This is a genomic window from Caballeronia sp. LZ029 (genome assembly GCF_031451275.1).
In the GTDB taxonomy this organism is placed as follows: Bacteria; Pseudomonadota; Gammaproteobacteria; order Burkholderiales; family Burkholderiaceae; genus Caballeronia; species Caballeronia jiangsuensis.
On the sequence record NZ_JARUXO010000097.1, the window covers coordinates 1 to 44,740 of the forward strand.

The window sequence follows — 44,740 nt, forward strand, 5'->3', positions numbered from 1 at the left end:
GTGCCTGGAGAACGGATGCCGCAAAATCATAACAGGCTGGAAGGGTGCGTTATTGTGGCGCGTGCCTCGTTGGCGCACGGACAGCCCGACCATTTGTGCGTCGGCGAACTTGGGGGTATCTGAATAATGCGCCGCTCTTCTTTTGGCAGTCGATAATCAGCGCAGCATTTCGTCGAACGATCCATGGCAGCTTCTTCGACGCGGCGAAATCGATTAGTCTGTATCGTCATCACGGACCTTCTTGAGCGCAATGACGATGCAGCAACTCGACATATTTGCCGACAGCCGGGACGTAGCGCTGCGCAATGATGTGGTGGAGCAGTTGCAGCTTCGCGACGCCGCCGCGGCACGAACGGCACTCACAGTGCTCGCCGGCGAATACCCGAGCGACAGTGCCCTGCCTTCCATGACGGTGCTTGTCCAGCAACTTGAGAACGCATCAACGCTCGCCGTGACCGACCACGCTGAGTTGGCCGTGATCTGCCGTCACTTTGAGAATGAGGTGGCGCACGCTGCCCGACAAGTTTTGCCCGAGCGGTACGCCCAGTTTTGGACGACACAATGTTGGCGTGAACTCGCTCAGCGCGTCGCAGCGATGAGGTACCGTGCCGGTGACCCGGACAGTCACGCCGCACCTCTGTGGCTTCGGGCAAGTGACTGGGCCGCTGCAAGCGATGCTATCGAATCGATTGAGTCCTGGTGGCGCATTCCATCGCCGCTCGCCTGGATGACCGAGGCGCGCTATCGTTTCGCTGGAGTCGATGCCGCGTGGCCGCTAATTGCGGAGTTGGCGTGGTTGGCGCCGGCCCGGTTCACCGCGCTCATCGTCACCCTGCAGGACGCTTCGCTCAACGTGCTGCGTCGACGCTTTGATGCAGATTTCCAAGGCACAGGCGAAATCGAAGATTACGCGTGGTTTCCAGCGTGGCTGCTGATCACCAAACCGGGAGTCGCAGGCAGGCTCGGCGAGGCGCGCGTACAGCGCGATCTGCCGGCATCGCGTGCGACTGCCATACTCGGAGAGATTCTGCGTCGGGAACGTGAAGGCGAACAGCACGAACTGATTGCCCTGCGTCAAGAGATCCGCCGCCTGCATTCGGGCCTTTTTGACATATACATGGCAACGCGGAACGTGCAGCACCGATGAGGCCACGCCGCGTACGTTGCCGTGCCTCGGACCGCCGCGTCCCGAACGAAAACCGAATCACTGACTCGGAAATCTTCGCTGCAGACTTTCGGCTGCGCGTGGACGGCGATGCGGACTCTGGCGTTTGCCCTTTATGCATAGGCATTGGTTCGCCGACCGTGCAGGGCGTCGCGCGCCGCGCGAAGGTCCCCGTGGGTTTTGTATCGCGCGTGCTCAATGGACGCGACAACGTCGCACTGAAGATCCGCAAGGCCGTGACCCATCGAGTACCTCGACCTAGGGTTATCCCGAATGCAGCAAGAATTTGTTGTTCAACCACTCATTAATCTTAAGCGGGTGCTTACCTATACTGAAGTCACTCAAGCGCAAACAGGGCTGTTTGCGAAAAACAAGACTCGGAGGTAAGTATCATGAAACTCGCAACTATCGTCGTCGCCGCCGCACTCGCTATCCCGGCAGTTTCTTCTTTCGCTCAAAGCCAACCGCTGACCCGCGCGCAAGTAAAGGCAGAGTTGGTTCAACTTGAACGCGCTGGATATAACCCGAGCATGGATCGCGTGACGTATCCGGCCGAGATTCAAGCAGCCGAAGCGAAGGTCGCAGCGCAGAACGGGCAAACGAGCTACGGCGGCGTGGCTGACACTGCGTCGGCTTCGGGCGGCCCAGCTCACACCGGCAATAGCATCGCTCCTGTCTATTTCGGTCACTAATCGACCGGCAGAGCCAAGAGGCTCTTGCTCAATACAAGAGGACTGGCCGCTGTGGTGGTACCGCAGACGCCAGTTTGCCTAATAGCACCTCCGCCACCGGCGTAGCCGATGGCTTGCCCAGCACTTAACTCGTCCTGGGCCTTTTTGCGTGGGTGTGTTTAGGGGAAAAGGACAGCGGCGATGTCTCTGGCGCTAGCAGGAGCGTGAATTACATCGATGCGCGGGTTACCCAGTGACGCGGTAGAAGATCTGGCAGCTGCCGTGAACACGATGCCGCATGCCGCGTCTTTGTATCGAGGCACGAGCGGGTAGGCGAGGGCCATATCTGCAAGGCTCATGCACTTGTCGCGCGGCGCATCTCGAGAATGAAGCTTAGCCGGACGGCAGGGTTCACGTACCGCAGGGATCTGAACGGCCGCTTGCTTTACGAAGCGAGGCTCGATATCGAAGCTTGAACATCAGGCGTGAGACACCCGAGGCCGATGAGCGTCTTTTCCACGGCCACGTCCAGCGGCGTGTGCGGCTCGTGCCCGAGCGTCTGGACGAGCCGCGCGTTATTCAGATGCACGGGCGTCGTCCATAGATAGCGCATTTCCTGAAGCTCCCTGAATGTTACATTGAACGGCGCGGCAAGCGCGAGCAGCCACCACGGAAAGCCGACGACAGCGGGCGCGCGCCCTGTGCGGCGCGCGACTACACGACGGATCGCGTCGGCAAAGCCGGTGCCGTCCTCGTCCCAATGACCGCTCATGTGAAAGCGCGCGAACGCATCAAGCGAATGGCGGTGCGCAAGCAGTTTAACCATCGTGCGAGCCACATCGGGCAGATATGCCCATTGATGCCCAATGCCGCGCGCACCCGGATTGCTGATCTTCGCCACCGGCTTTCCGGGCTTCACGAGTCCTTGCGCGAGCCAGTTATTGCCCGCTCTTAACCCGAAGAAATCGCCCGCGCGCACGACCAGCACTCGCGCGCCTTCCTTGCTACCGCGTTGCAGACGCGCTTCCATTTCCACGCGAATCGCGCCTTTGCGCGTGACGGTATGCTGTGGCGCGTCTTCGTCGATGAATGGAAACGCGTCCGGCCCGAAGTTGTAGACCGTGCCCGGCAACACGATGGTAGCGCCCTGCGCCTTTGCAGCCGCGATGGTGTTGTCGATCATCGGCAGCACCAGTTCGGCCCAGCGCTTGTATCCCGGCGGATTTACCGCGTGCACGATCACGGATACGCCCTGCGCCGCGCGCATTACGTCGGCCGCGGTCATCGCATCGCCGTGAATCCATTCGATGCCGTCGCCCTTCGATGTCCCCGCGCCACGCCGCAGCCCGCGCACGCGCCAGCCCGCTTCGCGCAATTGCCGCGCGACTTCCCCGCCAATGCCGCCCGTCGCCCCAAGTACCAGAACCGTTTCGCCGTGCGCCATGTCACGCTCCCTAAGTTGTCGGTAAAGCCATTCTCCGCGCTTCGCACGCACATTAAAATTGGCGAACTTCGTTGATCCGATATACAAAAACGTATGGCAGACGACATCGGCTGGGAGCTTTACCGAACGTTCCTCGCAGTGCTGCGCGAAGGCTCGCTGTCGGGTGCGGCGCGCGCGCTCGGCATCACGCAGCCGACGGCGGGGCGCCACGTTGAAGCGCTCGAACGGGCGTTGAAGGTAAGTCTATTTACGCGCTCGCAGAACGGGCTTCAGCCGACCGACGTTGCGCTTGCATTACAGTCGCACGCCGAAGCGATGCAGAGCACGGCGGCATCGCTCAAGCGCGCAGCGAGCGGGCACGCGGGCACCGATGGCGCGGGCGTGCAGGGCGTCGTGCGCGTATCGGCAAGCGAAGTGGTCGGCGTCGAAGTGCTGCCGCCGGTTATCGCCGCGCTGCGCGAGCGGCATCCGCGATTGATCGTCGAACTGGTGCTGTCGAACCGCGTGCAGGACTTGCTGAGGCGCGAAGTGGATATTGCCGTGCGCATGGTGCGTCCGCGTCAGACGCAACTCGTCGCGCGGCGCGTCGGTGTGATCGAGGTTGGGCTTCATGCGCGGCGCGACTATCTCTACCGTCACGGCACGCCGCGCAGCATGTCGGCGCTCGCAGAGCACGCCGTCATCGGCTACGACCAGCCAAACGCGTTCATTCGCGATGTGAGTCGCACGTTGCCGGGTTTTCGTCACGCGTTGTTTTCGATGCGCGCCGATAGCGATCTCGCGCAACTCGCACTGATCCGCGCGGGTGCGGGAATCGGCGGATGTCATGTCGCGATTGCGCGCCGTGATGGTCTCGTACGCGTGCTGTCGAAAGCGTTCGCGCTCCCACTCGAAACTTGGGTGACGATGCACGAAGATCTGCGCGCGAGCCCGCGCTGCCGCGTTACCTTCGATGCCCTCGCTGACGCGCTCGAACAATACGCTCGATAACGCCCGACTGGTCTACACGCGGAGCCGCAAGCCTCACTGTGAGCGTCGGCGCGAGGCATCGACACCTGCGCAATGCGCGCGCGTCTTGCGAAACTTTTTCAGCCGATTTCGACGAGCGGCGCAACAAGTTCGCATGCTACGGCACGACGGGTTTGTTCCATGCCGTGTCGATGATCCTCCGTGAGACGCCGCAGCGCATGTTCATGGCACATGCTTAGCAGCAGAGAAGAGGCATTCGACCACTCTCGTCGAGCGCGATTCAGAAGCGTGTTGCTTTTGCTTATGAATGAGCCCACCGTCGAAAGCGGTGCCCATCCACCGTCGCGAGACGTTTCATTGATTGCGTGAATCAAAAGCCGTTTTAAATCAGGCACGCCGGCCGCGCTTATCGCCTCCGCTTTGTCGCCAGTCTTCCTCAACACCTCAAAGAAAACGAACTTATCGCAAGCGGCAATGAACGGCTCGGGTGTCTTCCGCTCGCCGAGGCCGTAGACAAGCTTCCCGGCTTCCCGAAGGCGTGTCGCGAGCCTCGTGAAGTCGCTGTCACTGAAAACAATGCAGAATCCATCAACGTTACCTGCATATAGAAGATCCATCGCGTTAAATGATAAAAGCGGAGTCCGTTGAATTCTTGCCTTTTGTGTATGCAAATTGTTGAACGGGTTGGATCGCATATCGATGCAACTGGTCATTCCATCCTGCCAAATTCTGTGTCGTCCAGGCTCCGAAGGCGCGCTTAACCGTTGCGGTTCCATACTTTGCTTCTTCTTCCAGCAACTCCCATACAACCGCCGCCGAGGCATTGTCGGCATCGAATATCACGGCAAGTTTGAGCGCGTCGGCCTGATGAGCAGATGCCGCGAGAACCGAGAAGCCCAACGAATGCCGTACCGCCGGGCAGCTTGATGTTGTGCTGGGCGGCCAGGCCGATGTCGTGCTTGTTGACGCGCGGGTGGTTCGGCGCGGTGAGATGTCGCCGCTTGCGAGCCGTGCGCACGATGTGTTAATCGCCTCTCAAGTGGCGACGCCGGCTATTGCCCAGCAGTTCGCCTCGAAGCTGCCGACGAGTGTTGCTGTGGACGATTTGACCCAGGCCGGCATGCTGGGGCTGCTGGACGCGGCCGGCCGCTATCGGGACGACCAGGGTGCGATGTTCGAGACCTACGCGAGCCAGCGCATCAAAGGGCGATGTTCGACGAGCTGCGCAACAACGACTGGCTGCCGCGAAGCGTGCGGCGAACCGCGCGCACGGTGGAAGCGGCCATGAGCAAGGCCGAGCAGGAGCTGGGGCGCTCGGCCAACGAGTCCGAGGTCGCCGCGCAGATGAAGATCTCGCTGGAGGGCTATCAAGGCATTCTGCGGGATCTCCATGGCAGCCAGCTGATCTACTACCACGATTTCGACCGAGCGGCCGACGACGAGCCGTTTCTCGACCGCTTTTGCGCCGACCCCGCGGATCCACTCGTGACGCTCATCGACGAGAACCTGCGCACGGCGCTGATCGCGGCGATCGAGGCATTACCCGAGCGGGAGAAGATGCTGATGTCGCTCTGTTACGAGCACGGCATGGTGCTGCGCGAGATCAGTGCGGTAATGGAAGGGGTGAATCGCGAGTGTCGCAACTGCATAGCCAAGCGGTCGCGCGCCTGCGAGCGAAGGCGGGATATGGTCTGAGAAAAGAAATCTTCGGGCCTTCGTTCAACTTGCGAACGCTCGTAAGGTGAAACTATAAACCTTGATACGTTTACTAGCAGTAGAAACCTTACGCTTTCCTAACTTACAAGAATTTCCTTTTCTTGCCCGTTTTAGCCGTCTATTGTGTTCCGTAAGATTTGAGATGTGAAGCTTACGTTCCAAAAGGGAATGCAATGGCCGACGAGATCGACAACGATAGGCGAAAAATCTGCGTCTTGATTGGCTCGATTCTAGGAGGGAGCACCCCGCTTTTGCTATCAGGCTGTGGAGGCGGAAGCGGAGGTGCGGACTCCTCAACCTCAGCACCGTCGTCGGCGTCGGCTCCTTCATCAGCGTCATCTCCTACGACAACGCCTCCTGCCGCAAAGGCACCCGACGGAGGGGTCGCGTATCTTTTCGATCAGACCGATAGTCGCCTTCTTGCTCTGACCTCACCGGCCGGGGCATGGGGGACGTACATCGGAACCAAGGACGCGTCCGGAAATTCCGCCACTGTTACCAGCTTTGTTTATGAGGACCCTGACAGCGCACAGAACTTCGTCGCCAATCTGACTGACGCGGAGTGCGATGTATTACTGGCGAGTGGGGACCGTTTTGCCGTGATACGGACCGGCCCGTCGTATGCGTTTACGCTTTTCGATGCCGCGTCAGGCACTGTGTATTCGGGAACTTACGACCCAGGCACAAAAACTATTACGCCATCTTCGCTGCCGGTTACGCTTGCGAAGTCGGCCCGACACAATACTTGCGCATATGCGGTGAGCAAAGCGGAACAGGCTGCGTCAGCTGTGCAGCCGATTCTTGTCAAAGTCACCGACCAATGCGGTATGGTGGTGTCTGCGGGTATCGCATCTGCGACGATTACGCCGGAGCCAAGTTCGCAAACGCAGCAAGTCGGTCAGGAGCTTATCAAGCTGCCGCCGCTGCCAGTGTCACTCAGCTTCGATGAGCCTCGGGGAGGATTCTATGGCGAGGGCGCGCTCAAAAACTTCAACGGGAGTTTAACTGCAAACAGCGAGGCCGCCTTCAAAAAGGCGGTCAAGTTTATAAGCGATCAGGTTCAGGATCATGGGGTCGAACTTCTGTTGGAAGGGTTAGCAGACCTGATCCCGGTCGCAGGAGAAGCTGCGATTTTCTTCCGCTTTTCCAAGATATTGATCACTGTTGGCCGAAATCTTGGGAGTGCAAACGACCTCATTGAGGACGCGAAGGATGCCTGGGAGGTTGGCAAAAATTACTACTCACAGGCGACGAATCCCAGCCCGAACGGGCCTGTCGACGTTACGGTTCACTATTCGAATGGTGCGATTCAGAAGAGTGAAACTCGGGTCATCAACACTCCTGGATCAACGCCAGCAAACTTCAACTTTGTGATTGATACCGGTCTACCGTGTTCGAACGGGCCCGTCATCGCAGGAGACTGGACGGGCTCATTAACGCAGCCCAACGGGCCAATTGCCGATGTCTTACAGTTCTCGATGTCTTTCCAAGTTAATGGAAACAGCGTCACCGGTAGCAGCCATATTGTCAGCGGGTCGGCGTTCGCCACCATGTCCTTGACCGGAACACTCACAAGCGATCGCCTTCAATTTGCCGAAACGGGAATAACAAGCCAAATCGCCCCACCTAACGGTGTGGTGTGGTGTCTCAAGACCGGCATTCTCGTGCTGTCACAGGCTGGAGCTAGTCCGACTCTGTCGGGAAGCTGGATCGCAATTTCGCCGCCAGGGTGCCTGCCCGGTTCGATCAACCTCACTAGAGTGGTCGTAACGAGTTAGGGGTTACTGCGCAATACCGCGCCGTTAAAACTTCGACATCCGACCGTCCGGGCCGTACACGGCAGGTTTCTTGTTCGCCCCGCGCAGGATGCTCAGCGCTGTCGCTTTAGTTCATTCGAAGGCTAGCTGTGAGAGCGTCGCAAGCCGCTGCGCTACGTTACCGCCGGGCAGCGCGTCTGCAAGACCCGTATTGGCGTCAGGGTTGGTCAAATTATTCGCTTGTGAATCCATGCGTAGGGGGTCCCCGAACTATTGGGGTACCGGGTAGATGCGCCAAGCGCACGAACCGATACATTCGCAACGGGCATTATCCGAAGGGATGAGCCTTCCGAACGGCAGAGTTGGGCGAAAGGTCGTCTCGCCGTGATGAGGTGCGAATATCGAGCCGTGGCCCGAGCACGGGCCGTGTGTTGATATCGCCGTGTACCACCGATATCAATTCGAACACGGCGACGCTTGCCAGGGGCGCGCAGCACGCCTATCGCGAATTTCGGCAACCGGCCAACTACGGTCGTGGGCGTACGACTTCACACGGGCATTCGAAGGTCCGTTCCGGCCCACGTAACGGACCTATGTGCTCAAGTCATGTCAATCGCGTCGTTTGCCTCACTGCCTCAGATCATGCCTTCAACACTAACGCATTAGTGGTATGCGGGCCACTAGGCCACCACCACCTCGTGTCCCGCGAGACTTGAGATATTGGTCCGGCGGATCATAATTGGTGTTTCACGATCGTCATTAATGGCTTCGAGTGCGGCGATATTTTGCCCAGCTTTTGTCGAGGGACACAGTCTCAGGCATGCTCGACTGGGCGATCGATTTCTCAAAGTGGCGCCGGGCTGCAGTCTTGTCCCAATGGGCGCGAAGCAGAAAGTCAATGGCGTTGCCGTCCTTTTCGACGGCCCGGGAAGGATACCGCCATTCACCCTTGACGCGAATGGCACGCTTCGTCGATCCGCCAGCTCTTACCAACCTGCCGCCTCAGTGGCGAAACGCTTTCTCGAATACCGGCAGCAGCTTGATGGCCCAGCGGTGCCCAGTCGAATGATCGGCCGAAACGCCGCACTCGGCCATCATTTCTTCGAGGTGCCGCAGGCTTAGCGGATAGGCCACGCACCAGAGCACGCAGGTCAGGATCACGTCGAGCTAATGACGCAGGCGTTTGCGCACTCGAGCCACCGCCGGATTCGACGTATTCATCGAACGTTTAGTCGTTCATGTCGTTCCGCGCATGATAGCGGGCCGCCCTGCTGCAGCAGAACGGTCAGGTAAGCAAGTCATCATCGAGCCGCGATTCCTCTCGATCTTTTAAGTGCATCGCAGCCCATCGATCCACGCGGCGAACTCGCCGTCCAAGGTTCTGACGAACGAATCGGCAACCCTTTTCAGCGCCGCGCGCCGGGTTCACTCCTCCGCAGTGACAGTACATGACCCGGGTCATCCGCGCCCCAGTCGATCCGTCCCTCCCGCCGAAGTCCTTGTACTGGATCAAGGAACACGTTGGATTTCACTGGCAGAGAACTTGCATTTCCGGATGTGAATACCATGGGGGCATATTGAAAAAATCGACTGCTCGCATCGTTGCTGACATCCAGCGTTATTGCCTGGCGCATCCGTGCGCTAGGGACACCATCGAAGGCATCGTCTGGTGGTTGCGGATGCAGGACGACGAAGACTTCCAATGCAGCGTCTCCGAGGCGGTCGAGTGGCTTGTCGCGAACGGCGAGTTGGAGCGCAATCAGCTTCAGGATGGCTCCGTGGTGTTCGGCACAAAGCCGCAGGATGCGAACAATCATTGAACGGTCGGTACAAATGGGACAAAGCGAAAAGCTGCTGATAGGGATTCATGTCCATACCCGTCCGGCGGACCTCGCTGCGACACTGAACGCTTTGCGCTGGAATACCGGCAACGCGTTTGATGCGGTGCTGCTCGTGGATGGCCCGGACGATTCGCTTTCGCAAGCATTGCCGGGGCAGTCACACCTCGCCCAGAGTCTGACGACCGAGGCGCGCGGTGCGGCCGCCTGCTTTAACAGACTTGTCGCGCATGCTGACGCCGACTGGTATGTGTTCCTGGAGAGTGGCGGTATCGCAGGTCCTGGGTGGTGGCGTCACATTGTCAACGCGTTGCGTGCGAGGCAAACGCATGGCCTTGCGGGACCGTCTACAAATAGTGCATGGAACGAGCAGTGCGTCTTCCCGACGTCGAGCACGGCTTATACAACGGTGCTGTTGAATGCATTTGTCGCGAGTCGCACCTATGGATCGACGTGGAAAACGCTCGAGCCACTCTACAGCCTGGCCGACTTCTGCTATGTGGTGGGTCGTGATGTAGTTCGCGCGGTTGGCGCGGCGGACGAAGGTTACGGACTCGGGCCGTGTTGGGAGATGGATTACAGCATTCGCGCGGCGCGTGCGGGGTTTGACGGCGTGTGGGCGCGTGGCGCTTATGTTCACCGGCTGCCGTGGACGGAACGTCGACGCATGCTCGAACCCAGGCTGATCGACGCGTCTCGCATGCGCTATCAGGACAAGTTCTGCGCGCTCAGGCTCAACGGGCAATCGAACACTTACGAGTCACACTGCAAGGGTGACGCATGCGAGCATTTCGCGCCGCCCACACGGATTCGGGTCAACGAAGCGCTCATCTCCACGGCCGGCGTTGCGGCCCCCTCTCATGCCGAAGCAAGACCCGTCGCTTCCTGCGTCATGGTCACGGGTGGCAGGCCCGACTTCGTGGGGCAAGCCGTGCAGTATTTCCACCAGCAGGATTTCGAGTCAAAAGAATTGCTCATCATCGACGATGGCCCACAGGACCTCTCCGAAAGATTCGACCACCAGGTTGTTCGTTACAGGCACCTGCGAACGCGCGCTTCGATCGGTGCGAAGAGAAACCTCGGTTGCGAACTCGCGCGGGGCGACTTCATCGTGCACTGGGACGACGACGACTGGTATAGCTCACGCCGCCTGAGCTACCAGCTCACGCCGCTGCTGGAAGGCAACGCAGATATTTCCGCTCTCCGTGTCGAGACCTTCTGGGATCTTGCCAATTGGCGCTTCTGGCGATGCTCGGCAGATGTGCACCGGCGAATGTTCGTCGAAGACGTTCAAGGCGGCACGCTGGCGTTTCGGAGGAATTTATGGCAACGCGGTCTTCGCTTTCCAGATGTTTCTCTCGCCGAAGATGCGGATTTTCTCAAGCTTGCCATCCGCTATGGCGCGCGTCTGGCGCGTCTCGAGAGCAACGGCAACTATATCTACGTGCGGCATGGTGCAAACGCGTGGTCGTTTGTGTGTGGAGAGGTCGTGGACCCGAAGGGCTGGACTCAGATCCAGGAGCCGCTGCTCATGGAGGCCGACCGCCAGTTTTACCGCTCGATGGCTCAGCAACGGCACCACATCTCGCGAATCAAGCGGGACGCGCGTTCCCACGGCAGTTAGATTGAGGGCTTCTTAAGATGATTCAGACCATCGTCGACAAACTGGCCCTGTCCATTGCGAGCATGGCGACACCCGCCGTAAGCGCGGACCGCATCGGTCAGGTTGAGCCCATGTCTGCGTCTCAACTGCCTTGCCTCGTGGTGTCGGTCGCCGTGGACGATTTCCGTGGAACCGGTCTGTCGCGCTTCGCGCGCACGGGTGACGTCGTCACGGAGCAGTCTTTGGTCCTCCAGGTGACGCCCGGAGCGAATGGCTTCTCCGACGACCTGCGCTCGCTTCGGCTCTCTCACTTGCCGCTGAAGAAGAATCCCGCCTCGGTGCCCGGCCCGTTCGGTGCGGCGGACCTCACTGTCCAAAATGTCACGGCGGCCGCACCTGCACCCTACAGTTTCGTTCCGCAACCAGCGGCCGTGGATCAGTTTTCGCTCGATGAGCGGACTGCCACGCTCCACTTCGGCGCTTCGCAGCCCACGGGCGCCAAGCTTCAGATCGTACATTGGACCATGCAATGGCACGACGACATTGCGACCACCCGCGTTCGAGGGCGCCTCTTCGTCGACGTGTGGGATATCGACCCCGTTCAACTCGACAGCGTCTCTCGCAAACTCACAACGGGGCTTTTCCAGGGCGAAGCCGGACTGCGCACCAATGGTTTCGCGCGGATCGCGTTGACCGGTCTCGAGCCAATTTCGAACCTGACGCAACAGCCTGCGCACGGCTCGTCCTTCGCGGCCTGGCGACAGCGCATCGGCTGCGCGTTCATCTTCGACCACGAGACCGGCGGCGCCGTGAGCGAAGGCGTACCGATTGAACGTATCGACGTCGAACCGAGGGGCTTTGAGGGCGAGAGCATGTTAGTGCGGTGAGCCCGCTCGAGCCCGTAATCACGAATCGTCCAAGGAGCAAACGAAATGGCCACAGATCCTGCACTCACGATCCCCGCTGACCAGTCTGGTGCGGGCGCATCGGGCGCCTCAGGGCCGATTGATTTTCCCGGGGGATTCAGCGGGCCGAACGATCCGGCGCAAGGTTCGGCATCGGGTCCTACCTCGGACGTGGTGCCGGAGGTCGCCCATTTTTTCTCGGTTCTCGATGACGACAACTTCGGCATCGAATCCGCCATCAGCATCCCGGAAGCGAACGAGGCCATCACCTTGTTCTCGGTCGTGAACATGTTCCTCGCGGGCAAGGCGAAGAATGACAACGCCGCGGTCAGCACAAACGGCACCAAGGTCGCCGATGTACTGGGCATGCTCACCATCTTCAATGGCCTGCAAACCACCGGTGCCACTGGCACGAACGGCATGGAAGATCTCGCGCGCAGGCTTGGCATCAGCTCGGCAAACTTCTGGACCAGTCAGGAGCGGGTGCTGCTTTCAATCTACGAGCAGCTTCAACGTCTCGGCGATCAATTTCAAACTTTAGAGAAGGAGGGCAGGAGGCAATTCAACATCGGACTCGCGAACGGCGTGACGGCGAACGTCGAATTTCCCAGCTTGTTCCAGCGATTCGTCGATCTTGCGAACGACCCGGCACTCACGATCGACATCCGCCGGGAAGAGAACAACTCGTTCATGGATAAAGAGAAGCTCAACAAGGCTGTCGACCTGATGGTTGATTTGAAGGGGCTAATCCTGCAGATCGTCCGCTCGTTGAGCAAGTACGGCACCATCGCCATGCGCACGCGCAATCGTCTATGTGCCGGGCTTCTGGCGGACGCGCTCGAGGTACTTCAGGCGATTGCTACAGCCAAGGTGACCGAAGACATCGACGAGAAGAATCCGTACGCTGTGCTTGCCCTTCTCGTTGGTAAGGACCGTGACACGGAAGTGGCGCCTCACGTTGTACTGGCGCGCGATGGAAGCCGCCTTCTGAGACTCGCCATCGAAGTCTACAAGGAAGAGGAGGGGGCCTTGGAAGACTACGAGCGCGAACATCTCCTCGATCTGTTTCAACAGGGCAGCGATTCACGACAGTTCCTGACGACGCGCTTGCGCGGCGCAGCGGCGGTGATCAAGCGCTACCCGCTGAAGAACTGGCGCTAAGGGCGAGCGGCCCATGCACCCCTCCGTCAGCCTTGCCATGATCTTACGGGACGCGGCGCCGACGCTCGCCCGCTGCCTGGAAAGTGTGGCGCCCTTTATCGACGAGATCGTGATCGTCGACACCGGCTCCGTTGACGAAACATGCGCAATTGCAAGGCGCTTTACGGGCAATCTTTACGCGTTTCCGTGGAGCGACGACTTCTCGGCGGCGCGCCAGTTCGCGTTCGACCGTGCCACGTCTGAGTGGGTCATGTGGCTCGATGGGGACGACCGGGTGTCGGGCGCTGAGCGGATCCCCGAAACGGTTGGCGCGTGCCAGGCCAACGTCGGCGCGATCCACTGGAAGTACATCGCACGCCGCGACGGAAGTGGCAATACGCGCTGCGAGTTCTGGCGAGAACGATGCGTGCGCAACGACGGCAGCTATCGCTGGACGGGCAAGGTGCACGAGACGCTGGTTCCCAGTACGCCCTGGCGGTCGGTATTCAGCCCAGCGACGGTAGTCATTCACGAGCGATCCGCAGAAGGGTCGAAAGACCGATTCAGGAATCTTCGCATTCTTCGCAAAGAATACGCACGCACGCGCGGCGGATCGGAGCCTCGATTGTTTCTGCACATGGCGATGGAGTTGGCCGAGGTCGGAGACGAGAGCGGCGCAGTATGGTTTCTCGATCGATTTCTTGCCGCCTCTCGATGGGAGGAGCAGAACTATTTTGCAGCGCTGACACTGGCCGGGCTCTTGCGAAAACGCACTGAATATCCGGGTGCGCTATCTGTTGCGCGCTCCGCGCACCGTCGGTTTCCGGAATGGTCCAGCGCCTGCTTCGCAATGGCCCACATCTATCACTGCATGCAGGACTGGGATCGTGTGATTGCCTGGTCAGAGAGCGGATGGAAATCATCTGCGCCGAACACAGTCTGCATTGTCGATCCGATGGAATGGCAATTCCACTGGATCGGACGCTATACCGATGCGCTGGTTCACCGCCGCCGGCTGGCGGAGGCCCGCCAATGGACGCGTCGGGCGCTCGAGATCTGTCCCGACGATCCGGCGCATCGGCGCACGCTCGCATTCCTGGAGCAGTCTGCGCAAACGGGAGCATCAAATGGCTGAAGTCATCACGGAAACGATCCTTCCGGGCACCTATATCACCGTCAACACGGAAGGGCTACTGGGCGTCGGTCCGCTGGCCACTGGCAATATCGGCATAGTCGGTACGGCCGAGCGTGGCTCGACGGAGATTCAGACGTTGAGCAGCGCGGAGGACGCACGTGCCCGCTTCGGGCAGCCGGGGCTGTGGGACAGAAGCGCTCCGGACGAGAACCTGTCGCTCGCGCGTTCTGTGCAACTGCTTTTCGACAACGGCGCAAGTACGGTATACGCCGCGCGCGTGATGGCTACCGAGGATAACAGCGCGAATGGCGTTCAGGCGAGCAAAGGTGCGGCTTTCACCATCGGGGCGGCGAGTGGAGCTGGAACACTGACATTGCAGGCGAGAACGCCAGGCACGTGGGGCAACCGCGTTCAGATTCGCAGTGAACCTGCGGATGCGGAGGATCAGGTCCAGAACGAGCTGCTCGTTCGATCCAGCTCGGGCTTCGCGCTCAGTGCCCAGCAAGTGGGGGCGGCAGGTGCGACCGATCCAGCGACAAGTCTCGGATCCGTTAGCGTGCGTGAGCACGGACTGTCACAACGTTACACGCTGACGACGGGGCCGGCTTCCGCCGATTCGGTGCAGTTGAATGCCGCCGACCGCACGCTGACATTTAATACAGCGCCGGGGGCGGATGCCGAGGTGCGCGCAAGTTACCGCGTGCCGAAGGAAGCGCTCTGCAAGGTCACTATCCAGTATGGGAATCAGAAAGAGCAGTACATCACCCCGAGCTTGTCGAATCTCAATCAACAGCTTCAGGACGCGCCTTCAGGACTTGTCATTGCTGCGGGACCGAATGGGGATGGTCTGCCGAAGATCTCCAATCGTTTCGACTCTTTCACAGGCGGAACCAATGGCACCGTTGCGCTGAGTCACTACATTGACGCGCTCGAGGGGTTTGTGACGATCCCGGTGCAGATTGTCATGGTGGCAGGGCAGCCATTCTCGCGTGTGAAGAGCGCCCTGCTGGCGCATGTGGAAAAGACCGAGAACCTCGGTCACGAACGCATCGCCATCGTGGGCGCAGACAGCAGTGACGTCTCGAAGATTCTGGCGAATGCAAACGATGTCGCAGACAAGCGCGTCGTGCTGGTGGCGCCGGGGCTATTGCAGACCGACCCGGATTCAGGCGAGACGATCGAACTGCCGCCCACGTTCGCGGCGGCGGCCATCGCCGGCAAGCTTGCGTCGCTCGCTCCGCCCATCAGCATTACCAACAAGACGCTGAGCGGGATCGATGCGCTGGCGGCCGACTACAACTACGGTGACCTGAAAGCGCTGGTGCAGAACCGCGTGCTGGCGCTCGAAATGCGGCGTGGCGTCCGCGTTGTGAAGGGCATTACGACCGACGACCAGGCATTTGCGCAGATTACATTGCGGCGAATCGTCGACTACGTCAAGGAAGGAACGCGTATCGGCGCCAACCAGTACATCGGACGGCTCAACAACACTCGCGTTCGGGAGAATCTGCGCACGACACTGGACGGATTCCTCGCGAGCTTGCAACGCGACGACTTTCTCACCGGATACAAGATCACCGTATTCGCGGACCGGGCGATGGAGATCAACGGCGAGGTGCGCGTCATCATGGATCTCAATCCGACTTTCAGCATCGACGTCATTCGCGTTGTCATGAACCTGAGCTAGAGGCTTGCCATGTTGAACTCTCGCACATACTTCGGCACGGACGGCGCGCTCGTCATCAGCGATCCGACTGACCTCGATCAGGCCGTCTTCACCAAGTACTTCGGTGAATCGGGGCTCGTCGGGCATGTCATGGGTGTTTCCCTGTGTGTCCAGACGGAAATCAAGGCTGCCTACGAAATAGGCAGGCGCTCGCCATCGGAACTGCGCGCCGGAAACATATCGATCAGCGGCTCCGTCGAGAGGGCTTATATCAACGGGGCGATGCTGAAGTTGATGATCGGGCAGTATTCGGACGCCGAAGAAGCTGCTGGCTATCTGATTCCCTCATTCAGCATGAAATTGATTCTCGACAACATGGCGCCGGCGGGCGATGCGGGCAACAGCATCATCAACGTGTTCGGCGTGATGTTTGACACATGGCAGGCGAACCTGCCGGAGGACGACTTCATGCTCGAAAGGATGTCATTCCGTGCGCGGCGCATTTCCGTGGCTGACAACGAGGTTTCGTGATGAGCAGCGCCGCCTATATCACGCCTGAAGAGCTCATGGCCGGCGGGCGCGCGGCTTATGACGTCGATGTGCCCGCGCAGTTATGGCAGCCGGGCGACAGCGCCGATTTCGCGCCCGTGCAGGCGACCGCCAGAGTGCGGTTGCGTCCACTGACGGTGAAAGACATTCAGATCATCGCCAAGGCGGCGAAGGACGATGACGTGCTCACGTCGATGCTGATGATCCAACGTTCGATGGTGGAGCCGGCTGTGAAACAGTCCCAGGTGGCGGAACTGCCAGGAGGACTCGTTGCGTTCCTCGTCGACAAGATCAATCGCATCAGCGGGCTTACCACGACAGACGATCAGTTGCTCGCGCTCAGGGATTCCCCCTTGGTGCAGGCGTTCTTTGTGCTCGCGCGCGAATTCAACTGGACACCCGACCAGGTGCGAACGCTGACGGTGGGGCAGATCCTGGGCTACCTCGAGATGCTCAATGTTCGCAAAGGAGGCGTCCCGAAATGAGCCGCATCGCCTCGCATCATCTGTGTCATTGCGCAACGAGTGTGTCTACGCTCAGGAATCGGCTTTTACGTGGCACGCGCATGATGCGCAGTGCGCAGTCCGCCAGCATTGCAAGCAGGGTTTCACAGAATCTGCCACAGCAGTTGCTGGCGGAGGACCTCTTGAATGTGCTGGGTGAGCCTCTGCGCGCGATAGCCGCTGAGCCTGAACCCGACGATACGACGGCATCGCGCACGCATGCAGGCGAGGTTCATGCTTGTGGTGCGGAGGCGATTGGACATACTTTACAGTCACCGGCCGAAGAGAGGGGACGCCCGCCGGATCGAGCCTTGGGCCTGGCGCCCTTAGCGAACACGCGGCTGCCGCAGCCGCATGGGTCGGACGGTTCGCGTTCTGTTCCCGTGCAGCGCCCGACGATCGATGTGGCACGCGGTGCGCGTCAGGCTCGCTGCAAGCTGGCCGCTGCAATCGACACATACTGGTTGCAGGTTGTGGCGGCCGAACCAGCCCCAGCGGGGCGCGCGGCGACTACGAATCGTGAACAGGGGGAGTGTGCGGTTCCGTCACGTGGACATGCCGACGAGAGACGGATGCTGTCGCCGGATCGGCTGGCGCGCCGACTGTTCGAGTTCGAACGTTCAGGCGCGTTGCCAGAAACCGACCGATCGTGGGCGTCGACGCGGACACTCGGAGCATTGCGCGCCGATGACGGCGAAATACGTTCGGTTGCGGTAAGCGCGGGAGGAGAGCCCGTCGAGCGCTCGGATGACCTGGCCGAGCGCATCGCTGATCTGCTGCGCGATCAGGCTGTCGCGCATGGCATCGACCTGACATGAAGATCACACCCATGATCGGATCGTTCACGCTCGAGGGCGTCGAGTATATCGAGTCCTCCGAGCGGCTCGCGCTCGTCGAGCATCGGGTGCCTGGCCTGAAGGGCAACTATTTCCAGCAGCTCGGCTCGGTTCCGAACGCAATCATCGTGCGCGGCACGCGGTTCGGCGACGACGCACGCGACACGTTTTTGACCGGCATCCGCGACATATTCAACAAGGCAGAGCCGACAACATTCGTCGCGGACATCAACACTGCTACCGACATCACGGACGTGTTGCTCGAGGATCTGCACTTCGCCGAAGTAGGGGGTGGTCCCGACACGTTCCAATATGAAATTCGCATCCGCAAGTACGTCAAGCCGCCCGATCCGCCGAAGACCGACCTGCTCGATACCGGCATTCTCAATGACGCCATGGGCGCGCTGGATGCTTTGGACACGCTGGATTCGCTCGCGTCCGCGTCGAGTCTCGGCGATCCCACGCCGCCGCTCAGCGACGCGTTGAAGAGTGTCGAGAGTGCGACGTCGGAACTGCCGGCCGTCCTCGATTCGGTCAACGCGCTAACGGGTGCGCTGCCTTCCAGCGAGCCGAAGACGGACAGTCTGACGGCGGTTGTTGGTGACGAGGTGTCCGGCACGGGCGTAGCGGGTGTGCTTGGGTTGCTGAAGAAGCTTGACGGTGGCGCCCTTTCAGCGTCCCTTTCGGTGAATCTTGGTGACTCTTTTTCCGCGAAGGTAAGCGTTGACGCGCCGCAGGGAACGGCAAACGACGTGAGTCAGGTGCAGGCGACGGTCGACGCGGTGCCAAAAGACCCGTCTGCCCTGATTGGGCCGCTGAGTTCGAAGCTCGACGGTATCAACAAGCTTGCGACATCGGATCTGGTTGCGCACCTGCAGGGCGGACTCGAGGGAATCGAGACTTTGCGCTCGGTCATGCCAGAGGACGCGTACATGCTGATCTCAGAGATCGTCGACAACGTCGCGAGCTTCAAGGGCGAGTTCCTCCAGGGTGAGTTCTCCGAGATTCGCCAATGGAGCGATAGCGTCAAGGCTCTTTACGACGAAATCGCGCCGCTATTCGAAGGTGGCGGAAATATCGAGGATCGGCTGATCGAATTTCTGCGACAGAAAGTGGATGGCGTCATCGCGCTGTTGCTACCAGACGGCAGCGCGCATGGTCAGATCGTCAAGGGGATCGAATCCGCGTTGAGCGTGGACATCGTCGCGCATGTTGCCGAATTGAAAGCGTCTCTGCTCGAGAGTCTGCGGCTTGCCAAAATCGAGTTCGATGCTGGCAATTTCACCAACACAGTTCATCTGGGCAACGCTGTGGACACGTTCCGGCAACTCGCCGGCACGCTCTCGAGCTTCACCGCGAGTGTGCGCCCGGTTTTTGACATCGACGTAGCTTCGCCGGATGTTGTGGCCCGCAAGCTCGGTGATCTTTACGACAACTTCACCGCCATCAATCTTGTCGATCTCGGCAATATCCGGGACAAGTTCGCGCGTGCGATCAGCTCTGCGGAAGAAAAAGTGAACGGCCTCAAGCTGGACGTGGTGGAGCAAACGATTCAGCGCGTGTTCGACAAGATCGACGCGGCCCTCGGCAAGTTCAATCTCGACGGCTACGCCAGCAAGCTTGACTCGATTCGCGAGCAGGTCGACGGATTGCTCCAGAAGCTGGACGGCGCATTACTCGAATGCGTGGCTGCCATGCGTAAGGTGTTCACGCAGATTCGTGAAGCTATCCGCAATCTCGCCGACAACCTCGGCAGCTATGACGAGAGCGGCAAGTTCCATTTCAAGGTCGAACAGGAAGTCACAACATTTCTCGAGGGAATTCGCACGCATCTGCACGACGCAATCGCACCCATGGTTACCGAGTTCAAGGCGACTGTTGCGTCGACCCTAAACCAGGTGCAGTCGGCTCTGGGTTCCATCACCAGTGAAATCGAGAAAGTGCAGGCCGATCTGAAGGGCTCGCTCGATCAGGTGCATGGCCAACTGCAAACCGTGGACGTGAAAGGCACGATGGACACGATCCGCAAAAAGCTCGATGAGTTGCTGGGCAAACTCGGCACCGTCGACTTCGACATTGTCGTGAATCCCGTTATCGACGAGATCAACTCGATGGGCGCGGCGCTCAAGAAAATCAACATCTCGTCCATGAACGAATTCGCGATCGGTGCACTGAAGGTATCGGTCTCGGTCGTCGTGCATATGAACTTCTCGGCGGCGATCACAGACGTTCTAATGGCGCAGTTCGACAAGATTATCGCGATGCCAAAGGATGCTCTGGTGCAGGTACAGGGGAAGGTCGAAGGATCGATCCGGCAGTTTGGTGCGATCGCCCCGCAGGCGCTGCTCGCGCCGCTCACAACTGTGTTCAAACCTGTTCAGGAGCAACTGGACGCGCTGAATCTGGAGAATCTGATCAAGCCGCTCGATGAGTGGTATGCAAACCTTGAACAGTCGCTGGACGAAATCTCGCCAGCGGCGCTTCTCAAGCCGCTCATCGATCTGTTCGATCAGCTCAAGGCGGCAATCGGAGCAGTCTCCCCCGCGCAGCTCGTCGCGCCATTGCAGGCAAGCATCGACGGGCTCAAGGCTCAGATCACGGGCATTGATCTGCACGGCGTGGCAGCGGGCCTGGAAGGCGGTTTTGACAAGCTTATCGCGCAGATCGACAAGCTGTCGCCAGCGCAGTTGTTGACGTCGCTGGTGAAGGGCTTTGATCGCATCATGGCTGCCCTCGATGCGTTCTCGCCAGGCACACTCCTGCAACCGTTCAATGAGCTGTTTGGGAAGATTGGCGTATTGCTTGCGAACATCACCACCGAGCAAGTGCGCATCGTGTCACAAGTGTTCGACGCTTTGCGCGAGGCGATTGCGGTATTCGATCCTGAAGGCGTGTATCAGGTGCTGCGGGAGAAATTCGCGGCCCTTGCAGCGGTTGCGGACAAACTGGACATCGGCAGTTTGATGGCGTCGATCCGGGGTCCGTTCGAGGCGTTGAACGTGTCGTTCCAGGCGAAGGCGGGCGACAAGGAAGTGTCGCTTTCAGCGAGCGTCAACGGGCTCAATCCGTTGCGGGATCCATCTATCGGCCAGGCGGTGAGTGACCTTCAGTCATTTCAGGGAAAGCTGGTCGCAATGGCGGGGGCGCAGCCTCCGGTCGCACTTGTCTCACGATACAAAGAGATCAAGGAGAAGCTTGAGTCGCTCGTGCCGGTCTGGGCGAAATCGGGTATTTCTGCGGACTCGGTGCGCCGCGCGTTCGAAACGGCGAGTCCGTTGAACCTCGCGGCAGAGATCGATCACCTATACGACGTGCTAAAGCAGCGGGTGCGCGTCTTCGAACCTCGCGCAATTCAGACCCGTCTGCAAGGCTCGTTCGAGAAGCTGAAGGCGCCGCTGCTTGTGCTCGATCCGCGCAAGCTCGTGATCCAGGTGCAGGACCTGATCGCGACGATCGGCACGCGTCTCGATGCAATCGATCTTGAACTCGTCAGCAGGGAGTTGCAGAGTCTCGCTGATGAGATTGTCAACGTGGTTTCAGGACTCGATCCGCGGCCGATTATCGCGCAGTTGCAGGGGCTGATGGACGAAGTGAAAGGTGGTTTCGACGCACTGAAGCCGTCGACGCTGCTCGCAGACCTGGTGCCTGCGTTTGAATCTGCGAAGGCGGTCGTAGAGCAGTTCAGCCCGGCGCGGTTCATCGCGGACATTCAAGCTGTGTTTGACGATATCCAGAAGCTGCTGCTCGAGATCGATTTGACGGAGGTTCTGAGTCCGATCACGGATCGCCTGCAGGATCTGCGGGACAAGCTTGAAGCGGCGTTGAAGAAAACTGAAGCGGCATTCAACGGAATGCTGCAGGCGATACCGGTGTAGACCATGGCCGAACGGGGTGCACTCTACCGATGTAGCCTCTGCAGCTTCATGTTCGGAGACATGGGGCCGCAGACACCTGGTGTCGACACGTCGTGGTCGGGTAACGGAATTCCTGTCGGCGAGAATAACCTGCAATACGGGACGGTAGTCGCGCTCGTCGCCGCCACCGGGGGCGTCGATTGGGATCCGGACGCAGATGTGGCCATACGGTTCGACATCCTGCGGAAAGAGCTGACGGACACGCGTATCGGATCGATTCTGAACGAGTTCGCGAGTCCCGCTAGCGGCGAGGCCTTCCCACTAATCGAGCGCCGCTTGACGTGCAGGATTGTCGTCCGATCGTTCGAGCCTCCCGAAGCGACTATAAACCAGTTTGTCCTGCAGCACCCACTAGACTATCAGCAGTACATGCTGATCCTGACCGACTGCACGGAGTCGGACGCGGCCCAGATCATCACGTGGTGGACGATCACAGATGTCGATGCAGACAACTCGGAAGGGGATTTCTATTTCGTGGTGAATGTTGGCGAATCCTTCGATGACAAGAGCAATCCGCCTCTGCGGGTACGCGGAAAAAGGTCCACGACGCAGCTCGTCGAGGATGTGCTGGATTCTACTGAAGAGGACGAGGAAGACGATGAGTCGAATGCAGCCGATGCCGGGGATCTAGACCCTGACGTCTATGCGGACCTGCCGCCGATTCCGGACGCCGCCATTGATGAGATCTCGTTCCGGGAGGCCGCGCTCTCGATCGTGCGCGACTCCGGCGTTCTGGATGAGCTCACTCAGCAAGACCGATCTTATGACGACTCCTCGGCGGATAAGGCCGGAGCCGCTGTCACTGAACCAGCGAATGGTTTGATCTTTCCACCGGTCGACGTCCTCAGCAACGAGTTTGAAAGCAACGACGCGGCGACAGATGAGGAATTCTCAAGGCCCCAGGATCTCGGTCCGTACGGGACTGGCTGGATGTTTATTCATCCAGACGATGATCCCACGCATCCGGACGATCGCGTGGAGAAGGGGCCTACCGATCTGGATGCCATTACGCTGCTCATCCTACGCGATGAGAGCTGGACGACGCTGAGCCTGGATACGCGGAATGGTTACCGGATGTGTTACCAGTTCGACAGGGCTATTCACTGGGGCCGGACGCTGTACGCAGTAAAGACATTCGCGATACTTGAGCTTCCGCTGTTCGACCGCCGGCTGCGCGGACTGGTCGAGAAGCGCGACCCGAAAGGCATTTTTCGAACTGCCTACATCGTTGCACCGTTAATGACGCCATTCTCGACGGCCGAGCTGGATCGGGGGAATTTCGACGGTCTGCTGGACAGCGTCTACATCCGTTACGTGAAGGCGGTCATAGAGGTTGTGATTCCGTGGGCCCCGAGCGAAAAATGGTATGCGGCCTTGCGCGTCGTCAGCACGGTGCAGCGGGAGCTACTGTCTCCGGTGCGGCCAGACTATGTGTATCTGGAATTCAACCGGCAACTCAGTGCGGTTAAGGACGAACCACCGGAGGATCCAGATCTGCGCGAGAAGCTGCGTAGCGCTGCTTTTACTGCAGTGGATGCGGCTCTGGTGACTCATGATGATGAGGCCGCCGAACAGGCACTTGCGGCCCTCGATTTTTATGCGTTCGGCCTGCTGACGCGAGAGCGGCGCCGTGAATTGATCGCATTCGCGATTGGGCGGCTTGGAGTCAGGGCGAACGATAAGCTCGATCACATTCTGCTTGAACTGTTCAAGGCAGCAGAGGACAAGAAGGAGATCGACGACATCGTGCTGCAACTCGGACCGAAGAAACTGACCGCGTTGGTCACGGGTATGGAGTCCGAGCTCTGGCGTCTGCTGACGCTACTCGGTGACAAGCTTCCGCTGCAGAAAGCGGACGTGGAGTTCGTGGCGACTATTCTCGAGCTCGTGTTTTTCGGGAAGAGATCGACATCGGGAATGGATGCAGCCAAGAGGGGCGCCGCATTGAGTATCGGCCCGGCGGGAATGGTCGTCGCGTCGGATTTCGTCGCGAGCCTGTATCAGGGAGCCGTGCGTCTGGTGAGGTTTGTCGAGGGAACGGTCTCCGACATCATCAAGATGGTAACCAATCCGCGTCAGATCATCGATGCAGCCGGGCAGTTGATGAAACTATTCATGACGGTCGAGATGGCACGGCTTCCCGTTCCCGACCGTCAGCCGAACGAACCCAAGTGGATGACGAAGCTACGCAAGGATCGCGACGACGCGCGCAAATCCATCGCCACGACGCTGGATAAGGTAAGCAAGGAGTTTATGAAGGGCTATTCCGCCGCGATCTATCTGAAGCTCGAAGAACAGATCGTTTTGCGGGTCTATTGGACAGTGCTGTGGGAGGTGCTTTCCCTATTCGTTGGCGTGGGCGAGATCAAATCTGCGGTCAATGTGGTACGCGCGGGGATCGAGGCCGGCTCGATCTCGCTCATAATCGAGAAGATAGGCGTGAGTGTGGGCACGCGCGCGGGAGAGCTGTTCAGGAGTTTTTCGCGCATGCTGGGGCGCGAAAGTCGGCTGATTACTTCCGAAGAGGAGGCCATGCGCGCGCTGTCGCGACTGTCCAAGGACGAACTAAAGAAGATAGAGGTGACGCTGGCGAACGCAGAGGGAGGAACTGCACTGGAGTTCAATCAACTCCTGAAGACGGACGCGGATTTTATCATCGCCAAACGTCAGGAAATCGAGGCGTGGGCGGTTATTACCCGGAAAACCGCAGGACCACTGCCGCACGCAGTAGAGGATGTCATCGCCAAGATGACCAGCGTGTCCGGAGTGACGGAAAAAGAGCTGCTGGCGATTGTCGAAAAACTGCCGGACGGAGAGGGTGCGCGTTTCATTGAGGCAGTGAGAGCGCTATCGCCCGAGGCGCTTACAGGTGCGCAGGCATACGTAAATCCCGCGTTTTTGAAGCAACTTGCAGCGCGACCGGATTGGATGCAGGTGATACGGCGCGGCGACCAGGCGATCTTCAGCTCCATATACCGACACACTGCAGGTGACGCGACGAAAGTCGATGACATGCTGCGCGCTCTCGACGACGTCGCCGCGAAGGAGCTTCGGTCGACGGTCGCAAAGGTGGAAGCGGGTGATCAAGCCGTTCTCGATCGTCTCGCTGGATCGAAGAAGCCACCTCTGGAGCCGCCGGGGAGGGTCCAACCGCAGCTCGAGCCGGCAGGCGTCCATCGTGAAATCCGCGATCTCTTTAACAATGAAGTTGACTTCTATATCGAAGCAAACGGCTTCGACGATGCGACGCGCACTGCGCTCGACAAGCTCGCTGACGAAGAACGCGGCATGTTCCGCAGTCTGGTGACCGACCTCCGCAAGAGTCCGGGCCAGCGCAAGGAGCGCTTTCTGAAGAAGCTCGGGGACGCCGGCTATACGCTCGAGGAGGTTCAGGAGGCCGATAACGCGCTCGAGTTGCTTAACAAGGAGTTTCGCAGTCACGTGGATTCAAAAGTCGGCGAGGTTCTGGGCGATGCACAGATCGACACGCGGCTATCGGGTGTCAAGAAATATCAGGACGCCGGGCGTGTCAAAGTGCGAGAGATCGATCAACGCATCAAGGAATACAACCAGCGTAAGCGCAGTCGATTCTCTTCAGGCGAAGAAAAGAAGCGCGCGGCCGATCGCGTCTCGGCGCTGAAGCGGGAAAAGCAACAACTCAAGGATTGGATCAAAGACACGGACGCTCGGCGCAAGGAGCTCGCCGATCTTGCGCCCACGGTGAAAGACAGTCCTTTGCTGCGTGATCGGCTTGCACACGGTGGCGACAAGGCGCTGTTCAGAACGTGGGCGGATATGAAATTCCGCCCCAAGGGCCGGCCGCCCGTGAAATCTACGTTCGAGCGATACTTCGTCCGCCGCATCGGCGAGTTCCGGGGCTACGGTGGTGAAATGGATCTGGCGTGCCTTATGGCGGACGATTTCGTGCTTCTAAAAGCCCCGGACTCCTTCGTGACTCGCACGGGTCTCGATCTGGTTGCCCTGCGCCGGGGTGAGAAGGGAACGATGCGGACCTTGGCAATACTCGACAACAAATCCTTCGCGATGAAGGTGATCGACGACGTCTCGGCACTGACACGGAATCTTGTCAAGAATCTCCGCAACGACGCGGCGGAATTTCGCAAGGTCGCGGCCGGTCTTGCCAAACCTCAGCGGGAATACACAGAGATGGCCGATCGCATGACGAAGGCGGCGAATGAACTGGAACCGTTGCTGAAAGACGTGTCCTTTGGCGCGAAGTTCAGCCTCGAAGCCGAGGCGCGCGTGCTCGGCATCCTCAGGGAGAACCGTATTCCGACTAGTGATATATCGGTCGTGACGCGCAACCTCGCCACGGAGCTTAGGGGAGAGGCTCAGGGATTTCGACGGTTAGCCTCCGAGTTTTCCGATGTATCGCCGGACTATCTTGATGCAGCTCGGCGCATGACGAATGCCGCAGATCGCTTGGAACCCATTCTGGCGCGCTACCCGCGCGGCGTCCCGCTCAAGCTCGCAGATGAGGCGGAGATCGCAAGTATTCTCGCGGACAACAAGATGCAGATTTTGGTTACGAACGTCAGCGGCAAGTCCGAGGAAGTCAGTCCGATTTTGGGCAAACACATTCAGATGTGGAACGTGCAGGAAGCCGCGAGGGCGCCTGCGCTGCCGGCGCCTCCCGTGCCTTGAGCTTTCACTACGACGAGCGACGAGCGATGGATACAGCGAGCTACAAAGTAAAAGTCAACAACTGGGAAGTCAGCTCCGCCGACGACCCACGCACGGAACTCCTGCGCCTCGATTGCCGCACGGGCTTCGGCGACCCCACTTCGTGTGTCGAGATCCTTCTCTATCTCGTACCAGCACCCAAGCCCGGGCTGCTCGAACAGGCCATCGGCGCGGCTGCCAGCGCCTTGGACCTCAGCGACGCGGTTAGTGAGCCCGCTTTCTCGATCTCGGTGCGAGGCATCGAAGTCAAGCACAACGACACGCTACTCATCCAACTCGCCAACGGCGATCGCTCGTCGACCGTGATGACAGCAACAGTGGACACCATCCAGTCCACCCTCGAATACACCCGCATCGTCGCACGCACCGCGCTACACACGCTTGCCTGCACGCGCGTGAACCACACGTATCAGAACCAGTCTGTCCGGCAAATCGTGAACGATCTCGCTCAACAAGCGAGCGTGGACGTCGGCGACGTGGACACAGGCAGCACCTATCCGTGCTTACCGGTTCATGAATCGCGCACCGTACTGGGCACGCTCACGGAACTCGGCAAACGCGAGGGGTTCGATGTCTACGTCGACGTGGACAACAAGCTCACGATGAAAGCCTATTCGAAATCGAGCGCGGACCACACCCTGTACTACGCCATCGATATTCTCAGCCTCTCGATGGACCACCGGCCGCAACAGCCCGTGCGCGTCGTGGTCGTCGGCGAGAGCCCATCGAGCAGTCAGGGCAGCAGCGCGTGGCCATGGATCGTCAGGGACTCGTCGTCCGTCAAAGGTGAAGTCGGTAGCGGCAATGCCTTGCTCGCGCTGCGCGACGGCGCGTTGCGCAGCAAGGACGCGGTGGACCTGTTCGCGAAGCAGAAATTCGGCGCCGCGAAGGACGTCACGTCGCGCGGTCGCTGTCGTCTTCTGGGCAACCCGCTCATCAAGCTCGGCGACGCCATCGAGATCAAGGACGCGCCAAAACCAGAGCTCAACGGCCTATTCAAGGTTACACAAGTGCGGCATGTGCTGAGCAAGTCCGAGGGCTTCCTCACGCACGTCGAATTTTCCGACCAGGGCGGCGCCGCGAGTGCGGACAGCCTGCTTGGCAGCCTCGGCAAGCTGGCGGGAGCGATAGGCATATGAGCGACGACATGGTACAGATCATTCGGGCAATCGTGAAGGATCAGCTGCTATCCCTGCGCACGCTGGACCTGGCCGTGGTCACGAGCCAGTATCCCCACGAAAGCCAGTCCGACAACAACAACTACGCATGCGATCTGGAACTCCGCGATTCCGGGCTCGAACTCAAGAAGGTACCCTTGAGTACCGGTCGCGTCGGCGCCGTGGCCATCCCGAACAAGGACGATGTGGTGCTCGTCCAGTATCTCGGCGGTGATCTCCAGTCGCCGGTTGTGACGGGTAGGGTGTACACGGACGCCAATCGGTCTCCCGTCGCGAAGGCCGGGGAATGCGTCTATGTGTCATCGGATGACCCGGCTTCAGGTGTGCGTCGTGCTTACCTTGAATTCCCCAACGGCAACAAGCTCACGCTCGACGACGACACGCTGCGCGTCGAGATGGGAAGCACCACTGTCACCGTCAATCACGATGGCGACATTGAAATCGTCTCGGAGGGGAACCTCAAAGTCCAAACGGAGGGCGATACCACTATCGAGGCGACGGGCGATCTGTCGTTGAGCGCGTCTGGAGACCTGAAGCTGGAAGGCACCAACGTCTCCCTGAAGGCGAGCGCGAACGCGACCGTTGAAGGCAGCGCCGGTGCGACCGTGAAGGGCGCGGCCGTGAAGGTCGCGGGTCAGATCAGTTTTGCAGCGGCGTAACGTACATGGCTGGACCTCCCGTCACCGTTGGCTGCTCGGTACTGCTCTCACCAGGGCTCTTCGGCACGCCTGATACCGGCACCATTATCTTCATTCCCCCCGGTGGGCCAACTGCATCGGGCCAGCCACTAGCGGTGACCGGGGCGGTATGTCTGATGGTCTATTCGGTTCTCGGCACGCCGTATCCGATGACGATCGGCGCGTCGACGAGCCAGGTAACCGCGTGTGGCCAGACGCTCATTCGGATGGGCGACATGATTCCGTCTGGTCCTGGTGTGATGACGATTCTCGGGCCGCCGGCTTCGCCCGGAGTCGCGGACAACACAGGCTAATGCCATGACGGATCTTGCTTATCTCGGACGCGATCTGGACCTCGGCTTCATCTTGAACGAAGCCGGCCAAGTCTCGGTCATGCCGTATTCGCACGTCGATCTGAAGCCTACGCCGCGGGCCGGAGTGATGCCGAGCGCGGTCGACATAGGCATCGTGCAAGGTAAGGCTGCGCTGGCGCAGGCGCTCATCATGCGGCTGATGACGGAGCGCGGCGAACTGGAGGGCCTTGGGCATCCCGACTACGGCTCGCGTCACCACAGTCTGATCGGCGAACCCAATATCGAACGCAATCGCAATCTGGTGAAGCTGTACATCCTGGAGTGCGTCCGCGAGGAACCGCGTGTGGAGCGCGTCGTCTCGCTGGAGGTGACTCTGGGCGTCGGCCGTGAGAATCGCGACAAGGTCGACGTTCGGCTGGGCGTCAAATTCAAGGGGGCGCCGGACGTCACGATCCTCGTGCTGCCGTTCTCCTTCCGGGGGCCGCTCGAATGACTTTCGTCGCGCAACCTTACGAACAGTTCGTCGACGACTTGCTGACGTCGCTGACGGGCGGCGTCATCCGCGAAGAACATCTGTTTCGCGGACCGGACGAGAGCTATAGCCTCGGCGCGGCGGACGCCGTCGATTTCTCGATTCGAGTTTTCGGACAGCGCAATGAGACATACGTCCTGTTCGACGCACAGAACGACTACAGCTTCGACAGTGCGAACGCTGCCATCCGTTGGCGAAAAAAGGCGCGTCTACCCGACGAGCAAAGCTATTTCTACGTCAACTACTATCGCCGCGAAGTCACGCCGTCGCTCACCGATCGCAACCCTGGCAGCGTCGTCACGTTGCTTTCGCAGGCAGTGGCGCGCGAATGGGCCGTGCTCCACAAACAGATGGAGGAGATCTATCGCTCGGCGTTCGTCGAGCTTGCGGCGGGACCGGCACTCGATCACGTTGTCGCGCTGATGGGCATCGAGCGCCGGGACGCGAAGTTCGCGAGCGGCGAGGTGGTCTTCAAGCGCACATCGCCCGCGACGGGCGACATCACGGTGCCGGCCGGTACGGTCGTTTCCACGGAGCAGGCCATCAGTTTTAGCACCACGGAGCGGCGCACGCTGCGCAAGGGCCAGCTTTCCGTCTCGGCGCCCATACGTGCGGAGATGGCGGGCACCGACGGCAAGGTGGACGCGCTAAACATCAACGTGCTGAATCGGCCCATCTTCGGGATCGATTCGGTCAGCAACATCGCGGCGACCGTCTTCGCGAGCGAAAAGGAAACCGACGAAGAGCTTCGCCGCCGCATGCAGGCCACACTCGAGCGTGCGGGCGGGGCGACCGTCGAGGCGATTCGCTACAAGCTCATCGAGGACGTCCCGGAGGTGAACGAAGGCAATTTTCAGATCACTGAGAATGCACAGTCGCCGGGCGTGGTCGACCTGCGATTCGGTCTTGAGTCGGGTTCTCCAGACCTCGTGCGAAGAGTCGAGGACGCGATATTCGCTGCGCGCCCCGCAGGCGTGCGCATCACGCACAACCTCCCGACAGGAAAGCTGTCGGCGGGTGGAACCGATATTTCGCGCAAGGAGGCGCAGGCTGATTTCATACGAAGCAAGCTCGCGCCTGCGGAACCTCTTGGCCCTGATGTGTTGGCGGAGATGCCGAACGGCATGATGCCGCTGCGCATCGAAGTATTTCTGCGGCTGGCGCAGGCGAATCTCTCCGCCGCCCAGAAAGAGACGATCGAAGACGGCGCCCGCCAGGCCATTCTGGCGTACGTATCTTCACTGCCAATGGGCGAGGCGGTGGTTTACAACCGGCTATTGGCGAACGTGATGAATGTGGAGGGCATCGACGACGCAGATCTGCTGGTGGGCGCCGAGTTTCAGGGCAAGTTCCAGGGCCGCCGGGGCAACATCGGCACCGACAACCGCAAGGCGCTCATCGACGCGCAGCACATCTTTGTCGGCCTCATGGACGAGATTGTCGAACTGACTCTTGCGATTGCCGTCGAGGCAAAGGCGGGCACGACGCCATCGCCAACGGCATTGCTCGCATCCATTAGCACCGATTCGCCAGCGATGCACGCAGTCACCGACGCCGTTGCCGCCGTGCTCGGCAGCACGAATTCTGTGCTCAAGCGTGCCGTGCTGCTCGACTCGATTCGTGCCGCGCTAGCCCAACAGGCGGTGCCGCTCCAGATTGCGGCGTCGAACGGACTTACGATGAGCTGCCGGTATGTGGAGTCGGGCCGATTGCTGAAGAACACGGAGGAAGTACCGCTGGGTGAAAACGAAGTTCTTCATCTGCAAACTCTGTCTATGAAGCTCGCGGGGGCCCTCGATGTCTAAGACGGACCGCATCCTCACCCATCTCCCTACGTTCTATCGCGCAGGTCATCGTGGCAAGCTCATATACGAAGTAGTCGAAAATCTGGCGACGCCCGTCATCGAGGCAGATACATCGCTTTTCCGCATTCAGCGCGCGCACCGTCTCAAGGTCGCAGAGAATGTCCAGGATGTTCTGCGTCTCGCGGCGGCTCTGAATCTCACGCCGTTCCACTTCGAAGACATTACGTCGAACACCAAGCTGCCGTATGACGAGCGCCTCGCCCAGATGCGCGAGCGCATTGTACGTATCGCGCGTGTGCACCTTGCGGGCCTTGGGACACCCGCGGCCATCATGGAAGCAGCGGCCATTTTTCTGAATGCGCGGCTCGTGGCCGGACAACCCGATGCGCCGGTCATCCGCCATATCGATCGCGAGCGCTACAGCCACGAAGCGCTGTTACAGATCAGTGGCACGCCGGACAACGCAAAGCAGCGACTCGCCCTGCACGAGAATCCGCTCGCCCGGCGCAAGTGGAATGCACGCGAATGCCGACCGATGGATCACTGGCCGCTTGAGAATCGCGGTGCCGAGCCGGCATCCCTGATCATCACGATCACCGGCGTCGGTGAGCGAACAGTGTGCCCAGAGATTTTTTCGCCGGTAAGCGGCGAGGGGATCGTCTTCAATGGCATCGTGCCCGACGGCCGCACGTTGCGAATCGACGCGTACTCGGGCGCTTATCTGAATGACGTGCCTGTCGATGCGTGGATCTGGCATTACCAGGGCGCGCAACAGGATTTCGGAGCGTTCGATGGGGCAATGCTCGCGCAGGAAGAAGGCAGCGATATCGGACTCCTTTCTGGCGATCCCGACGAAGCCGCAAACGGCGGCGCGCGTGCGCGGCCGACGCCGCGCCTGCCCGTGGGCTTATCCGAGTGGTACTTCAACGTGTCGCAAGGTGTATTCGACGGCGCGCGCTTCGACGGCACGGTCTATCACCTGCCAGACGATCCGATCGGCATTTACGACAGCGATCCGGTGTTCGATGCGAGCGTGTTCGAATTGCCGCCCAGTGCCGTTGTTGCGGGCGGCTGGGACGAACGCCAGCGATGTGCGTTCAAGCTCATGTTGCCCAGCACAGCCGGAGCGGCGGATGGCGCGGCGAATCCGACGAACCGGATCGCCAGCATTCTGCAGAGATTCAAGGCCGCTGGCATTCGCGCCTACGTCGACACAGCGCGGCCGGCATGGATTCTCGGCGAAGGGATTCTGCGCAGCGCCGACGCAAAAGAAGGACCTGGCATCGCGAGCGATAGCACCACCCTCAGGTCCACCACAGATGACCTCTTCGTTGAAACCGAGGCGGTCGTCTGAACGAAAGAGACGGAGCGATTCATGGCAAACGACTTTGCAAACATTCCCCTGAACGTCGCGAGCGCGATGGCGACGAATATCAGCGCCAAGCCCGCCACGGAGGCGCTGAATCCCCTCTTCAAGCTCGACCTGATTCCGCGCTTTCGCATTCCGCCCTCGCCGGCTCCCACGCCAGCGCCGGCGGCCGCCCTCGAGCCTTTGCCGCCCGTGGTGTTGCCTTCGGCGCCGTCAGAGAATCCGTTCGACAGTCTGCCTTTTCCGTCTCCTGGAGACCGCATTCGCGCGGATGATTTCAAACAGCTGTCCAAGGCGTTGAAGCTCGTCGCGGAAATGACCTCGCTTTCCGCATCGCTGTTCGGCATGACCTTCGGCGACGCGAAGAGCGCGCTACTCGGGCGCGGCTTTCATCTCGCCCGTGTCATGAGCGTGTTCGGCACAGAAATCGTGGATCTCGCCGACGCGTCACTGGATGCCCGCAAGGTCGTGCAAGTCGTTCCCGCCGAACTCGGCACGCATGAGCTGATGATCGTCGTTTCGGAGGCTGTCGACACGCGTCGGTACGTCCCGAATTTTGACAAGCTTACCGCTGCTGAAGCCGCGGAGCGGCTGCTCTCGAATGTCGGGCAACTGCCGGCCGCCACGCCGGTGGCCGTTCCCCAGTTTGTCGGCCGTACGCTGGACGAAGTCCAGTAAGGCGCCACTCAATAGCTGCCGGAGAATGTCATGCCGATACTTCAGAACCTGAATGCGCTCTCGCTGGGTACCCGCCTCAATAACATGCCGGGATTGGTTCTGCCGCCCGCGGCGGCTGCTGCGGCCACCGCGCCGCCCACCCCCGCGGTAATGCCGCCCACCCCCAGCGCGCAGACTTCGGCGACCGCCGCCGCTACTGTTCCTCTCATCGACGCGGCGCATCTTGGGTTGCTTCCGCAGCTCCCGCAGGCGCCGGTGACGACGCTCGCGCGGGGCGCAATTGCGCAACTGAATGCGGCGGCCGCCGGCATTCTGGCGGAAGCGGTTCGAACTATCACGAACCAGCGCCTGACAGGCGACACATTGATGGACTATCTCGAGCGCAAGGTGCGCATAGGCGAAGTGCTGGGAAATCGCGCTGCGCAATGGTCCGACACGACGAAGGCCGACTTTGCCGGCCAGAGCGGCGCGTTTCAGATGATGCCGGACCAACTGGACACGATGGACTCCATCGTCTCCATCGCGATTCTCAACGATCGCAGTCTCGAAGCCGACATTCGCGGCGAGAACACGAAAGAAACCACGCCGGACGATCTGCTGAAGAACCGTCGCATCGTCTGGCAGTCGCCACCCGCCGGAACCGTCCTGTCGCCGCCTTACATCGTGGTGATCGCAGTGGAATATCAGGATGCGGCGGCGGGGGAGTCGGTGGTGAGTTCCATTACGGACCAGCTCGGCGACTATCAGGGGTTCAAGCTGCCGAAAAGCGTAATTCAAAAGCTGTAAATCATCGATATGGCCAACTTCGCTGCAAGCCCGAGTGGCCTCAAGGCCATGCGAGGCACGTCGAGTTCGTTCTATCAGGTGTCGCAGTACGAGCTCTTCTCGATTCTCGGTGTGGCGGATACGCCAGTGGCCGCAGGCAAAGTCGCGCACGTCGACGTCGCGATCGACGGCTTGCCGCCGAATGCCGATGTCGAGTCATGCCTTGTCGAGTTATACGTGGACGATGCGGACGGCGCGCTGCCGCCGCGGACGACGGGCGTGAGCATCACGAAGAAAAACGACGCCGATGCCTCGGGGGACTTCAGCGTGAAGATCGCTCAGCCAACGCGCCCGTCCAACTTGCGCGTAACGCTAGGCGATGCGACGGTGTGGACTTCTGGCGGCCCATTGACCGATTCGATCTACGAGTTGCCAGATGCCGCCGATGCGCTGAATGCGTTTCTCGACAAACAGACAGGGGCGACAAGGCCGCTGAAAACGCTGAGCTTCGACGTGCACAGCGATACAAGCGGCAAAATCGGGTTGCGCATCACCAGTCTTACCTTCAGTCAGGTGAAGACACAGATGTGGCCGAATCCGCTGGATGGCACCGTGCGCAACGATCGATCGTCGGAAGTCGGTTTTGGCGCGATCGTACGGCTGCCACTTGACCCGCTGATCGACGTATCAACTGTTCCCGTGAAGCTCGACCAACTGACACTCGATGCAGACGGCAAGATCGACTCGGACCGGCTGCTCGGTCAGGTCGAGACGCATGACGGGCGTGAGTTTGCCACGGTGAGCACGGACTATTCGATCGCTCAGGAGTTCACGCTGATCGGCAACAAGGGCACGATGCTGCACTCGCCTGTCAAATGCAGCGGTGTGGCGGCTTGTGTGATCGCAGACGCGGAAGCAGAGCTTTACGCGGAGATTCAGGGCGACAACGACGGCGCACCTGCGTCGGGCATTCCGCTGGGCAAAGGAACGGCTGCGGTCGCGCCGGCCATACCCAACGTCAACACACCGCCTTGGGCGCTCGTCAGGTTCGCGGCGACGGTCTCGCTGGACGTGGACAAGCCGTATTGGCTCGTGCTGAAGGCGGTACAGGGTTCGATGGAACTCGCACTTGTCGGTACGCCGACGGCCGGTGCAGCGCCTAACGCTTTCTCTCGACAGCGCCTGAGCGTAAGCCGGGCCAGCCAAGTTTGGAAGCCGTTCGGTCGTGATGATGCTGCGGCGAGTGTGGCGCTGGCGGGCGTCATCTACGTTCCGACCAGCGATGATCAGACGGCCGCCGCGCAGGTTGCTATAAGCGGAACGCCTCAGCAGGACCGCTTGCTACTCGAGGCGGTCGACCCCGCGCCGAAACCGCGAACTTTCGTGTTGAAGACAGCGGACGTCGACTGGCGGCAGGCAACACTAGAAGTGCATTGCTATGCGACAGGCACGTTGCACATTGCCAATGTGATTCAACGCTTCAAGGTTGGTTGAGCCATGGAGTTCCTATGAAACCTGCACAGATCCGTGTCTTCGATGGGCTGCGGCTCACCAGCGAGCATCTCGAGCACCTTCAGCAAGCCATGCTTTCTTCGGTAGGTGATTTGCGTGAGATTGCCGGCGCAAATTGCGTCTATCGCGGCCTTGAAGTCGAGCTCACGGAGGGTGGCGTCACGGTGAAGCCGGGCCTCGCGTTCGATGCGCAGAAGAATCGAATCGTCATCGACGAGCCTCAGACGGTAGTAGTCGATTTCGGGGACAACGATTTGCAACGCTACGTCTGTGCAAAATACGAGAGTGTCGAAGACGGCGAAGTCGAATCGCACTTCACCATCGTGTGGGATAGTGGCTCGATCGTGGTGCGACCGACGCCGCCCGACGCGTCCGAGAATATGCTGCTGCTTGCAAAAGTGACACGGCAAGCGGACGGCACGAAGCAGGTGCTGCTGGACTCGGTTCGAAGGGACACTGGTGCTACATCCAGCATGGGCCTGGAAACTTTGGCGAGTAGCGACGCCGGGTTCGATTTGCGCAAATCTGTGCTGAGCCAGCCTTCCGACGTGTCGAAATGGGAGGACGTCCTGTTCGAACGGGAAATCGAAGCGCTCGAACCTGTTGGCACGGTGCGGTGTTTCCTCGAGGTCTCGATGGTCTTCCAGTGGATTGAAGAAAGCCCAGCCGTTCCGAACGCCGTGCCCACGACACGCAAGCTGGTCGCGACGTCACAAGGCGAGGCATGTGTGCATGCTTCGGGCGACCCGACACACATCAGCACGACGACCGTTCGCTACAGCAGTGAAGAAACGGAATTCCTGACGAGCGATTGCTGTGTGTCGCAGGAAGGCATCGCAGTCGTCAGGCTGGCACCGTTGGTTGCGAATTTCGCTCGAAGCGAGCCCGTCCCGAGTGCGCTGCGGCCACTGCTAATCGTCGTGCGAGCGGAACGGAGCGGGGCGGGGAGGTTTAGTGTCCGTGGATGCCTGCGTTTCGCGATCGATGCACCAACCGGGCGAGCCGAAGGACTGGAGAAATTTACACTCATAACACATTGGGCTGTGCGTTTGGGATGGAGCGCGTAAGGGGAAATGATGGTGGCTCAACAAGCGCGTCTACAACCACATTGAGCATAGACAGCGCACATCCTGTTGCGGGATCTACGTATTGCGGAATTGTGCGCAATCGATCTGATGCTTCTTTAGCAACTTGCCCAACGCGCGGCGTTCCTTTCCAGCGAGACGCGCGGCAAGCGACACATTACCCTGTGCGCGACGCATGAGGTCATCGAGATAAGCGCGGTCGAAACATTCGAGTGCGCGCATGCGGGCACTCGAATAGCCGGCAGGCTGAATGTCGACCGTGCTTTGCGCTTGTGCCGGACTCGACTGTCTGTGAATGGCCACCATGTCCTGATGCGGGATGCATATCTCGCGCCCTTCGGCCAACACATAGGCGCGATGGATCAGGTTTTCCAGCTCGCGCACGTTGCCGGGCCACGCATAAGATTGCACCCAGTCGCGCGCAGTCGACGAAAGCGAACTTATTGCGCTTGTACCAGCGGTGTCATATCGGTGGGAAAAGTGTTCAATAAAGTGATGCGCGAGGAGGAGGGGATCGCCCGGTCGAGCGCGTAATGGCGGCATTTCAAGAGTCAACACCCGCAAGCGAAATAGCAGATCAGCCCTGAAGGCATGCTCGGCAACAAGCATCTCGAGCTTGCGATTGGACGCGGCGATGATTCTGACGTCCGCGGTCTGCTCTTCGCTCGCACCAAGCGGACGGTATCGGCCGTCCTGAAGGAAGCGAAGCAGGCCGATCTGACCGCGTAGTGGCAACGAGTCGATTTCATCCAAGAACAAAGTGCCCAGATGAGCCAGACGCAATAGTCCGGATCCCGCAACGCGAGCGTCTGTGTAGGCGCCGCGCGCATGACCGAAGAGCTCGTTCTCGATCAGGCTCTCTGGAATCGCACCACAGTTGACAGGAACGAAGGGCTTTGAGCGACGATTTCCTCCATAGTGAATGGCTCTCGCGGCGAGTTCCTTGCCAGTACCGGTTTCACCCTCGATAACAAGGGGCACGTCGAATCTAGCAAATCTCCCGATTTGTTTCAGAACAGCGACAAAGCTCGGCGCCTCTCCTACGAGACAACCGAAGGGTGAAGTCTTTTCGTCGAACGATTCCATTTCTCATCATCGTGATCACAAAATGGGGTGCTGTTGATGAAACTTGAAATGCTGCGACCTCGCTTGCCCTCTCGTATGTGAACTTCTTGCGGCGCATCCGACACCAATACACACGTAATCGTGCGAGACGCGGAGCCGTGAAGTGCCGAAGCTCAAGTGTAAGCGTGTCGGATATCTAATTGATGGACTAGTATTTAACGAGAGTAGTCGATGGATGCTCAAAGGCAAGCGTATCGTTGGTCCTCCGATTGCTTCCTGGCGACAGAACCAGAAGACAATGAAATGTTAATTTACCTTGACACGACTTCAGATAAGGCGAGTGCAAATATGAAGCACGTCTCAAAATTATCGAAGACCAATCGTTTCTGAGTGGTCTCACACTCAGACACTCGCCCAGCGGCAATGATTCTTGTCAGTCAGGTGATGCCGAGCAGAAGAGACTAGTGCACGGACGCTGAGTAGAGGTTCCCTGCTAAGGCTACTGAGCGCATCGGAAGATACTTGGTCGAGGAGTGCGCCACTGAATGCGGGTAATCTTGGGTCGGAAATGCTGTAAGACCTTCCTTATCGCGCACGTCTACGGTGCAAGCGGTTGTTGGTACGCCTCCTTCGGCGCGATGAGGTAGCTGGACATGACCGAAACCACACTTATTCCAGAGTCGCAGAGACTGGTAGGAACGTTGAACTTCGACTTCGCAGACGTCTATGAACTTGCGCTACGGCGGTGTGGAACCAAGTCCGCTCGTTTCGTTGAAGTGGGCGGGCGCGAAACGGACTCCACGGAGTACCTGCGTCGACGAATTGGTGAGACAGGTGTCCGCGCAAGGTTGGAATCGGTGCATGGACTCGGTGACCAGTGGAGGCGGGGCGCGGAGAGATTTGCCGACGAGTCCCTCGACTTTGTGTTTATAGATTTCGACGGTGATATGGGTGCCTTTCGACTCTCACTTGGCGAGTGGTGGCGAAAGGTTCGGCCTGGCGGGATCTTAAGCGGGCACGGCTACATCCACGTCGCTGATGTGGCGGTGGCTATCGATGCCTTCGTGGCTAGCCGCCAACTCAGGTCCGCATTCCGCACGAGCAACGACTCATGGATCATCTACAAATCGCTTCGCATCGATGCCGGATACTGCATCAATCTTCTCCGTCGCGCCGACCGACGGACGAGTGCAGCAAATCAGTTTGATGCCGCAATGCTGACGCCGCCAATCGCGTTCGTTGCGGCAGTCGATGGAAAGGACCTTTTTCACCTTCCCGTGTTGTCTGACGGCCAGGCAGGCTGCTCTGCAAGCCATCTGCAACTGTTGCGCGCGGCAGCGCTTAAGGGACTTCGACATGTATTGATCTTTGAAGACGACGTAGGACTAGTTGGCGATTTCATGTCATGCTTCCAACGTGCTCTATCACGCTGTCCGGCAACCTACGATCTTCTTTACATCGGCGGGTGCTCCCACCCCGATTGGGGAACGTACATTTATCCCTTCGACGACCTGTTGGCGCGCGCCGGAAGGATTTATGGGACACACGCCTACGTCGTGAACCTGGATATATATCCGCAGATCGAATCGGGTCTCAGAGATCTGAACAAAGTGGTCGACCAGTGGTATGCGAACGAACTGCAGCCACGCAGCAACTGCTACGTATGTATTCCCAACCTTGCGTATCAACAGGCTGGACGGAGTGACATTTCTGACGGATACACCGCGGGTACCCGAGAATATACCGAGTACCCTTGGAGATAGCGTGCGTCGCGAATTCGGGTGACGCAGCGACACCGCGCCTCGTGGTCCCCGCCGTGGCTCCAGTGAAAGGAGAGGAACACGCCGGCCTCATTTTGGCGCAGATCGCGGTGAACACTTTCACCGAAGTGGAAGTGTTCAGATTCAGTAAGCGCCCGCTCAATTTCGCGACCGCTTTCGTCATGATGCGACTCACCGAATGAAATGAAGAACCAACATGCGTGCCCTTCGAAGCGCTGACGCGCATTGGCCGGTACGCGTCGCGAAAGCGCAGCTTGCCATGCTATCTCTCTTACTCGCTAATAAGCATTACTGAAAGCGTGCTGTCGCAATGTGCGCGATATAACCTTTTGAATTGAGATTAGCCGAGCAAGGGAAGATGATGAAAGCGATCGCATCGGTGGCTTTTTTCTGGAGGTCAAAATGAGCATGCACCCTAGCGGGAGGTCAGAAATTGTCGACATTTTTCTGCCTCGGTTACCCCCGGCAGTCTTGAAGTGGGCCGGTGCGCTGGCCCTGGTGGAATTTGCGATCTTCGTCTGTGTAACTGTCTATGCATCTTTCACACGCGAGGAACTGGATCTCTGGAAGGCACCTGACGGTGTCGCATCGCACGCCCCGTGTTATTGCTAAGGAGCATGCGATGCCTTTCACCCAGGTCCAGCGCGTCTCAGTTGTGATTCCGCACGGCGGCGTCGAGCGCCTGCCGCACCTCGCCGCTACTCTGGCGAGCCTGCGCCAGCGCCCCGGCATCTTCGAGGTGATTGTCGCAGAATTGGGCGAGCGACCCGTGGCCGCCGGGCTGGCCGCCCGCTGGGCCGACAAGCACGTGTTCGTCGAGCGCACCGGTCCTTTCTCACGAGCGGGGGCACTCAATGCGGGCTCGGCATGGGCCGAGGGCGACGTCGTGCTGTGGCACGACAACGACCTTCTCATGGCCGTGCACATGCTTTCACGCAGTGTGGTCGAACTCAACGACCGTGGTGTGGATTTTCTTCTGCCCTACATCACAATCCGTTATCTGAGCGAGGCCGATTCGCTGGCGGTGATGCGCGGCGAACGAGCTCCGTTTGACTGCCAGCCGGCGAGCACATACTTCTCAGACCGGCCACCTATCTGTTTCGGCGGTCTTGGCCTCGTGCGCCGCGATTTCCTGCAGCGCTACGGCGGCATGATCGAAGGCTTCCTTGGCTGGGGAGGCGAAGACAACGCCTGGATCCACAAAGTACGCCTGCTCGGTCGGTTGGCCATAACGAGTTGCACCGACCACCATGTCGCGCACTTGTACCACCCGGCCTCTGGCGGCCTAAATCCTGCCTCCGCGATGCAAGGCAACCCGCACTACGACCACAACATACAGCTGCTTGAGCAGGTGTACTCCGTGTGCAGCGGTACCGAATTCCTGCAGCGCTTCCCCGCTACGGGGCAAGTGGAGGGCTCGGTCACGGGCCCGCCTGCGAGCGCACCGCAGGTGAGCGAGGCGTTGCCCGTATGGGTGTACTGGGAGGGGCCGTGCTCGGCGTGGATTCGAGCCTGTCGGCGCACCATCGCGCGCCATGCGCCCGGCGTGCGTTTCCTCGATCCGCAGGCGTTTGACGCGCTGCGCGACCACGACCGTGACATTGATCTGTCGGACCTCGGCGTGGCGCAACGCGCGGACGTCGTTCGCGCTTTCCTGTTGCAGCGTTACGGCGGGTTGTGGATCGACGCGGACTGTCTGGTAATGCAGACGCTGCAACCCGTGCTGAACCTGCTGCGGGAGTACGACTATGTGGCGCACCGCGAGCGCTCGGGACTGGTCTCTAACGGATTCATTGGCGCGCGACCGGGCAGCCGAATCGCCTCGGCTCATTACACACGCGTATGTCAGATTCTGCGCGCACGCGGGCCAGTGCACTGGACGACGCTTGGCTCGGAGCCGCTGACCGCGGTGCTGGAGGCAGACTCAAGCGGCTGGCACGAGTTGCCGTGCGAGCGCATACAACCGATCTGTTGGAGCCGCCCCGAGGTCTTCTTCGAGGAAGCCGACGACATCACGCATGCGCGGGCGGTCGACGAAAGAGCGCTGTGCTACATGCTATCGAACACAACGATCTGCAAGCACGCCGCAGCGCATCCCGGGACCGACCCGATGCAGCCGCGTACTTTTTTCCGTTACTTGCTTCGTCGTGCCCTGGGCGGAGGCGACGGACCGGATTTTGAGCAGATCTTCGATGACAAAGTCGAGTTGTACCGACACTACCGGCTCGAATCGATATCGGGGCCGGGTTCCTGCAACGCGCAAACACGGCATTTGTGCGAGCAATTACCGTTGATGCTGGAGAGTCTGGATATTCACTCGATTCTTGATGCGCCCTGCGGCGATTTTAACTGGATGCACCACGTGTATCTCGGCGGCACGCGCTATGTGGGCGTGGATGTGCACGGCGAGATCATCGCGCAGAACAGCTGGCGCTACGGTCGAGAGGGTCGAACCTTCATCCGCGCTGACCTGACGTGCGACGCGTTGCCGCGAGCGGATGCGATACTTTGCAGGGACCTGCTGCCTCACTTGTCTTTCGAAGAGGCGCAACTGGTAGTGCGCAACTTTGTCGCGAGCGGCGCGACTTACCTGCTGACCACGCACTTCCCGGCGCCGCGCGAGGTGGTCGACACTTCGGGCGGCGAATGGCGGCCGCTCAACCTGACGCTGCCGCCGTTCGGATTCCCTCCGCCGCAGGCGATTATCGTCGAGCGCTGTGATGAAGCAGGCGGAGCGTTCGCCGACAAGTGCCTTGCGCTGTGGAAGCTCGCCGACATCGCTGCGTGAAAAGACTGTGCATACGCGCTCCTATCGAAGAACGAAATAGCTAAGAATACGAACGAATAAGTTGCGAATGTGCTGCTGCATCGGGGCATCGCGCCGGGGTGACGTAACGAGCTGAACGGAGGCGTAGGTTTCGCGCTGGCGCAAGATGACGCTAACTTTACATAAATAGTATTATCGTCGTTTCGTAAATCTTTTAATAATCCTTCTTCCAACACGTGGCGGAGAAACTTTCTGCCGCAGTCGACGGTATTTATACGATGCCTTGCGAGTGTGGCGCCGGCGTCGCGCGACAAAAATGCCGACCGAATCCAAACTTGCATGTCACATGCGACAATCCAAGCATGATGACATGGGCGACGCCCGCACGGGTGCATTGATGAGCGAGATCACTTGTGCCCGCTGTGGCGCTAAGAAACCTGAGCACGATTTCGTGCGCGCGGTGTCGCCCGAGGGCGCGTTGGCTGCAAGACATCTGACCAGCGATGCCGGTGGCTTGCAGGTCGCCAAGACAATCGTCAGAGGCCGGATTGAACGGGGATGGGGTCGAAGACGCAAGCCAGCCGTCCGTGATTATCGACGGCCGGCGCGTCAAATGGAGCGATTTTGGCGCGATGCGCCTCGCCTTCGAGGGATGGCAGCTTCGGCTTGAGTTACTTGACCCTAGCGACCAGGCTTGATACCGCCGCGCGAAATGTCCGCTTTTCGCCTTTGCTAAAGGGGCGTGAAGCCAGAAAACAGTCCTCGGCCGGCAGTTGAATAGGGTCGAAGCATTTTTAGTTGCACGGGAAACGGCGGTAGTTAATTTCGCGCCCATTGTCCAAAAGATGTGAATAATTTCCGGACCGAGTGTCCTACGTCTGATCTTTGCGCCGCTGTCCTGTCCGGGATCGGCGACGGAATCCCAGTCCGGTGCGGTTGGGTGCTGACCGATTTCGCGCAGCTAAGCTTGCGTCGTGTCGTCGACAAGACATTCAGCGATTGGGCAGCAATGGCGAGTTGCGCCGAATCGGGTGCGCTTGGCCACCGACCCGACTCATTGCACCGATACGTCAAACCGTACATAATAGGTCATGAATGTCATGGAGTTCATGACTGAGGAGCCCCTATGAGCGCGCTGGACGAAATTTCGACCCGGGAGCTGGCGGCGACCACGGCCCGGGCACTCGGTGTTGATGGCCGGCCCGAGGTGATCGATTACCTCAAAGACGCTTTCGATAAAGTGGTCAGCGGCGGCGTCGGCAATGATCCCCATTACGCGAATCAGCTTTTTTCGGCGGGAAGTGCCGATCCACTTGCAGCGGCCCGGACTCGCGGCCGCCGATTCGCCATTGAGGAATATCGAAATCCCGACAATTTGACACTCCTCGACGCGCGCGACTATGCAGGGCGCAATGAGCGCGCCATTAATGAGGACCGTCAAAAGGGAGCGCTGTACGCGCTGCTACCTGCGGGCAAGGAGCGTGGTTTTCGTTACCCCAAGTGGCAGTTCGACGCTGATGGTTCACGCTTGAAAGCGGTACTTGAACCGTTTGTGTCCGCTAAGGTCAATTCGTGGTCTGTCCACTCTTTTATGCGCACGAAGCGTGAGGAACTCGGCGGGCGCTCGCCCGCGGACGTCATACTTGACTCCAACGCGTCCGTGGCTCGAGTCGTCGATTTAGCGGTTGAAGAGATTGGTGGTGAACAGGGGGCAGCGTGATCAACGAGGTTCACGACGAGTCCCCTGATTCGTGTCCCCTGCCCCCGCCTGGCTTTCACACTGCTCGCATCCCTGTTCAAGAAATCGATCTCTCAGTAACGCCGCTGCTGCGTATTCATTGGCGACACCCTGATCCGGTCTATTACAATCGCCGGTCCAGCTCATCTACAGTTTTCCGGTTCGATGCGCCCAATGATGAGTACGGCGTTCTCTATGCGGCCTTGTCCTTCGAGGCGTGTATGGCCGAAACTTTGATGCGTGGGCGTTTCCGAGGTGTCGACGCAGGAATGCCGCACGTGATTGATGAGAAGCTCATCACGGATCGCTGTGTAGCCGTACTGGAAATGGAGAACGCCCGCCCGCTGCGTCTTGCGGATCTCACTGAACCTCTTTGGCAGTTGGGATTCGACACGCAGGTTCTCTCAACGCCGAACTATTTCGCTCCGAATAGATGGAGTGCCGCCCTCCACGAAAATCAAGCAAGGGTGGACGGCATCTACTTCCGCTCACGCTTTGCAAATGCGGGATCAGTCGCCCTATTCAGCGACCGCGTGCGCCTCGTTAGACGTGGCACGTCAGTCCCTGTGATCGCTCATCCATCGCTTCCGGCATTTCTTGACCGGTTCAGTATCGGCATTGCCGATCCAGGCGGTGCCGATTGGCAGGCGGAAGACGCTTTCTAAATCTGGACACTCTCAGCGCCTGCTACAGAGACGAACGCCAAAAAATCTGCCGATATCGGGGTCGCCTTGATTCCCGTGCAGAAACCGGGTTAGGGCCGACCATATCCGACAAGGCTTTTCCTTCCGGCACCAAATTAATGTACTGGAAAATCAATAACTTGCTGTCTAACCGTTAGACGCCTTTTTTTCTCACGTCTAGACAGCGTCAAGCGGCACGGCCGGTCAGCGACAACTATTCTGGCCGGTCGACGGGTGTAATTGTCGCTGGCTAGTTCATAGTTGTCGCTTCTCCAT

General features: G+C 59.6%; 33 protein-coding genes and 2 pseudogenes. 30 read left to right on the top strand and 5 right to left on the bottom strand.

Annotated elements, in window-relative coordinates:
• The first annotated feature begins 256 nt into the window (after window positions 1–256).
• Together QCE73_RS37205 and QCE73_RS37210 are read left to right on the top strand one after the other, a co-directional pair.
• Window positions 257–1,147, top strand: coding sequence for a hypothetical protein (locus QCE73_RS37205; RefSeq protein ID WP_309885831.1), 891 nt, complete (start codon window positions 257–259; stop codon window positions 1,145–1,147).
• 410 nt (window positions 1,148–1,557) lie between these two features.
• Window positions 1,558–1,857, top strand: coding sequence for a DUF4148 domain-containing protein (locus QCE73_RS37210; RefSeq protein WP_086961714.1), 300 nt, complete (start codon window positions 1,558–1,560; stop codon window positions 1,855–1,857).
• Between the two features lie 424 nt (window positions 1,858–2,281).
• On the opposite strand, the gene QCE73_RS37215 is transcribed toward QCE73_RS37210, so the two are convergent.
• On the bottom strand, window positions 2,282–3,280 hold the full coding sequence (locus tag QCE73_RS37215; protein ID WP_309885832.1) for an NAD-dependent epimerase/dehydratase family protein: 999 nt from the start codon (window positions 3,278–3,280) through the stop codon (window positions 2,282–2,284).
• A 93-nt stretch (window positions 3,281–3,373) separates the two neighbouring features.
• On the opposite strand from QCE73_RS37215, the gene QCE73_RS37220 reads away from it, so the two are divergent.
• Window positions 3,374–4,270 carry a LysR family transcriptional regulator gene (locus QCE73_RS37220; RefSeq protein WP_309885833.1) on the top strand — a complete coding sequence of 299 codons (897 nt, stop codon included), beginning with the start codon at window positions 3,374–3,376 and terminating at the stop codon, window positions 4,268–4,270.
• A 98-nt stretch (window positions 4,271–4,368) separates the two neighbouring features.
• Here the strand turns inward: QCE73_RS37220 and QCE73_RS37225 are convergent, their stop codons facing one another.
• The gene (locus QCE73_RS37225) at window positions 4,369–4,866 is read right to left on the bottom strand and encodes an NYN domain-containing protein (RefSeq protein WP_309885834.1); all 498 of its coding nucleotides are present in this window, start codon (window positions 4,864–4,866) and stop codon (window positions 4,369–4,371) included.
• 4 nt (window positions 4,867–4,870) lie between these two features.
• The gene (locus tag QCE73_RS37230) at window positions 4,871–5,149 is read right to left on the bottom strand and encodes an NYN domain-containing protein (RefSeq protein WP_309885835.1); all 279 of its coding nucleotides are present in this window, start codon (window positions 5,147–5,149) and stop codon (window positions 4,871–4,873) included.
• 91 nt (window positions 5,150–5,240) lie between these two features.
• Here QCE73_RS37230 and QCE73_RS37235 point away from each other — a divergent pair.
• A pseudogene (locus QCE73_RS37235) lies at window positions 5,241–5,994 on the top strand (RNA polymerase sigma factor FliA).
• Window positions 5,995–6,723: 729 nt separating this feature from the next.
• Entirely contained in the window at window positions 6,724–7,743 is a 1,020-nt protein-coding gene (locus QCE73_RS37240; protein WP_309885836.1) for a hypothetical protein, read from the top strand.
• A 704-nt stretch (window positions 7,744–8,447) separates the two neighbouring features.
• Here the strand turns inward: QCE73_RS37240 and QCE73_RS37245 are convergent.
• Window positions 8,448–8,883: pseudogene (locus QCE73_RS37245) on the bottom strand (IS6 family transposase); the annotation flags it as partial.
• A 287-nt stretch (window positions 8,884–9,170) separates the two neighbouring features.
• Between QCE73_RS37245 and QCE73_RS37250 the strand changes: the two are divergent.
• From QCE73_RS37250 to QCE73_RS37350, 21 genes are all read left to right on the top strand, one after another.
• Window positions 9,171–9,542 (top strand): hypothetical protein, encoded by a 372-nt coding sequence (locus QCE73_RS37250; protein WP_309885837.1) that lies wholly within the window; start codon window positions 9,171–9,173, stop codon window positions 9,540–9,542.
• A gap of 13 nt (window positions 9,543–9,555) precedes the next feature.
• Window positions 9,556–11,184: a glycosyltransferase gene (locus tag QCE73_RS37255; RefSeq protein ID WP_309885838.1), complete on the top strand. Its 1,629-nt coding sequence runs from the start codon at window positions 9,556–9,558 to the stop codon at window positions 11,182–11,184.
• A 17-nt stretch (window positions 11,185–11,201) separates the two neighbouring features.
• Entirely contained in the window at window positions 11,202–12,050 is an 849-nt protein-coding gene (locus QCE73_RS37260) for a hypothetical protein (RefSeq protein ID WP_309885839.1), read from the top strand.
• A gap of 45 nt (window positions 12,051–12,095) precedes the next feature.
• Complete coding sequence (locus tag QCE73_RS37265) at window positions 12,096–13,229, top strand: hypothetical protein (RefSeq protein ID WP_309885840.1); 1,134 nt, start codon at window positions 12,096–12,098, stop codon at window positions 13,227–13,229.
• A 13-nt stretch (window positions 13,230–13,242) separates the two neighbouring features.
• Entirely contained in the window at window positions 13,243–14,343 is a 1,101-nt protein-coding gene (locus QCE73_RS37270) for a glycosyltransferase family 2 protein (protein WP_309885841.1), read from the top strand.
• On the top strand, window positions 14,336–16,030 hold the full coding sequence (locus tag QCE73_RS37275; protein WP_309885842.1) for a phage tail sheath C-terminal domain-containing protein: 1,695 nt from the start codon (window positions 14,336–14,338) through the stop codon (window positions 16,028–16,030). Before QCE73_RS37270 ends, QCE73_RS37275 begins: the two co-directional genes overlap by 8 nt.
• Before the next feature lie 9 nt (window positions 16,031–16,039).
• Complete coding sequence (locus tag QCE73_RS37280; RefSeq protein WP_309885843.1) at window positions 16,040–16,540, top strand: hypothetical protein; 501 nt, start codon at window positions 16,040–16,042, stop codon at window positions 16,538–16,540.
• A complete protein-coding gene (locus tag QCE73_RS37285) occupies window positions 16,540–17,043 on the top strand; it encodes a hypothetical protein (RefSeq protein ID WP_309885844.1) in 504 nt (167 codons plus the stop codon). The genes QCE73_RS37280 and QCE73_RS37285 overlap by 1 nt, the downstream gene beginning before the upstream one ends.
• Window positions 17,040–17,879: a hypothetical protein gene (locus QCE73_RS37290; protein WP_309885845.1), complete on the top strand. Its 840-nt coding sequence runs from the start codon at window positions 17,040–17,042 to the stop codon at window positions 17,877–17,879. Before QCE73_RS37285 ends, QCE73_RS37290 begins: the two co-directional genes overlap by 4 nt.
• Window positions 17,876–21,772 (top strand): hypothetical protein, encoded by a 3,897-nt coding sequence (locus tag QCE73_RS37295; RefSeq protein WP_309885846.1) that lies wholly within the window; start codon window positions 17,876–17,878, stop codon window positions 21,770–21,772. Before QCE73_RS37290 ends, QCE73_RS37295 begins: the two co-directional genes overlap by 4 nt.
• Window positions 21,773–21,832: 60 nt before the next feature.
• Window positions 21,833–26,476, top strand: a complete 4,644-nt coding sequence (locus QCE73_RS37300; protein WP_309885847.1) for a hypothetical protein — start codon at window positions 21,833–21,835, stop codon at window positions 26,474–26,476.
• 26 nt (window positions 26,477–26,502) lie between these two features.
• Entirely contained in the window at window positions 26,503–27,654 is a 1,152-nt protein-coding gene (locus QCE73_RS37305) for a hypothetical protein (RefSeq protein WP_309885848.1), read from the top strand.
• Window positions 27,651–28,352 (top strand): hypothetical protein, encoded by a 702-nt coding sequence (locus QCE73_RS37310; RefSeq protein WP_309885849.1) that lies wholly within the window; start codon window positions 27,651–27,653, stop codon window positions 28,350–28,352. Before QCE73_RS37305 ends, QCE73_RS37310 begins: the two co-directional genes overlap by 4 nt.
• 155 nt (window positions 28,353–28,507) lie before the next feature.
• Window positions 28,508–28,684 carry a hypothetical protein gene (locus QCE73_RS37315; protein ID WP_309885850.1) on the top strand — a complete coding sequence of 59 codons (177 nt, stop codon included), beginning with the start codon at window positions 28,508–28,510 and terminating at the stop codon, window positions 28,682–28,684.
• Window positions 28,685–28,688: 4 nt separating this feature from the next.
• Entirely contained in the window at window positions 28,689–29,177 is a 489-nt protein-coding gene (locus tag QCE73_RS37320) for a hypothetical protein (RefSeq protein ID WP_309885851.1), read from the top strand.
• Complete coding sequence (locus QCE73_RS37325; protein ID WP_309885852.1) at window positions 29,174–31,021, top strand: baseplate J/gp47 family protein; 1,848 nt, start codon at window positions 29,174–29,176, stop codon at window positions 31,019–31,021. Before QCE73_RS37320 ends, QCE73_RS37325 begins: the two co-directional genes overlap by 4 nt.
• On the top strand, window positions 31,014–32,375 hold the full coding sequence (locus tag QCE73_RS37330) for a hypothetical protein (RefSeq protein WP_309885853.1): 1,362 nt from the start codon (window positions 31,014–31,016) through the stop codon (window positions 32,373–32,375). Before QCE73_RS37325 ends, QCE73_RS37330 begins: the two co-directional genes overlap by 8 nt.
• A 66-nt stretch (window positions 32,376–32,441) precedes the next feature.
• Window positions 32,442–33,068, top strand: a complete 627-nt coding sequence (locus tag QCE73_RS37335; RefSeq protein ID WP_309885854.1) for a hypothetical protein — start codon at window positions 32,442–32,444, stop codon at window positions 33,066–33,068.
• Between the two features lie 30 nt (window positions 33,069–33,098).
• Window positions 33,099–33,854, top strand: a complete 756-nt coding sequence (locus tag QCE73_RS37340; protein ID WP_309885855.1) for a hypothetical protein — start codon at window positions 33,099–33,101, stop codon at window positions 33,852–33,854.
• Between the two features lie 9 nt (window positions 33,855–33,863).
• Window positions 33,864–35,327 (top strand): hypothetical protein, encoded by a 1,464-nt coding sequence (locus QCE73_RS37345; RefSeq protein WP_309885856.1) that lies wholly within the window; start codon window positions 33,864–33,866, stop codon window positions 35,325–35,327.
• A gap of 14 nt (window positions 35,328–35,341) precedes the next feature.
• Window positions 35,342–36,412 (top strand): hypothetical protein, encoded by a 1,071-nt coding sequence (locus QCE73_RS37350; RefSeq protein WP_309885857.1) that lies wholly within the window; start codon window positions 35,342–35,344, stop codon window positions 36,410–36,412.
• Window positions 36,413–36,487: 75 nt separating this feature from the next.
• Here QCE73_RS37350 and QCE73_RS37355 read toward each other — a convergent pair whose 3' ends face one another.
• A complete protein-coding gene (locus QCE73_RS37355) occupies window positions 36,488–37,516 on the bottom strand; it encodes a sigma-54 dependent transcriptional regulator (RefSeq protein WP_309885858.1) in 1,029 nt (342 codons plus the stop codon).
• A 632-nt stretch (window positions 37,517–38,148) separates the two neighbouring features.
• Between QCE73_RS37355 and QCE73_RS37360 the strand changes: the two genes are divergently transcribed.
• From QCE73_RS37360 to QCE73_RS37375, 4 genes are all read left to right on the top strand, one after another.
• Window positions 38,149–39,258 (top strand): glycosyltransferase family 25 protein, encoded by a 1,110-nt coding sequence (locus QCE73_RS37360; protein ID WP_309885859.1) that lies wholly within the window; start codon window positions 38,149–38,151, stop codon window positions 39,256–39,258.
• 640 nt (window positions 39,259–39,898) lie between these two features.
• On the top strand, window positions 39,899–42,064 hold the full coding sequence (locus QCE73_RS37365; RefSeq protein WP_309885860.1) for a glycosyltransferase: 2,166 nt from the start codon (window positions 39,899–39,901) through the stop codon (window positions 42,062–42,064).
• 1,105 nt (window positions 42,065–43,169) lie between these two features.
• Window positions 43,170–43,763, top strand: a complete 594-nt coding sequence (locus tag QCE73_RS37370; protein ID WP_309885861.1) for a hypothetical protein — start codon at window positions 43,170–43,172, stop codon at window positions 43,761–43,763.
• Entirely contained in the window at window positions 43,760–44,446 is a 687-nt protein-coding gene (locus tag QCE73_RS37375) for an RES family NAD+ phosphorylase (RefSeq protein ID WP_309885862.1), read from the top strand. Before QCE73_RS37370 ends, QCE73_RS37375 begins: the two co-directional genes overlap by 4 nt.
• Window positions 44,447–44,740: the final 294 nt, after the last annotated feature.

Coding starts and splice junctions, on each gene's coding strand:
- QCE73_RS37305 (WP_309885848.1), top strand. CDS start 26,503: ATGGATACAGCGAGCTACAAAGTAAAAGTCAACAACTGGGAAGTCAGC.
- QCE73_RS37205 (WP_309885831.1), top strand. CDS start 257: ATGCAGCAACTCGACATATTTGCCGACAGCCGGGACGTAGCGCTGCGC.
- QCE73_RS37320 (WP_309885851.1), top strand. CDS start 28,689: ATGACGGATCTTGCTTATCTCGGACGCGATCTGGACCTCGGCTTCATC.
- QCE73_RS37360 (WP_309885859.1), top strand. CDS start 38,149: ATGACCGAAACCACACTTATTCCAGAGTCGCAGAGACTGGTAGGAACG.
- QCE73_RS37325 (WP_309885852.1), top strand. CDS start 29,174: ATGACTTTCGTCGCGCAACCTTACGAACAGTTCGTCGACGACTTGCTG.
- QCE73_RS37250 (WP_309885837.1), top strand. CDS start 9,171: ATGACCCGGGTCATCCGCGCCCCAGTCGATCCGTCCCTCCCGCCGAAG.
- QCE73_RS37310 (WP_309885849.1), top strand. CDS start 27,651: ATGAGCGACGACATGGTACAGATCATTCGGGCAATCGTGAAGGATCAG.
- QCE73_RS37295 (WP_309885846.1), top strand. CDS start 17,876: ATGAAGATCACACCCATGATCGGATCGTTCACGCTCGAGGGCGTCGAG.
- QCE73_RS37300 (WP_309885847.1), top strand. CDS start 21,833: ATGGGGCCGCAGACACCTGGTGTCGACACGTCGTGGTCGGGTAACGGA.
- QCE73_RS37345 (WP_309885856.1), top strand. CDS start 33,864: ATGGCCAACTTCGCTGCAAGCCCGAGTGGCCTCAAGGCCATGCGAGGC.
- QCE73_RS37355 (WP_309885858.1), bottom strand. CDS start 37,516: ATGGAATCGTTCGACGAAAAGACTTCACCCTTCGGTTGTCTCGTAGGA.
- QCE73_RS37225 (WP_309885834.1), bottom strand. CDS start 4,866: ATGGATCTTCTATATGCAGGTAACGTTGATGGATTCTGCATTGTTTTC.
- QCE73_RS37350 (WP_309885857.1), top strand. CDS start 35,342: ATGAAACCTGCACAGATCCGTGTCTTCGATGGGCTGCGGCTCACCAGC.
- QCE73_RS37280 (WP_309885843.1), top strand. CDS start 16,040: ATGTTGAACTCTCGCACATACTTCGGCACGGACGGCGCGCTCGTCATC.
- QCE73_RS37365 (WP_309885860.1), top strand. CDS start 39,899: ATGCCTTTCACCCAGGTCCAGCGCGTCTCAGTTGTGATTCCGCACGGC.
- QCE73_RS37285 (WP_309885844.1), top strand. CDS start 16,540: ATGAGCAGCGCCGCCTATATCACGCCTGAAGAGCTCATGGCCGGCGGG.
- QCE73_RS37340 (WP_309885855.1), top strand. CDS start 33,099: ATGCCGATACTTCAGAACCTGAATGCGCTCTCGCTGGGTACCCGCCTC.
- QCE73_RS37275 (WP_309885842.1), top strand. CDS start 14,336: ATGGCTGAAGTCATCACGGAAACGATCCTTCCGGGCACCTATATCACC.
- QCE73_RS37265 (WP_309885840.1), top strand. CDS start 12,096: ATGGCCACAGATCCTGCACTCACGATCCCCGCTGACCAGTCTGGTGCG.
- QCE73_RS37270 (WP_309885841.1), top strand. CDS start 13,243: ATGCACCCCTCCGTCAGCCTTGCCATGATCTTACGGGACGCGGCGCCG.
- QCE73_RS37370 (WP_309885861.1), top strand. CDS start 43,170: ATGAGCGCGCTGGACGAAATTTCGACCCGGGAGCTGGCGGCGACCACG.
- QCE73_RS37315 (WP_309885850.1), top strand. CDS start 28,508: ATGGTCTATTCGGTTCTCGGCACGCCGTATCCGATGACGATCGGCGCG.
- QCE73_RS37330 (WP_309885853.1), top strand. CDS start 31,014: ATGTCTAAGACGGACCGCATCCTCACCCATCTCCCTACGTTCTATCGC.
- QCE73_RS37220 (WP_309885833.1), top strand. CDS start 3,374: ATGGCAGACGACATCGGCTGGGAGCTTTACCGAACGTTCCTCGCAGTG.
- QCE73_RS37210 (WP_086961714.1), top strand. CDS start 1,558: ATGAAACTCGCAACTATCGTCGTCGCCGCCGCACTCGCTATCCCGGCA.
- QCE73_RS37215 (WP_309885832.1), bottom strand. CDS start 3,280: ATGGCGCACGGCGAAACGGTTCTGGTACTTGGGGCGACGGGCGGCATT.
- QCE73_RS37335 (WP_309885854.1), top strand. CDS start 32,442: ATGGCGACGAATATCAGCGCCAAGCCCGCCACGGAGGCGCTGAATCCC.
- QCE73_RS37260 (WP_309885839.1), top strand. CDS start 11,202: ATGATTCAGACCATCGTCGACAAACTGGCCCTGTCCATTGCGAGCATG.
- QCE73_RS37255 (WP_309885838.1), top strand. CDS start 9,556: ATGGGACAAAGCGAAAAGCTGCTGATAGGGATTCATGTCCATACCCGT.
- QCE73_RS37290 (WP_309885845.1), top strand. CDS start 17,040: ATGAGCCGCATCGCCTCGCATCATCTGTGTCATTGCGCAACGAGTGTG.